Origin of the sequence: Stenotrophomonas sp. Marseille-Q5258 (genome assembly GCF_946900935.1) — a bacterium.
In the GTDB taxonomy this organism is placed as follows: Bacteria; Pseudomonadota; Gammaproteobacteria; order Xanthomonadales; family Xanthomonadaceae; genus Stenotrophomonas; species Stenotrophomonas nematodicola.
In genome coordinates, this window is record NZ_CAMPPN010000010.1 from 55,807 (window position 1) to 110,875 (window position 55,069).

The window sequence follows — 55,069 nt, forward strand, 5'->3', positions numbered from 1 at the left end:
GATGACGGCCGCCGGTTTCGACGTGAAGCCGGGCGTGCATCCGATCAGCCCGGTGATGCTGTACGACGCGCCGCTCGCGCAGAAATTCGCCGAGCGCCTGCTCGAGGAAGGCATCTACGCGATCGGGTTCTTCTTCCCGGTCGTGCCCAAGGGCCAGGCGCGCATCCGCACCCAGATCAGCGCCGCACATACGCGTGCGCACCTGGATCGCGCGATCGACGCTTTCACCCGCATCGGTGTCGAGCTGGGCGTCATCAAGGGGTGATCAGCGCCTGCCGTAGCGCGGGCATTGCCCCGCGCTACGGCATTGGCCCGCCCTTGCCCGGTCGCGCACAGGGCGTCATTTCTTTTTCTTCTTGTCCTTCGCCGTTTCCTTGCTGGCCACCACCACCGCAGCGGCGCGATCCTGCGCGTTGCCCTTGGCCACGCGGATACCGTTGGCCTTCATCCAGGCATCGAACTCGTCGGCGCTCATGCGCCTGTCGCCGTCACTCATCAGGAAACGGTAACTGCCCCGGCCGTCCAGCTCCGGCGTGTGGATCTCCACGATCGGTTCGCTCGTCGGTGGCGGCGCCTTGGCCATCTGCTTATGGCCGCCGCAGGCGCCCAGCAGCGCGACGGGTACCAGCAGGCAGCCGCCGCGCAGGAGGAAACGGTGGAAAGAGTTGACGTGCATGGTCTTGCTCCCGGTGATGATCGGAATGTCCCTTCGAAGGCCATCCATTGCCCGGGTCGACTGGCCTGCCACATGCCGGCAGGCCGCGAGGTCACGGTGAGGCCACAGCGCCCTTGGCCGCGGCATACAGCAGGTCCAGATCGTGTTGGCTGAGTTCGCGCCAGGCGCCCTTGCCCAGCTCACCCATCGGCAGCTGTCCGATGGCCACGCGCACCAGCCGCAGCACATTGATGTCGACGGCGGCCAGCAGGCGGCGGATGTGGCGGTTGCGCCCCTCCTCCAGCACCACTTCCAGCCAGGCGGTTTTCTCGCCGCTGCGCAGCAGGTCGACACGCCGCGCGCACAGGCGCTCGCCGTCATCCTCGACGCCGGCGCACAGCGCCTGCAACTGTGCGGCATCGGGGATCGTGTCGATCTGCACGTGATAGGTCTTGTCCGGCCCGGTCGTCGGGTCGGTGAGCCGGGCGGCCCACTGCGGATCGTTGCTGAACAGCAGCAGCCCTTCGCTGGCCTTGTCCAGGCGCCCCACCGGCGCGATCCACGGCAGGCCCGCACCGTCGAAGCAGCGGTAGACCGTGTCGCGGCCCTGCTCGTCCTGTGCGGTCGTGACCAGCCCGCGCGGTTTGTTGAGCATCAGATGGATGCGCCGCGGCGCATCCAGCGCGCGTCCATCCACGCGCACCTGGTGGTGCCCATCGATGATCGGGTACTCGGGGTTGTTGATGACCCGCCCGTCCACCGTGACCCGTCCGTCGGCAATCCAGCGCGCCGCTTCGGTGCGCGAGCACAGGCCCGCCTTGGACAGCACCCGGGCCAGGCCGTGCCGCACGGCCCCGGCACTGCCCGGAGAGGGGGACTTCTGCGGGGACGCACGCCGCTCGGGGCGGCGTGGTCGGGGCGCGGACGCGGCGGGGGGCCGGCGTGTGGTCATGAGCTCCGCGCGCGGCGGCTTACTTCTTCTCGCCCGGCTTGGTGTCAGCCGGTGCTTCCGCGGCGGCCGGGACGGCAGCCGGCGCCGGACGCGCCTTGACCACGCGCACACCGCGCGCCTTCATCCAGGCGTCGAATTCTTCGGCGGTCATGCGCTTGCCGTTCTGGCTCATGTCAAAGCGCCACGGCGTGTTGTCGAACTCGGTCTGCGGCTTGTAGGCCGCCGGATCGTTCGGCTTGATCGCCGGTGCACCCGGCATCGCCTTGGCGATGTTCTGGCAGCCATCAATGCGCAGGCGCTGCAGCACGCGGTCCAGCGACTGGTGCTGGTCGAAATTGGAGGTCAGCACACCAGCCGGCATGCCGAGCTGCACGTTGCGGATGTACAGCTCCTCGGCCACGGGCGCGATCGCGGTGGCCGGCAGCGGCAGCGGCGAAGCGCTGGTGTTCGCCGAACAATCCACGGCTGCGTGGGCGGCGGGAACCAGGGCCAGGCCAAGCACGGTGGCCAGTGCGATACGCAGCATGGGATGCATCCAGGAAAGGGGTCGACGCGCCGAGTTTAACAGCGCCACAACGGCTTTCAAGATCCCACATTCAATGAATACGGCAACTTGTTGGATTTAAAGCAAAGATCCAATGCGGCGTGCGTCGGCGTGCTCGGTAGCTGCCGCCGCCGAACCGAAGGCGCATGGCAATGACAGTGGTCCGGCGCTTGGCGTTTGGGCGCAAAAAAAAGGGCCCGGCAATGCCGGGCCCTCTTCTGAGGCTGTACAACCAGACAGATCAGTTCTGGACGTTCAGCTCGGTACGACGGTTCTTTGCACGGCCTTCCGGGTTGTCCGAACCGTCCGGGTTGGTGTTCGGAGCAATCGGACGGCTCTCGCCGTAGCCGATCGGACCCACCAGACGCGAAGCGGACACGCCGTTCTTGGTCAGGTAGTCGTACACGGTGGTGGCGCGACGCTCGGACAGCTTCTGGTTGTAAGCGTCGGTGCCCTTCGAGTCGGTGTGGCCGGCCACTTCAACGCGCAGATCCGGGTAACGCTTCAGGATCTCGGTGGCTTCGCTCAGGATCGCCACGGCGTCCGGACGCAGGGTCGACTTGTCGAAGTCGAAGTTGACGCCCTTCAGGTCGATGGAGACCGGCACCGGGCAGCCGTCCGGACCGATGGTCTGGCCAGGCTGGGAGTTCGGGCACTTGTCGTCGCAGTTGTTGACGCCGTCACCGTCGTCATCCAGGTCGGCGCAGCTCGGGGCAACCGGAGCCGGAGCAACCACAGCCGCGGTCGGGGCCGGGCCCAGCGGGATCACGACGCCGACCGAAGCCAGCACGTCGCCGAACCAGTCTTCCGTCGGAGCAGCGATGCTCTGGTCGTCGAAGTCAGCGCGGTAGGCCACTTCGGCACGGACAGCAACGCGCTTTTCGAAGGTGGTCTGCAGACCCACGCCGACCTTGGCGGCGAAGTTGCCGTCCTTGCGCTCACGCGGACCGTTGTTGTCCAGCGCCGGGTACTCTTCTTCCGACTTCTGGTAGCCCAGACCCATCAGCAGGTACGGGTTCCAGCCACGGCCTTCGGAGATGAAGTGGCGACGCAGGTCGATCGAGGCGCCGTACTGGCTCCAGTTCAGATCCTGGTTGGCGTCGAAGTTCGGGTTCTGGTAGTTCAGTTCACCGTCCAGCGACCAGTTGGGGCTGATGAACTTACCGAGGCCCAGGGTCACGAACGGAGCGTCGTTGGTCAGACGGTCGTTATCCTGGAAGTTGAAGCCGGCCGAACCGGTCAGGTACCAGCGGTCGTCAAAATCCTGCGCCGATGCAGCCTGGGCGAAAGCCAGACCGCCCAGCAGCGCGGCAGTGAGGATCTTCTTGTTCATTGAGTACAGCTCCTATTTCGGGGGTATGAAACCGGTAGAGGCATGGGCCAGCACTACTGCGTCGTTTTCAGACTGCCGATTCAGCACGCCACCGCCGCGAACATTATGCTCAGGAGGGTGAAGGTGATGTTAACAGTCCCGTAACATGTGAAGAGAACGGCCAGGCCCCTACCCGGCCCGGCGGGTGGCACCGTATACAGGTTGATGAAATTGCGCAAGCGCCTTTGATGACAAGGGTTTCCCGGGATTCATCCCGCTATGGGTGCCAACCGGGAGTATTTCGCCCCTGCGCGATGCCCGCATTGATTCAGCGCAGAAACAGCAATGTCAGCAACCGTATGATGGCGTCAACACCCCGATATCGGAGCTGTCATGAAAGCCGTGGGACTGACCCGCTACCTGCCCGTCGATGACCCCGAGGCCCTGCAGGATCTGCAGCTTTTCGAGCCGGGCCCGCCGCAGGGACGCGACCTGCTGGTGCGGGTGCAGGCGATCTCGGTCAACCCGGTAGACACCAAACTGCGGGCCCCGCGCGAGGGCCGGGAAGAGTCGCCCCGCATCCTCGGTTTCGACGCCGCCGGCGTGGTGGACGCGGTCGGGCCGGAAGTGACTGCTTTCATGCCGGGCGATACGGTTTATTACGCCGGCGACGTCACCCGACCGGGCTGCAACGCCCAATGGCAGTGGGTGGATGAGCGTCTGGTCGGACGCCAGCCCACCACGCTGGACGCCGCGGATGCCGCTGCGTTGCCTCTCACCGCGCTCACCGCCTGGGAACTGCTGTTCGAGCGCATGCCCCTGCGCTTCGATGACCGCCATCATGCCGGGCAGCATCTGCTGGTCATCGGCGGCGCCGGTGGCGTCGGCTCGATCGCGATCCAGCTGGCCCGGCATGCGGGCTTCACGGTGATCGCCACCGCCTCCCGCGACGCGACGCGCGCGTGGTGCACGCAGATGGGCGCCGACCATGTGATCGACCATCGCCAGCCGCTGCTGCCACAGCTTCAGGCGCTGGGCATCGACCAGGTCGAGGTCGTGCTGAATCTGGCCGATACCGATCACTACTGGGACGCGATCGGCGACCTGCTGGCACCGCAGGGGCATGTCGGGCTGATCGTGGAGCCGCGCGGCGCGCTGCGCATCGGCGATCCATACAAGGCCAAGTGCATCGGCATCCACTGGGAATTCATGTTCGCGCGGGCGCGTTTCCGCACCCACGACATGATCGAACAGCATCGCATTCTCAACCGCGTGGCCAGCCTGGTGGACGCCGGCGAACTGCGCAGCACCGCGCACACGCTGCTGGGCCCGATCAATGCGGCAAACCTGCGCGAGGCGCACCGTCGCCTCGAAGCCGGGGAGGTGATCGGCAAGCTGGTGCTGTCAGGCTGGGACTGACCCGCCAACGCGCCGCTGTGGGCGCGGATTGGTATGCATCTGTATCTGTCGGCGCGTCCCGGCCGGCCCTACATTCAAGGGCCTTTCCGGTGAACGCGCCATGCCCACGTCCCTCCCCCTCCGCCTGGCCCAGCTGCTGCTGGGTCTGTTCCTGTATGGCATCGGCGCGGCGGTGATGATCCGTGCCGCCATTGGCGTCGCCCCGTGGGATGTGCTGTCGCAGGGCATCGCGCTGCAGACCCCGCTGTCGTTCGGGGTGGCGACCAATGTGATCGGCGCACTGGTCCTGCTGCTGTGGTGGCCGATCCGGCAGAAGCCGGGGCTGGGCACGGTACTGAACGTGATGTTGATCGGCCCCAGCGCGCAGTTCGGGCTGTGGCTGCTGCCGGAGGTGCACGGCCTGGCATGGCAGGTGCCGATGTTCGTGCTGGGCCTGCTGCTGGTGGCGGTGGCGACCGGGTTGTACATCGGCGCCCGCTTCGGCCCGGGCCCGCGCGATGGCCTGATGACCGGCCTGCACGCGCGGACCGGCTGGCCGATCTGGATCGTGCGCAGCCTGATCGAAGGCACGGTGCTGGTGATCGGCTGGCAGCTCGGTGGCGACGTCGGCGTGGGCACCCTCGCCTTCGCCCTGCTGATCGGCCCCCTGTGCGGCGTGACTCTGCCCTTCTTCGGCATCCACAGGCCCACTCCGGCAGCCGCCGCCCGGTAGTGCCGGCCGCCGGCCGGCGCCCCGTCCGGCTGGCGCCAGCGGCGGGCATCACCCGCCTCAACGGCCGCCCGCCACCAGACGCCCCTTGCCGTTGGGGCCATTTCGCGGCACGCTTCATGCTTCCGTACGCAAGCGTATCGACATGTCGCCAGCCGCCGAATCCACCGCCTATCCCCACCTGTTCACCCCGCTGGACCTGGGCTTCACCCAGCTCCGCAACCGCGTGCTGATGGGGTCCATGCACACCGGCCTGGAAGACCGGGCCCGCGACTTCCCCCGGCTGGCGGCGTATTTCGCCGAGCGTGCGGCCGGCGGCGTCGGCCTGATCGTCACCGGTGGCTTTGCCCCGAACGTGGTGGGCTGGCTCAAGCCGTTCGGCGGCAAACTGTCCTGGCCGTGGGAGGTGCGTCCGCATCGCCAGGTCACCCGTGCGGTGCACGACAACGGCGGCCGGATCTGCCTGCAGTTGCTGCACGCGGGCCGCTATGCCTACCACCCCCTGTCGGTGGCACCGTCCCGGCTGAAAGCACCGATCAATCCGTTCACCCCGCGCGCGCTGTCGGCACGCGGTGTGGATCGCCACATCGCCGATTACGCGCGCAGCGCGCGGCTGGCCCGCGAGGCCGGCTATGACGGCGTGGAAGTGATGGGGTCGGAAGGCTATCTGATCAACGAATTCATCGCCCCGCGCACCAACCAGCGCACCGACCGCTGGGGCGGCGACGCCGCGCAGCGCATGCGCTTCGCGGTGGAGATCGTGCGCCGCATCCGCGAGGCGTGCGGGCCGGATTTCATCATCATCTACCGGCTGTCACTGGTGGACCTGGTGGACAACGGCAGCAACTGGGAAGAGATCGTGCAGCAGGCGCAGGCGATCGAAGCCGCCGGTGCGACCCTGATCAATTCGGGCATCGGCTGGCACGAGGCGCGCATTCCCACTATCGCCACCTCGGTGCCGCGTGGCGCCTTCGCCGGGGTCACCGCCAAGCTCAAGCCGCACGTGCGCGTGCCACTGATCGCCACCAACCGGATCAACATGCCGGATGTGGCCGAGCGCATCCTGGCCGGCGGCGGGGCCGATATGGTCTCTCTGGCGCGCCCGCTGCTGGCCGATCCGGCGTGGGCCAACAAGGCACGCAGCGGCCGCCCGGAGTCGATCAATACCTGCATCGCGTGCAACCAGGCCTGCCTGGATCACGTGTTCGAGAACAAGACCGCCAGTTGCCTGGTCAATCCGCGGGCGGTGCATGAAACCGAGCTGGTCTACCGCCCGGTCGCCACCGCGCGGCGCGTGGCCGTGGTCGGCGCCGGGCCGGCCGGCCTGGCATGCGCGACCGTGGCCGCCGAACGCGGGCACCGGGTGACGCTGTTTGACGCCAACAGCGAGATCGGCGGCCAGTTCAACGTCGCCAAGCGCATCCCCGGCAAGGAGGAGTTCCACGAAACCCTGCGCTACTTCGGGCACAGGCTGGCCGAGACCGGCGTGGAGCTGAAGCTGGGCACCGTGGCCGATGTCGCCACGCTGGCCGGCTTCGATGCGGTGGTGGTCGCCACCGGCATCACCCCGCGCCAGGTCGATTTCCCCGGCGCCGACCATCCCAAGGTGGTCAGCTATCTGGACGTGCTGCTCGGCCGGGTGGTCGTGGGGCCGCAGGCGGCGATCATCGGTGCCGGCGGTATCGGCTTCGATGTCGGCGAATTCCTGGTGCACGAGGGTCCGTCGCCGGCGCTGGATACGGCGCGCTGGATGGCCGAATGGGGCGTGGACCCGAGTTTCGAGACGCGCGGCGCGCTGACGCGACCGGCCCCGGAAGCGCCGGCCCGCAAGGTCTGGCTGCTGCAGCGCAGCCCCGGCAGACCGGGTGCCCGCCTGGGCAAGACCACCGGCTGGATCCACCGCGCCACGCTCAAGGCCAAGGGCGTGACCCTGCTCGGCGGCGTGGAATACCTGGGCGTGGACGACGCCGGCCTGCGTGTCCGCGTGGGCGACCAGGAACAGACCCTGCCGGTCGACCACGTGGTGATCTGCGCGGGGCAGGAACCGCGGCGCGATCTGCACGCCGCACTGGTGGCGGCGGGTGTGCAGGCCCACCTGATCGGCGGTGCCGACGTGGCCGCCGAACTGGATGCCAAGCGCGCGATCCGCCAGGGCAGCGAGCTGGCGGCGGCGCTGTAAAACGGGTTGCCGGCGCGCGGCCGGCACTCCCTGAATGGGCGAATTCGGCCGCCCTCCGAACCTGAATGTCAAGTCTTCAGGTTCAGGATGCATTGGGAAATGGCCCCCTATCGTGCGCCAACTTTCCCGCTCACCACCCAGTTCGAGTGAGCGCGCGGACCCGTCATCCTGATCGGGTCCGCCACCGGGCGGCCCCGATGGCCGCCTCCCCATGACGCCAAGTCGTACCCCACGCCCCGTCCGAATGATCGGATGGACAGCCAGGTGCGGCCCATACGGAGCAAGGAGATTTATGAAACTGGCCTGGATTCTCTGGCTGTCGCAGTTGTTGCCGCAGCCGGCCGCCGATTCGTTGTGCCTGAGCACGACCGTCTACCTCGAAGCGCGTGACCAGACCCTGCGCGGCCAGCAAGCCGTCGCGGAAGTGGCCCTGCGCCGCCTGGACAGCGGCCTGTGGGGCGACTCGATGTGCCAGGTGGTCACCGCCCGCAAGCAGTTTGCCCCGACCATCGTGGCCCCCGGTACGCAGCTCGGCAACGCCGACGCGTGGCAGGAAGCGATGACCGTGGCCTTCGACGCCGAGCGCAACTGGGCGCTGCCGGTGGGCGAGCGCAAGGAGATCGTGCCCGGCGCGAGCCACTTCGCCGCCTTGGCCATCGCCAATCCGAGCTGGCGCAATGCCTACCAGGTGGCCACCATCGGCGACCACACGTTCTATCGCGTGCAGAAACTCAAGCCGCGCACGTCGTAACGATCTGTTACAGCCATACCGTTGAGGATGCGTGGCCCGCTCTGGAATAGTGAGCGGCTCACCCATCACCATCCGCAACGGAGTTCCCATGAAGCTGTACAGCAAGCCCGGTGCCTGCTCCACTGCCGACCACATTGCCCTGCAGTGGACCGGCCAGCCGTATGACGTGGAACTGCTGACCAAGGAAACCCTGAAGGCGCCTGCGTTCCTGGCCATCAATCCGGCCGGCTCGGTACCGGCGGTGGTCGACGGCGATTTCGTACTGACCCAGAACGCCGCGATCATGGGGTACATCGCCGATACCCATCCCCAGGCGGGTCTGGCCGGCGACGGCAGCGCCCGGCAGCGTGCCGAAGCCACCCGCTGGCTGTCCTTCGTCAATTCGGACCTGCACCCGGCGTTTTCGCCGCTGTTCGGGCCGGGCAACTACATCGGCGACGAAAGCCAGTACGACGCCATCCGCGCCGCCGCGCACAAGCGCCTGCGCGGCCTGTTCGAACGCGCCAACACGCAGCTGGAAGGCCGCCAATGGCTGGCCGGGTTCCGCAGCTTCGCCGATCCGTATTTCTACATCACGCTGCGCTGGGCGGCCGGCGCCAAGGTCGACCTGACCGGCCTGGACAACATCGCCGCGTTCAAGCAGCGCATGGATGCCGACCCAGGCGTGCAGGCCGCGCTGAAGGCTGAAGGCCTGCTCTGAGCGGGACGACGAACGATCAACGAAGAGCCCGGCCATGCCGGGCTCTTTCGTTATCGTCGCCACGCACCGCTCAGCCGATCTCGCGTACGACGTTGTCCTGCGCGTCGCGCAGCGCGGTGGGCACTACCTCCACCACCAGACCGGTACCGGGCAACGGGTAGCGACCGCGCTGGGCACGCACATCGCGCAGCAGCGCGTCCAGGCTTGCCGGCGTCAACGTGCACGTCATCCCGCCCTCGCCACGGCGCAACGCATCGCGTTCACCGGGCTGGAAGGTCCACTCGCGATCGCCGCCGATCACGGTCAGCGGGTGGCCGTAACGCAGGCGCAGCGGCAGCAGGTCCAGCAGGCTTGGCACCTGGCCGGCACCGAGCACCAGCACCGTGCTGTCATCCTCCTCACGCCACGCCAGGGTTTCCACGAACAGCAGCGCGGTGCTGGAGCCGTCGCGGGCGCTGCCCGCCTCCACCTGCCGGGCCAGGTCCGCATCGTCAAGCAGTGAGGGGCGATGCAGGTCGGTGATCCACAACGGCATGCGCGGCGCCAGCGCATGCAGCACGCCATCGGTGGACCAGCGCTTGATTGCCGCCATCTCCGCATCGCTCACGCCGATCACCTGCAGGAAGACCAGGCGACCGTTGGCGGTGTCGCGCGCCGGCAGCTGCGGGTCGGGCAGGAACGCCACATGACGCAGGCAGGTGTCGGTGTCCAACGCGATTGGCCCGTTGGCATCCATGTGATGCCCGGCTTCGAACACGTTGCCGGTGGCGAACACGTAGCGGGCGAGATTCTGCAGCAGGTTCATCGGCCACGTGGGCGGACTGGCGGCATCGTCGTCCACCGCCAGGCGGAAGGTCAGCTCGAAGCCGTAGCCGCTGTCGACCGCGTCGTCGCTCTGCTTGTCGTACAGCTCGGAGAAGCCGTAGGTGACGTAATGCCAGTGCGGGCGCGGGACGTCGGCCCGGTACACGCTGATGCCGTCCAGCGGATCATTGCCGCCCAGCGTGTAGGGCAGCGCCGTGCCGTAGTGCGTCGGCTCCTGGCCGGGATACAGCGCGGCCAAGGCCGCGTTGATGGCATCCCAGCCCGGGGTGCCGTCATCGTCCTTCGTGGGGTCCATCGCGTGGCTCCTGCATGTGTAGCCTGGCAAGGTAACGCCGGTGCGCGGCGACCACCACCCTTGCGCTGCGCCACGCGTCAGCCCGGAACCGCGGCCACCGTGTCCTCCAGCGGTGGCGTTGGTGCGTCAGGTACATCGAGCAGCGCGTGGGTATCGCTCAGCCAGCGATTGGCCAGCGCCGGGCTCCTGGCCTTGGCGACGGCAGCGGCCATGTCCGGCCACAGTTTTTCCAGCGCGCCGGCATCGGTGCAACGCTCGATCTTGAGCTGCATGAAATACCCCTTGAGCCCGAGGTGCCTGCGTACCGATTCGCTCATCCAGTCGTACAGGCGCTTGTACAGGTCCGGGTCCTTCTCACGGCCGGCGGTGAGCGTGCGCGCGGCGGGCGGTGCCACCACACCGCCGACGATCTCGATCAGTCCCATCCGGGCAAGCTGCGCCAGCGCGTCGTCGGGCGCGCGCAGGCCCGGCAGTACCGCGGTCAACGCATCGTCATCGCGCTGACCATCGACCATCAACAGAATGGACCGCAATGACGGCGGCAGACGCCGCGCGCGGTCCTCGATTTCCTGACGGCCCGCGGCCGTCTTGGCATGGATGTACGCCATGTGGTGCTTCCCCCTGTCACCTGCTGCATTGCCACGCGCGGCCGCCAGCCGTTGGCCGGTGCACGTGCGCCCCCTTGCGACCGTTCCAGGCGATTGCCCACGCCGACGTCCCCGCGCGCGCCGTGTCCCCAGCGCGCGACGCCAGGCGCCGGGGGCCTGCAGCGGTCACGCCCGGAGCTTACCTGAGGCTGGCCGCCCCCGATAATGCGGTGCAGCAACGGGCGGGTCAGGCGTCCGCGCGGAACTACGGATACCTGCGGGTGGCGCGGCCCCCCCATTCCGGGGCCGCGCAGGCGCGCCTGCACCCTGCCACGCGGACGGTGCGGGTCAGCGCCCCAGCGCGCGCCGGATCTCGTCCAGCGCACCCGGGTCGTCCAGGGTGGACAGGTCCCCCGGATCACGCTCCTCCGCCAACGCCTGCAGCGAGCGGCGCAGCAGCTTGCCCGAGCGTGTCTTCGGCAGCGCGTTGACGATGTGGACGTGCGCCGGTCGTGCCACCGCCCCCAGCGACTGGGTCACACGCTGCATCATCTCCGCGATCACCGCCGCCGGCTCGGTGGTGGCCTGCTTGAGGGTAACGAACACCAGCGGCACCTGGCCCTTGAGTTCGTCCTTGACGCCGATCACGGCCGCTTCGGCGACCAGCGGATGGCCGGCGATGCACTCTTCGATTTCGCGCGTGCCCAGGCGGTGCCCGGCCACGTTGATCACATCGTCGGTGCGGCCCAGGATGAAGGTGTAGCCGTCCTCGTCGCGGATCGCCCAGTCCAGCGAGCTGTACAGCAGCTCCTTGAAGTGGCTGAAGTAGCTCTGCAGGAAGCGGTCGTCGTCCTTCCACACCGTGGTCATGCAGCCCGGCGGCAGCGGCGGGGTCATCACCAGCACGCCCTTCTGCCCGGCCGGCACTTCCTCGCCGGTGGTCTCGTCGATCACCTTCATCCGATAGCCCAGGTTGGGGAACCCCGGCGAACCGAAACGCACCGGCTTCATGTCCACGCCGGGCAGCAGCGTCAGCGCCGGCCAGCCGGTTTCGGTCTGCCAGTAGTTGTCGATGATCGGCTTGCCGAGCGCGTCGTTGATCCAGTGCGCGGTGGGCTCGTCCAGCGGCTCGCCGGCCAGGAACACGTACTGCAGGGCGGACAGATCGTGGCGGCGGATGAAGTCCACGTCATGCTTTTTCAGCACGCGGATCGCGGTAGGCGAGGAGAACAGCGTGCGCACGCCGTACTGTTCGCACAACGCCCACCAGATGCCCGGATCGGGGTGGGTCGGCAGCCCTTCATAGAGCAGCGAGGTGCAGCCGCCGATCAGCGGTCCATAGACATTGTAGGAATGCCCCACCGCCCAACCGACATCGGAGGTGGAGAACATCACCTGCCCGGGCCGGCAGTCGAACACCGTTTCCATCGACTGCGCCATCGCCACGGCGTAGCCGCCCACATCACGCTGCACGCCCTTGGGCTTGCCGGTGGTGCCGGAGGTGTACAGCAGATAGCTCGGTTCGCTCGATTCCAGCCACACCACCGGCACGTCCTGGTCGCCGACCTCGGCGCGCAGGGTGGCGTAATCGACGTCGCGGCCCGGCACCTTCGGCTCGGCCGGGTCCAGCCCGCGCGAGACGATCAGCACGTGCGGCGGCGGCGACTGCGCTTCGGCGCAGGCGGCATCGACCATCGCCTTGTACGGAATCACTTTGCCACCGCGCTTGCCGGCATCGGCGGCGATCAGCAGCTTGGGTTCGGCATCGTCGATGCGCAGCGCCAGGTTGTGCGCGGCGAAGCCGCCGAACACCACCGAGTGGATCGCACCGATGCGCGCGCAGGCCAGCATCGCGAACACGGCTTCGGCCATGTTCGGCATGTAGATCACCACGCGATCACCACGCTGCACATCCAGTCGCTGCAGCACCGCCGCGAAGGCATTCACTTCGCGGTACAGCTCGCGGTAGGTGATCTCGCGGGTGACGTCGGTTTCGGTCGAGACGGTCACCAGCGCCAGCTGGTCCGGCCGCTCGACCAGATGGCGGTCCACCGCGTTGTAGCAGAGGTTGGTTTCACCGCCCACGAACCAGCGCCGGAACGGCGGGTTGCTGTAGTCCAGGATCCGCTCCGGCGCTTTATGCCAGTAGATGCGCTGCGCCTCCTCGGCCCAGAACGCCTCGGGTTCTTCGATGGAACGTCGGTACATCGCTTCGTAACGCATGACAGCCCTCCCAGACAAAGCCATGAATCGAGCATAGTCCGATGCCGGCTGCCGAGCCGTTCTACCTTGGTCGTAAGGCGCCCGGGCGTGCGCTGCCTGGAACAGACGCGGCCGCCGGCGGGTCGAGTTGCCGCGGCGGGGCCCTCGAGGCTTGCGATGACGTGGACCGAAGAGCCTCCGCCAAGCGTCGAAGAGCAAAAAAAACGCCGGGCAAGCCCGGCGTTTTTCACATGCAGTCGCAGCGCGCGATCAACCCAGCAGGTGGGCGACGCCGGCGCGCTCTTCTTCCAGTTCGGCCAGGGTCTTGTCGATGTACTTCTGGCTGAAGTCGTCAACCGGCAGATCCTTGACCAGGGTGTACTCACCATTCTCGGTGGTCACCGCGAAGCCGAAGATCACGCCTTCCGGGATGCCGTAGGAGCCGTCGGACGGCACGCCCATCGTCACCCACTTGCCGTTGCTGCCCAGCACCCAGTCGCGCACGTGGTCGATGGCGGCATTGGCGGCCGAGGCAGCCGAGGACGAACCACGGGCTTCGATGATCGCCGCGCCGCGCTTGCCCACGGTCGGGATGAAGGTGCCGGCATTCCATTCCTGGTCGTTGATCGCATCGGCGACGGAGGCACCATCGGCGGTGGCGAAACGGTAGTCCGGGTACATGGTCGGGCTGTGGTTGCCCCACACGACCAGCTTCTCGATGCCACCGACCGACTTGCCCAGCTTGGACGACAGCTGGCTCAGGGCACGGTTGTGGTCCAGGCGCAGCATGGCGGTGAAGTTGCGCGGATTCAGGTCCGGCGCCGACTTCATGGCGATGTAGGCGTTGGTGTTGGCCGGATTGCCGACCACCAGCACCTTCACGTTGCGGCTGGCGACCTTGTTCAGCGCCGCGCCCTGCGCGGTGAAGATCTTGGCGTTTTCCAGCAGCAGGTCCTTGCGCTCCATGCCCGGGCCGCGCGGACGCGCGCCGACCAGCAGGGCGATGTCGGCATCCTTGAAGGCCACTTCGGCGTCATCGGTACCCACCATGCCGGCCAGCAGCGGGAAGGCGCAGTCTTCCAGTTCCATCATCACGCCGCGCAGCGCGGCCTGGGCCTTGTCGACCGGCAGCTCGAGCAGCTGCAGGATGACCGGCTGGTCCTTGCCCAGCATTTCGCCGGAAGCGATGCGGAACAGCAGGGCGTAGCCGATCTGGCCGGCGGCGCCGGTCACGGCAACACGAACAGGTGCTTTCATGGGGATTTCCTCTGCTAAAAAGCTGTGTGGGAGTGGCCACCGGGCGGGGAAAACCTGGCGGGGCGGCCGGAAACGCGAAACGGCCTCCCGTTACAGGAGGCCGTTGGAGGGGATCAGGCGGAGAGGATCTTGTTCCACTCGGCCACCTGGTCGGCCTGGGCGGCCAGCACGGCGTCGGTGTCGCCTTCCAGGGTGATCGAATGGATCACGTCGCCCTGCTTGACCGAATCGACGATGGCCTGGCCTTCCAGCACCTGGCCGAACACGGTGTGCTTGCCGTCCAGCCAGTCGGTCTTGATGTGGGTGATGAAGAACTGGCTGCCGTTGGTGTTCGGGCCGGCGTTGGCCATCGACAGCGAGCCGATCTGGTGCTTCACGCCGTTCTTTTCGTCCTCGAACTTGTAGCCCGGGCCGCCGGTGCCACGCCCCTGCGGGCAGCCACCCTGGATCATGAAGTCGGGGATCACGCGATGGAAGATCAGGCCGTCATAGAAGCCCTTCTTGACCAGGTTCACGAAGTTGGCGACGGTCTTGGGTGCCTTGTCGGCGAACAGCTCGACCTTGATCGGGCCCTGGGTGGTGTCGAAAGTGGCGATGAGGGACATGCAAATCCTTGGGGTACGGGGGTTTGTCGTTAGCTGCATAGGATACACCCGTGATTATCCGCCGGCCCGCCCGACAATGGTCGTCATGCCGGCCGCCCCCCCACCCCGGTGTCCATGCCGTGTTCAGCCTGGGGACCGGCCAGCGGCCGGCGCTACCTGAATGCCCGTCCGGCAAGGGATGCGAGGCACTTTTCGCGATTGGTCATGTTGGCCGTATAATGTTGGACTTCTTTTTCCAAATCCGGCGCCGACTGGCCCCCTTTCGCATGTCTATCGAAAATCTTCGCAACATCGCCATCGTCGCCCACGTCGACCACGGTAAGACCACCCTCGTCGACCAGCTGCTCAAGCAGTCCGGCACCCTCTCCGAGCGCACCGTGCTCGCAGAGCGCGTGATGGACAGCAATGACCAGGAAAAGGAACGCGGCATCACCATCCTGGCCAAGAACACGGCCATCACCTGGGAAGACAAGAAGACCGGCATCAAGAACCGGATCAACATCGTCGACACCCCGGGACACGCCGACTTCGGCGGCGAAGTGGAGCGCGTGCTGTCGATGGTCGACACCGTGCTGATCCTGGTCGACGCGATGGACGGCCCGATGCCGCAGACCCGCTTCGTCACCCAGAAGGCGTTCGCGATGGGCTTCAAGCCGATCGTGGTGGTCAACAAGGTCGACCGCCCCGGCTCGCGTCCGGATTGGGTGATCGACCAGGTGTTCGACCTGTTCGACAAGCTCGGCGCCACCAATGAACAGCTCGACTTCCCGATCGTCTACGCCTCGGCCCTGAACGGCTATGCCGGCCTGGAAGACAGCGTGCGCGATGGCGACATGACCCCGCTGTACGAAGCGATCATGCAGCACGCGCCGAAGCCGGAAGTGGACCCGGAAGGTCCGTTCCAGATGCGCATCAGCCAGCTGGACTACAACAACTTCGTGGGCGTGATCGGCATCGGCCGCATCCAGCGCGGCACCCTGAAGAAGAACATGCAGGTCGCGGTGATCGACCGTGAAGGCAAGAAGCGCAACGGCAAGGTCGCGCAGGTACTGGGCTTCCTGGGCCTGGAGCGCATCGAGCAGGACAGCGCCGAAGCCGGCGACATCGTCGCCATCTCGGGCATTCCGGAGCTGACCATCTCCGACACCCTGTGCCACCCGGAAACCCCGGAAGCCCTGCCGGCGCTGACCGTCGACGAACCCACCATCTCGATGACCTTCCAGGTCAACAACTCGCCGTTCGCGGGCAACAAGGATCTGTCCGGCGGCAAGTTCCTGACCAGCCGCCAGATCAAGGACCGCCTGGACCGCGAACAGGTCCACAACGTGGCCCTGAAGGTTGAACAGCTGGAAGACGCCGACAAGTTCCTGGTCTCCGGCCGTGGCGAACTGCACCTGTCGGTGCTGATCGAAAACATGCGTCGTGAAGGCTACGAACTGGCCGTCTCGCGTCCGGAAGTGATCATCAAGCAGATCGATGGCCAGGCTATGGAGCCGATCGAACAGCTCGTGGTGGACGTTGAAGAAGTGCACCAGGGCGGCGTGATGGAAAAGCTGGGTACCCGCAAGGGCCAGCTCAAGAACATGGAGCCGGACGGCAAGGGCCGTGTGCGCCTGGAATACATGATCCCGGCCCGTGGCCTGATCGGTTTCCAGAACGAGTTCAAGACCCTGACCCAGGGCTCGGGCCTGCTGTTCCACGTGTTCGATCATTACGGCCCGAAGGAACAGGGCGCCATCGCCAAGCGCCAGAACGGCGTGATGATCGCCAATGCGCCGGGCGCCACCCCCGCTTACTCGCTGGGGCCGCTGCAGGAGCGCGGCAAGCTGTTCGCCGCTGAAGGCGACAACGTGTACGAAGGCCAGCTGATCGGTATCCACTCCAAGGACAACGACCTGACCGTCAATGCGATCAAGACCAAGCCGCTGACCAACATGCGCGCTTCGGGCAAGGACGATGCGATCCAGCTGACCCCGGCAATCAAGTACTCGCTGGAGCAGGCCCTGGACTTCATCGAGGACGACGAGCTGGTCGAGATCACCCCGAAGGAGATCCGCCTGCGCAAGAAGTTCCTGACCGAAAGCGACCGCAAGAAGGCCTCGCGCGGCGGTTGATCGGACCCTGTCGTGACCGACACGCCCTATAACCCGGATCCGCACAGGCATCCGGGTCTCCATGTGATCGCCTTGCTGGAAGCCAGCAAGGCGGCACTGGCGCTGCTGGCGGCCACCGGACTGGAGATTCTCGGTCCGCAGCCGCTTCGCGATGCGGTCAATGCCCTGATCCGGCGTTTCAGTCTGGACCCGGATCACGGCACCCTGCCCTCGCTGCTCAACATGATCAGCCCCGATGCCGTCCACCTCGCCGCCGCGGCGATGGTCGCCTACGGTGTGCTGCACCTTTTCGAGGCCTGGGGTCTCTGGCGTGCCAAAGCCTGGGCATCCTGGCTGGGCTGCGTCACCGCCGGCATCTACCTGCCGTTCGATGTCTACGCCATCATCCGCCACCCTGGCTGGGCCTCGTGGTCGGTGCTGGTGATCAATCTGATCGTGGTCGGTGTGCTCGCCCGCGATATCCGCAAGCGGCATGGCGGCCCCCCGGCACAGGCCTGAGTTGCCAAGCGGTACGGCCGCTGGTTAGCCTGTCGGCCGGTTTCCGGGACGCACCGATGCGCCTGTCGCTGACACCCCTGCTGATCGTCTGCACCCTGATGGGGTGCACGCCCGCGCCCCTGCCGGCGCACGCACGCGATGCCGCCACGCCCTCCGCCCCCGCGGCCCCCTTCCCGTACGCCGAAACCGGCATCGCCGACCTGCAGTCACGCATGGCCGCCGGCGAACTGGACAGCGTCACCCTGACCCGCGCGTACCTGGAACGCATCGCCCGCCTGGATCGCGCCGGCCCACGCCTGCGCGCGGTGATCGAACTCAACCCTGATGCGCTCAAGGACGCCACCCAGCTGGACGCCGAACGGCGTGCCGGTCAGCTGCGCGGCCCCCTGCACGGCATTCCGGTCCTGCTCAAGGACAACATCGGTGCCACCCCGATGAGCACCACCGCCGGCTCGCTCGCCCTGGAGGGGTTCCGCCCCGACGATGCGTTCCTGGTGGGGCGCCTGCGCGGTGCCGGCGCCCTGATCCTGGGCAAGACCAACCTCAGCGAGTGGGCCAACTTCCGCTCCACCCGGTCCATTTCCGGCTGGAGCGCACGTGGCGGACAGACCCGCAACCCCTATCGCCTCAGCCACAACCCCTGCGGCTCCAGCAGCGGCAGCGCGGTCGCTGTGGCCGCCAACCTCGCCTCGGCCGCGGTCGGCACCGAAACCGACGGCAGCATCGTCTGCCCCGCCGCCATCAACGGCGTCGTCGGCCTGAAGCCGACCGTGGGCCTGGTCAGCCGCGAAGGCATCATCCCGATCTCCTTCAGCCAGGACACCGCCGGCCCGATGACCCGCAGCGTGGCCGACGCCGCCGCGCTGCTCACCGCAATGGCCGGGCGCGACGATGCCGATCCGGCGACCGCGACCATGCCCGGCCGCGCGGTGTACGACTACACCTCGCGACTGAATCCGGACGGCCTGCGTGGCGCACGCATCGGCGTGCTGTACACCGGGCTGGAAAAGCGCCCCGGCATCGGCCCGGCGCTGGACCACGCCATTGCGATCCTGCGCGAGGCCGGCGCGGTCGTTGTGCCGGCCAGCCTGCCCACGCAGGGCCAGTGGCAGGACGCGGAACGGACGGTGCTGCTGCACGAGTTCAAGGCCGGCCTGCAGCGCTACTTCACCACCTACAAGGCACCGGTGCGCAGCCTCGACGAGGTCATTGCCTGGAACCGCGAGCACGCCGGCAGGGAAATGAGCCTGTTCGGCCAAGAAATCATGGAACTGGCCAACACCACCGACGGCCTGGGGACGCCCGAGTACATCCGCGCCCGCAGCGACGCACGCCGCCTGGCCGGTCCGGAGGGGATCGATGCCGCGCTGCACGCGCAGCAGCTCGATGCCCTGATCGCCCCCACCACCGGTGTGGCCTGGCCGATCCGCGATGGCCACGGCGACGATTTTCCGGGCGAGAGCTACAGTGCCGCGGCCGTGGCCGGCTACCCGAGCCTGACCGTGCCGATGGCGCATGTCGACGGCCTGCCGCTGGGGCTGCTGTTCATGGGCACAGCGTGGAGCGAGCCGCGCCTGATCGAACTGGGCTATGCCTACGAGCAGCGCACCCGGGCACGCCGTCCGCCGCGCTTCAAGACCGACACGCTGCTGCCGCATACGGCACCCCCCTGAGGTACTGCGCGCGCCGCCTGGCGCAGCGCAGGCCGGCTGGCCGCTCCTGTATGCCTGGGCTACCGGGATGGCGCGCATCCATACGCCAGCCGGCCGGCGGCTGGCTCTACGGGCCGTCTTCGGCGCCGGGCGAGCGCACGCCGTCCAGCGGCTGCGCGTCTGGCCGCTGCGGCGGATCGGGCTGCCGGAGCAGCTCGGCGCGGGTGCGAGGCAACGCCTGTGGGTGCTCGCGGGCAATGAAGTCCAGCATCCGTTCACGCACCAGGCAGCGCAGGTCGAACGCATCGCCGGAGTTGCGCGCACTGACCAGCAGACGCACCTGCACGGTGTGCTCCGACGTCTCGGTGACCTGGGTGACGCACACCCGCCCATCCCAGAGCGGCTCGGCATGGCAGATCCGTTCCAGCTCGGCGCGGATCGCGTTGATCGGCGCCCGATAGTCCAGCCACAGGAAAGCCGTCCCCAGCAGGTCCGCGCTGCGCCGGGTCCAGTTCTGGAACGGGTGCTCGATGAACCACGTCAGCGGCACCACCATGCGCCGCTCATCCCAGATCCGGACCACCACGTAGCTGCTGCCGATCTCCTCGACCCGGCCCCATTCGCCCTCCACGATCACCACGTCGTCCAGGCGGATCGGCTGGGTCAAGGCGATCTGCAGCCCGGCGATCAGATTGCCGAATACCGGCTTGGCGGCGATACCGGCGACCAGCCCGATGATGCCCGCCGAGGCCAGCAGCGCCGTGCCGATCTGGCGCACCATCGGGAAGGTCAACAGGATCAGCGATACCCCGACCAGGATGATCGCCCCCATCAGCACACGGCTGAGCACGCGGGTCTGGGTCTGGATGCGGCGGGCCTCCAGATTGTCCGCCACTTCCATCGGGTGGTCGCGCAGGATGGCCTGCTCGCCGGCCGCGACCGCCCGCACCAGGCACCAGATCACGCAGGCGGTCAGCCCGATGTGCAGCAGCCGCAGCGACTGATCGAGCCAGCGCCCCTGCAGCGGCGTGGCTTCCAGCGCAGGAATCAGCAGCAGCAGGGGCAAGGCGAACGCCAGCGGGCGACTGAACACCCGCGCGATCCGCGCGCGCCGCCGCTCGCTGCCTTTCAGGCGACGCGTCAGCGCCATCAGCAACCACCAGCCGACCACTCCGACTGCCAGCGCGATCGCCACCGGCCATAGATACGCCGCTGCCACCTGCCAATCCACTGTCACCGCACGCTCCCGTGATCCCGTCTGGACGACCACAGAATGCCGGTGCGGCGATGACCGCGATGTCGCCCGGATGTCAGCCGGGCGTGGACGCCGCCGTCAGGCGACGTGGTGCTCCTGCTTGCGCACGATCGCCATCGCAATTTCCAGCGACTGCTCGTAGTTCAACCGCGGGTCCACCGAAGAGCGGTAGGCACGCTCCAGGTCACGCTCGGTCAGCTCCCGCGCGCCGCCTGTGCATTCGGTCACGTCCTCACCGGTCAGCTCCAGATGCACGCCGCCCAGACGCGTGCCGGCGGCAGCGTGCAGGTCGAACGACATCTCCACCTCGCTGCGCACATTGTCGAAGCGACGCGTCTTGAAGCCATTGCTGGTGCTTTCGGTATTGCCATGCATCGCATCGCACACCCACAGCACGCGCCGGCCGTCGCGCTTGACCGCCTGCAGCAGCGGCGGCAGCTTCTCGGCGATCTGCGCCGCCCCCATGCGATGGATGAAGCTCAGGCGCCCCGGTTCGTCGTGTGGGTTGAGCACGTCGATCAGACGCAGCAGCTGATCCGGCTGCACCGACGGCCCCACCTTGATCGCGATCGGGTTGCGCACACCACGCAGGTACTCCACGTGCGCCCCGTCCAGCGCGGCCGTACGCATGCCGATCCACGGATAGTGCGTGCTCAGGTTCAACCAGCCCTGCTGGCGCGGCACCTGGCGGGTCAGCGCCTGCTCGTAGGGCAGCAGCAGCGCCTCGTGCGAGGTGTAGAAATCGATCCGGTTGAGGTTGTGCACCTGCGACCCGGCCAGTGTCTCCATGAAGCGCACCGCATCGCCGATCGACGCCACCATCTTCTGGTAGTCACCGGCCAGCGGCGAATGCCGGACCCACTCCAGGTTCCAGTATTCGGGGTGGTGCAGGTCGGCGAAGCCACCGTCGATCAGCGCCCGCACGAAGTTCATGGTCATCGCCGAGTGCGCATGCGCCTGCAGCATCCGCCGCGGGTCCGGCAGCCGCGCCGCCTCAGTGAACTCCGGCGCATTGATCACATCGCCGCGGTAGCTGGGCAATGTGACCCCATCGCGCGTTTCGGTATCGGCCGAGCGCGGCTTGGCGTACTGCCCGGCAAAGCGCCCCACCCGCGTCACCGGCTTGCGCAGCCCATGCACCAGCACCAGGCTCATCTGCAGCAGCACCTTGAGCCGGTTGGAAATGGTGGTGGACTCGCAGTCGCTGAAGTTCTCGGCACAGTCGCCGCCCTGCAGCAGGAAGCGCTTGCCCTCCTGGGCCTCGGCGAGCTGCTGCTTCAGCGCCAGGATTTCCCACGACGTGACCAATGGTGGCAGGCGCTTGAGCTCATGCAACGCCGCATCCAGCGCCACCGGATCGGGATAGGTCGGCATCTGCAGGGCCGGCCTGCCGCGCCAGCTCTCCGGCGACCAGTCGGTCGGCAGCATGGCGGGGGCAGTGGCGGGGTCGGCAGCATTCATCGGTATATCCAGTGGGGGGTAGAGCAATCAGGGGAATCAGCTACGTCGCGCGGGGCGACGGAATGAGGCGAACAACGCCCAGGCAGCGAGCAGCACGAACCACACCAGGCTCCACATCGGCATGGTCAGCCCCAGGAACTGCCAATCGATATTGCCGCAGTCACCGGTACCGGTCAGCACGGTGCGGAACACTTCCAGCGGTCCCATCGTCTCGCTGAGAAAGGCCAGCGGCGGGCCGCAGCTCGACCCCATGTCCTTGGGCAGCAGCTGCACATAGACATGGCGCCCGGCAATGCCGATTCCCACCGCAGCGGCAATGAAGGCCAGGACGCCGTACGTCGCGCGCCCCGCGCGCTCACGCGGGCCATGCAACGCCCCGATCAGGAACAGCAGACCCAGCGCGGCAAACGCCAGCCGCTGGAAGATGCACAGCGGGCACGGCTCAAGGCCGATCTTGAGCTGCAGGAAGATCGCGTAGGCGAGCAGGCCAACGCAGACCAGGAAGCCCAGCAGGAACTGGGCACGGTAACTCCAACGCAGTGGATTCATTGCCAACACTCGTGAACGTCCAGACGCCAAGATTAACAGGCCCTCACGCCCCTCTGCCGCCGACCATCGGCCCAGCCGACCAGACAGCGTGTTCCGGATGGAAGCCAGACGCCAACCACCACGCGTCGCCGCAGGTCAGCGCCCCGGGACGCCAGACGCCCAACGGGGGAGGTTGCTTCCGTCTTCAGCACCCGAAAACGGAAAAACCCGGCACGAGGCCGGGTTCTTCACCGAATAACGGGTGTTGCGCGTCGATTACTCTTCGACGGCTTCAGCCACGGCCGGACGGTCCACCAGTTCCACGTAGGCCATCGGCGCGTTGTCGCCAGCGCGGAAGCCGCACTTCAGCAGACGCAGATAGCCACCCGGACGGGTCGCGTAGCGCGGGCCCAGGATGGTGAACAGGTTGCCGACGGCTTCCTGGTCGCGCAGACGGGCGAAGGCCAGACGGCGGTTGGCGACGGAGTCGACCTTGGCCAGGGTGATCAGCGGCTCGGCGACGCGGCGCAGTTCCTTGGCCTTCGGCAGGGTGGTCTTGATCAACTCGTGCTTGAACAGCGACGCGGCCATGTTCTTGAACATTGCTTCGCGATGGGCGCTGGTACGGTTGAACTTGCGACCGGATTTCATATGACGCATGACGGTGATTCCTGAAGTGAATGTTGGATCGGTTGGGTTTCGCTGTCGCCTTCCCGGCGTTGCTGCTTGGACTGCGGATGGTCCGGTGCCGGCCCTCCTGGCCGACCGTCACCGCAGGCTATGGGCCTGTCGATGCGAGGTGTTGCGGGTGAAGCCCCCGCACCCGAAGGTGCGGGGTCAAGCATCTTGCGTAGCGCTGGATCAGCCGAGCATGCCGTGCTGGGCGACACCGGCCGGCGGCCAGTTCTCCAGCTTCATGCCGAGCGAAAGACCGCGCTGTGCGAGGACTTCCTTGATCTCGGTCAGCGACTTCTTGCCGAGGTTCGGGGTCTTGAGCAGTTCCACTTCGGTCTTCTGGATCAGATCGCCGATGTAGTAAATGCTCTCTGCCTTCAGGCAGTTGGCCGAACGCACGGTCAGTTCCAGGTCGTCGATCGGGCGCAGCAGCACCGGATCCACGCCGTTGTTGGCCGGCTTGGCCGCACCGCGGTCGCGGTGGGTGAAGTCACCGAACACCGACAGCTGATCGCTGAGGATGTCGGCGGCGGTGCGCACGGCTTCCTCGGCATCGATCGTGCCGTTGGTTTCGATATCCAGGACCAGCTTGTCCAGGTCGGTACGCTGTTCGACGCGGGCCGCTTCCACCGAATAGGCGACGCGACGGACCGGCGAGAACGAGGCGTCCAGGACCAGACGACCGATGGCACGGGTTTCTTCGTCCGGACGACGACGCGCGGCCGCCGGCTGGTAGCCGAAGCCACGCTCGATCTTCAGACGCATATTGATTGCCGTGTCCTTGGTCAGGTGGCAAATGATATGGTCGTTGTTGAGGATCTCGACGTTGTGGTCGACCTTGATATCGGCAGCGGTCACAACACCCGGACCCTGCTTGGACAGCGACAGCGTGGCGCTGTCACCGGTATGCATACGGATGGCCACGTCCTTCAGGTTGAGCAGGACTTCCAGCACGTCCTCCTGCAAGCCTTCGAGCGTGGTGTACTCGTGCAGCACGCCGTCGATCTCGACTTCCGTGATGGCGAAGCCCGGGATGGACGACAGCAGCACGCGACGCAGGGCATTGCCCAGCGTATGCCCGTAACCACGCTCCAAGGGCTCGATAACGACCTTGGCGCGGGTGTCGGTAAGGCGTTCGATCTGCGGACCGCGAGGACGCAGAACCTGGTTGGCGGTAACCGTCATGTTGCGGGTTCTCCTAGTGAATCCCCGGCCGTCGCCGGGGATTCTCCAATGTGAATTACTTCGAATACAACTCGACGATCAGCGCTTCGTTGATATCCGCAGGCAGGTCCGCACGATCCGGCACAGCCTTGAAGATGCCGGCGAACTTGCCGGAATCCACTTCAACCCACGACGGACGCAGGTCGTGCTGGGCGGCAACGGTCAGGGCTTCCTGAACGCGCAGCTGCTTGGCAGCCTTCTCGGACAGAGCGACGGCGTCGCCAGCCTTGACCTGGTACGAAGCCAGGTTGACCGACTTGCCGTTCACGGTGACGCCGCGGTGCGAAACCAGCTGACGCGCAGCCGGACGGGTCACAGCGAAGCCCATGCGATAGACGACGTTGTCCAGGCGGGTTTCCAACAGCTGCAGCAGGTTCTCGCCGGTGTTGCCCTTCTTGGTCGAGGCCTTCTTGTAGTAGTTGCGGAACTGACGCTCCAGCAGGCCGTAGATACGCTTGACCTTCTGCTTTTCACGCAGCTGGGTGGCGTAGTCGGACAGCTTGCCCTTGCGGGCGGTCGCGCCGTGCTGGCCGGGCTTCTGCTCCAGCTTGCACTTGGAGTCCAGCGCACGCGCCGGGCTCTTGAGGGAAAGGTCGGCGCCTTCGCGGCGGGCGAGCTTACAGGTAGGACCGATATAACGAGCCATTTCTTATCGCTCCTTTAGACGCGACGCTTCTTCGGCGGACGGCACCCGTTGTGCGGGATAGGCGTCACGTCGATGATGTTGGTGATCTTGTAGCCCACGTTGTTCAGCGAGCGCACGGCCGACTCACGACCCGGACCCGGGCCCTTGATGCGGACTTCCAGGGACTTGACGCCGTAGTCGAGCGCGGCACGGCCGGCCTTCTCGGCAGCCACCTGGGCAGCGAACGGGGTGGACTTGCGCGAACCGCGGAAGCCAGCGCCACCGGAGGTCGCCCACGACAGAGCGTTGCCCTGACGGTCGGTGATGGTCACGATGGTGTTGTTGAAAGAAGCGTGGACGTGGGCAACGCCGTCAGTGACGACGCGCTTGATCTTCTTCTTGGTCTTAGCGACGGGCTTAGCCATTTCTTAGGTCCCTTACTTCCTGATCGCCTTGCGCGGGCCCTTGCGGGTGCGGGCGTTGGTACGGGTGCGCTGGCCACGCAGCGGCAGGCCGCGACGGTGACGCAGACCGCGGTAGCAGCCCAGATCCATCAGGCGCTTGATCGCGATACCGATTTCACGGCGCAGATCGCCTTCCACGATGTACTTGGCCACTTCCGAGCGCAGACGCTCGATTTCCGGCTCCGACAGATCGCGGATCTTGGTGGTCGAGGTCACGCCTGCGGCGTCGCAGACCTTCTTCGAACGGGTACGGCCGATGCCGTAAATGCTTTGCAACCCGACCCAGACGTGCTTCTGGGCTGGCAGGTTGACGCCTGCAATACGCGCCATGACGCGGTTCTCCAGCTGAGTGATGGCCGACAGCGCACCACGGGCGCGCCAATCCGGCAGGATGGATCAAAAAAGTGAACTAGCGATTCTATCAAGGTCTCGGTTTACTTGGAAGCCCGTGAAACCACGAAGGTTTCATGAACCCGGCATGGGGAGTGTGCCCATGCTCCGGCGCCGGATGTCGTTGACTGCAGAGGTTGCCCTCGCCGCCGCCCGCGCTACTCCCGCGCGGGACCACCACATCTCACCCCCACCCGAGACCGCTGCGGGGGCCGCCCTTCGATTTGGAAGGCCAGGTCCGGGAACCGGAGGGCCTTCGCAACAAGAAGACAAGTGTAACAGGTGAATCAGCCGCGGGCAAAACCGCCGCGATTGCCGCCCTTCAGGTTGGCCTTCTTCAACAGGCTCTCATACTGGTGCGACATCAGGTGCGCCTGGATCTGGGCAATGAAGTCCATCACCACCACCACCACGATCAGCAGCGAGGTACCACCGAAGTAGAACGACGCGCCGAGCTGGGTCCGCATGATTTCCGGCAGCAGACACACGATCACCAGGTACAGCGAGCCGGCGGCGGTCAGGCGGGTCAGCACGCCGTCGATGTAATCGGCGGTGGCCTTGCCCGGGCGGATGCCCGGAATCAGTGCGCCGGACTTCTTCAGGTTGTCGGCGGTTTCCTGCGAGTTGAACACCAGCGCGGTATAGAAGAACGCGAAACCGGTGATCAGCGCGGCGAAGACGATCATGTGCAGCGGCTCGCCCGGCCCAAGGGCGCTGGCAACCTTCTGCAGCCACGTGGCCGAACTGGCCTGGCCGGACCACATTGCCAGGGTCGTCGGGAACGCCAGGATGCTGGAGGCGAAGATGGCCGGAATCACGCCCGCCATGTTCAGCTTCAGCGGCAGGAACGAGGTCTGGTTCATGTACGCGTTGCGGCCGCCCTGACGACGTGCATAGTTCACCGTGATGCGGCGCTGGCCGCGTTCGACGAACACCACGAAGTAGGTGAAGGCCAACACCACCAGCACGATCAGCAGCAGGGCGATGAAGCTCATGTTGCCCTCGCGGTAGGCTTCCAGGGTGTGGATGACCGCGCCAGGCAGGCCGGCGACGATGCCGGCGAAGATGATCAGCGACACACCATTGCCGATGCCACGCTCGGTGACCTGCTCACCGACCCACATCAGGAAGATGGTGCCGGCGGTCAGCGCGACCACGGCCGTGAGCACAAAGCCCATGCCAGGCGCGTAGACCACGGGCGCACCGCTCGGGGACAGCTGGTCCTGCAGCGCCAGCGCGATGCTGCCGCCCTGCACCACCGCCAGGAACACGGCGCCGATGCGGGAATACTGGGTGATCTTGCGACGGCCCGATTCGCCTTCCTTCTGCATCGCCTTCAATGCCGGGAAGATATGGACCGCCAGCTGCATCACGATCGATGCCGAAATGTACGGCATGACGTTCAGCGCGAAAATGCTGAAACGGTGCAGGGCGCCGCCCGAGAACATGTTGAACATGTCCACGATGCCGCCGCCCTGCGCCTGCATGAGCGCAAGCATGGCATCGGGATTGACGCCCGGCACCGGCACATAACAGCCGATGCGATAGACAGCCAAAGCCCCGAGGACGAACAGCAGACGCTGGCGAAGTTCCGTGAACTTGCCGAGCCCGCCGCCGAGGTTACCAATGCCAGCTTGCGCCATGTCTTACTCCTGTACGCTGCCGCCGGCAGCTTCGATCGCGGCCTTGGCACCGGCCGTTGCTGCGATGCCCTTCAGGGTGAAGGCCTTGGTCAGGCCGCCCTTCATGACGATCTTGGCCTTCTTGGCCGTGCTCGGGACCAGCTTCGCAGCGCGCAGCGCGGCGAAATCGACCTCACCGGCCTCCAGCTTGTCCAGGTGGTACGACAGGACTTCAGCAGTGTCCTTGGCGATCTTGGAACGGAAACCGACCTTCGGCAGACGACGCTGCATGGGGGTCTGGCCGCCTTCGAAGCCTGCCTTGATCTTGCCGCCACCCTTGCGGGCGAACGAACCCTTGTGGCCGCGGCCACAGGTCTTGCCCAGGCCCGAGCCGATACCACGGCCCACGCGGGTGCGCTCTTTGCGCGCGCCCGGCGCCGGGCTCAGTTCATTGAGATGCATGGTCATTGGATTATTCCTCAACCTGGACGAGGTACTGAACCTTGTTGATCAGGCCGCGAACCTGCGGGCTGTCCTTCAGTTCACGCACATCATTGAGCTTGTTCAGGCCCAGCGCACGCACCGACAGGCGGTGACGCGACTGGGTGCCACGCAGGCCACGCACCAGGCGGACCTTCACGGTCTTGGCGGTTTCATTAGCCATGATTGAGATCCTCCACCTTCTTGCCGCGCTTGGCCGCAATGCGGACCGGCGACTGCATGTCGGTCAGGCCCTTCAGCGTGGCGCGAACCAGGTTGATCGGGTTACGCGAACCGACCGCCTTGGCCAGCACGTTCTTCACGCCAACGGCTTCCAGCACAGCGCGCATGGCGCCGCCGGCGATGACACCGGTACCTTCCGACGCCGGCATCATGAACACGCGGGCTGCGCCGTGGCCGGCCTTCACCGGGTGCCACAGGGTGCCGTTGTTCAGATCGACGGTGGCCAGGTTCTTGCGGGCCTGCTCCATCGACTTCTGGATCGCGACCGGCACTTCGCGCGCCTTGCCGTAACCGAAACCGACCTTGCCTTCGCCATCACCAACCACGGTCAGTGCGGTGAAGGTGAACTGGCGACCGCCCTTGACGGTCTTGCTGACGCGGTTGACCGCGACCAGCTTCTCGATCATGCCGTCGTCGACTTTCTCTTCGCGGTTGCGATCGCGATCGCGACCCCGCGGCTGACGTTCTTCTGCCATGTTGATTCCTTGATTGATTGAGTATGTACGGCTCGGGGCCGCTTATAGCTGTGAGATGAAGCGGTGGATCGAGCGCCCCTGCATAAGAAGGACGTCGCCCGGCGCAACCCGCGCCGGCAGGCAGGCGGAAGCGGGGACATGCCCCGCTTCCTTATCCCTTAGAACTGCAGGCCGCCTTCGCGGGCTGCATCGGCCAGCGCCTTGATGCGGCCGTGGTAGCGGTAGCCCGAGCGGTCGAAAGCGACCTTCTCGATGCCCGCAGCCTTGGCGCGCTCGGCGACCAGCTTGCCAACCTTGGCGGCGGCGTCGCTGTTCTTGCCGTTCTTCAGACCTTCCTTGACGTCGGCCTGGGTGGTGTTGGCAGCTGCCAGCACCTTGGAGCCGTCGGCGGTGAAGACCTGGGCGTACAGGTGCTGACCGGTGCGCAGCACCGACAGACGCGGCACGCCGAGTTCGCGGATGTGTGCACGGGTCGACTTGGCACGACGCAGGCGAGCGATGTTCTTGTTCATTATCTTTTTCCTTGAAAGCTGAGGACCTGAATCAGGCCTTCTTGGCTTCCTTACGAATGATGACTTCGCCGGCGTACTTCACACCCTTGCCCTTGTAGGGCTCCGGCGGACGGTAACCACGGATCTTGGCGGCAACTTCGCCCACCTGCTGCTTGTCCGTGCCCTGGACCACGATTTCGGTCTGGGTCGGAGTCGACAGGGTGATGCCTTCCGGCGCCACGAACACCACCGGGTGCGAGAAACCGAGCGACAGGTTCAGGTCCTTGCCCTGCATGGCGGCACGGTAACCGACGCCGACCAGCTCGAGCTTGCGCTCGAAGCCTTCGGTGACGCCGTGGACCATGTTGGCCAGGATCGCGCGCACGGTGCCGGTGAGGGCAGTCAGCGACGGATCGTTGGCGGCCAGGTTGGCAACGCCGTTTTCAACGGTGATTTCGACGCCAGCGACCTTCGGCAGCGACAGGGTGCCCTTCGGGCCCTTCACACTGACGGATTCCGGCTGGATGTTCAGTTCAACGCCCTTGGGCAGGTTGACCGGCTTCTTGGCTACGCGGGACATAGTAGTTTCCTTCTCGCCTTAGGCCACGAAGCACAGGACTTCGCCGCCGACGCCCAGCTGGCGCGCCTGCGCATCAGTCATGATGCCCTTGGAGGTGGAGATGATGGAGATGCCCAGGCCATTGAGGACCTTCGGCAGCTCGGACTTGCCGCGGTACTGACGCAGACCCGAACGCGAGAAGCGCTTCAGGGTCTCGATGACCGGCTTGCCTTCGAAATACTTCAGGACGATTTCAAGCTCGGCCTTGTTGTTCTCGGTCTTGGTCACGCGCAGGTCGGTGATGTAGCCTTCGGCCTTCAACACTTCTGCGATTGCAACCTTGATCTTGGAGGACGGTGCCTTCACCGTCTGCTTGCCAACCGCGGCCGCATTCTTGATGCGTACCAGCAGGTCGGCGATGGGATCAGTCATGCTCATAGTCGATACCTTTGAGTGCACCGATATCCGCTTTCGCGAAAATCTTGCTGTGTTCCTGGGAGGGGCCAGTACCCTTCACATAGTGACCGGCGGACCGGCGGCCCGCCCTACCCTCGCCCCTGTGAAAAGGCAAGACGCGGGAGTATACGGCAAAAAGAGCCCGACTTGCGCCGGACTCTTCAATTGGGGACAAACCTGAATGAACCGGTTGGTCCCCCTGCTCCGCACCCTGGGGATGCGAAGCAGGTTCCGGGACGAATCCCTTACCAGCTGGCCTTGCGCAGGCCCGGCACGTCACCACGCATGGTGGCTTCACGCAGCTTGTTGCGGCCGAGGCCGAACTTGCTGTAAACGCCACGCGGGCGGCCGGACAGTTCGCAGCGGTTGCGGTGGCGGCTCGGCGACGAATCGCGCGGCAGCTTCTGCAACTTGACCACGGCGTCAGCCTTTTCGTCGTACGAAGCGGTCGGGCTGGAGATGATCTTCTTCAGCTCTTCACGCTTACCGGCGTACTTGGCGGCCAGCTTGGCACGCTTCAGATCGCGGTTGACCATGGAGGTCTTTGCCATTTCGGATTCCTCGACGTATCAGTTACGGAACGGGAACTTGAACGCTGCGAGCAGCGCCTTCGCTTCCGCGTCGGTCTTGGCGGTGGTGGTGATGGCGATATCCATGCCGCGGATCGCGTCGACAGCGTCGAAGTCGATTTCCGGGAAGATGATCTGTTCCTTCACACCCATGTTGAAGTTGCCACGACCGTCGAAGGAACGACCCGAGACACCGCGGAAGTCGCGCACGCGCGGCAGCGAGATGTTGATCAGGCGGTCCAGGAACTCATACATCTTTTCACGACGCAGCGTGGTCTTGCAGCCGATCGGCCAACCATCGCGGATCTTGAACGAAGCCACCGAGACGCGGGACTTGGTCACGACCGGCTTCTGGCCGGAGACCTTGGCCATGTCGGCGACGGCGTTTTCCAGGATCTTCTTGTTCGTGGCTGCTTCGCCGACACCCATGTTCAGGGTGACCTTGACCAGCTTCGGAACCTGCATCGGATTGGTGTAGCCGAACTGCTTCATCAGCGCCGGCACCACTTCTTCCTTGTAGAACTTTTCGAGACGGGTATTCATCAGCGCATCCTCAGGCGTCGAGCGCCTCACCGCTGGAGCGGAACACACGCAGTTTGCGTCCATCCTCCAGCACCTTGAAACCAACGCGTTCGCCCTTGCCCGAAGCCGGGTTGAGCACGTTCACGTTGGAGATATGGATCGACGCTTCACGCTCGACCACGCCGCCGGCAACGCCTGCCTGCGGATTCGGCTTGGTGTGGCGCTTGACGATGTTCACGTTGGCGACGATCACACGATCGCCGTCGACGCGGACGACTTCGCCCTGCTTGCCCTTGTCCTTGCCGGTGTTGACGACGACCTGGTCGCCCTTCTTGATACGGTTAGCCATGATTATCTCCTGTCGCTCACAGCACTTCGGGAGCGAGCGAGACGATCTTCATGAACTTCTCGGAACGAAGTTCACGCGTCACCGGTCCGAAGATGCGGGTGCCGATCGGCTCTTGCTTGTTGTTGAGCAGGACCGCGGCGTTGGCGTCAAAACGGATCAGCGAACCGTCGGCGCGACGCACACCCTTGCGGGTACGCACCACGACGGCGTCGAACACTTCACCCTTCTTGACCTTGCCGCGCGGGATCGCATCCTTCACGGTGACCTTGATGATGTCACCGATGTGGGCGTAGCGACGCTTGGAGCCGCCCAGCACCTTGATGCACATCACTTCCTTGGCACCGGAATTGTCCGCGACCTCGAGGTAGCTCTGCATCTGGATCATGATTCAGATCTCCTTATTCAGCCGCACGCGTGATGACTTCCACCACGCGCCAGTTCTTGGTCTTGGACATCGGAGCAATCTCGGTCACGCGGACGACATCGCCTTCGTTGCAGGCATTGTCGGCGTCGTGGGCGTGCAGCTTGGTCGAACGCTTGATGTACTTGCCGTACAGGGCGTGCTTGACCAGGCGTTCCACCAACACGGTGACCGTCTTGTCCATCTTGTTGCTGACGACACGGCCTTCGACCGTGCGCAGCGTCTTGTTTTCAGTATTGTCGCTCATCGCGGCCATCCTTACTTGGTGCTGCCGAGCAGGGTCTTGACGCGAGCAATCTCGCGGCGGACCCGGCGGGTTTCGTGAGTCTTCGGCAGCTGGCCGGTAACCTGCTGCATACGGAGCGAGAACTGCTCCTTACGCAGGTCGGTCAGGTGGGCCTTCAGATCGTCAGCCGACTTTTCGCGAAGTTGTTTGATATCCATTACATCACCGTCCGGGTCACGAAGGTGGTGGTCACGGAGAGCTTGGCAGCTGCCAGGCGGAACGCCTCGCGAGCCACGCTTTCATCCACACCTTCAATTTCATAGATCATGCGGCCGGGCTGGATCTGGGCGACCCAGTACTCCACGTTGCCCTTACCAGAACCCATTCGGACTTCGATGGGCTTCTTGGTGATCGGCTTGTCGGGGAACACTCGGATCCACATCTTGCCGCCGCGCTTGACGTAGCGGCTGATCGAACGGCGAGCCGCTTCGATCTGACGCGCGGTCAGCTGACCATGAGCGGTTGCCTTCAGGCCGTACTCGCCGAAGCTGACAGCGTTGGCGCTCCAGCTCAGGCCATCGTTACGGCCCTTGTGTACCTTGCGGTACTTGGTTCGCTTGGGTTGCAACATTGTCGTTACCTCGCTTCACGGGCCGGGCGCTGACGGTCACCACGGTCGCCGCGATCGTTACGATCGTTGCGCGGGGAGTCGTCCTGCTTTTCCTGGCCAACCTGGGAGAAATCGAAAACCTCGCCCTTGTAGATCCAGACCTTGATGCCGATGATGCCGTAGGTCGTCTTGGCTTCAGCGAAGCCATAGTCGATGTCGGCACGCAGCGTGTGCAGCGGCACGCGGCCTTCGCGGTACCACTCCGAACGGGCGATTTCAGCACCGTTGAGGCGGCCACCGACGTTGACCTTGATGCCCAGGGCACCCAGACGCATCGCGTTGCCGACCGAGCGCTTCATTGCACGGCGGAACATGATGCGACGCTCCAGCTGCTGCGCGATCGACTCGGCAACCAGCTGCGCGTCCAGCTCGGGCTTGCGCACTTCGGTGACGTTGATGTGCGCCGGGACGCCCATCATTTCGCTCACTTCCTTGCGCAGCTTCTCGATGTCCTCACCGCGCTTGCCGATCACCACGCCCGGACGGGCGGTGTGAATCGTCACGCGAGCGGTCTTGGCCGGACGCTCGATCAGGATCTTGCTGATGCCGGCCTGCGCGAGCTTCTTGCGCAGCATGTCCCGCACCTTCAGGTCGGCCGCCAGGTAACCAGCGAACTCGGCCTTGTTGGCGTACCACTTGGAGTTCCAGTCCTTGGAAATGCCGAGGCGGATACCAATCGGATGAACTTTATGACCCATGGTGTTTTCCTTTCCGCTTACTTGCCGGCGCCCACAACCACAGTGATGTGGCTGGTGCGCTTGAGGATGCGGGTGCCGCGGCCTTTCGCCCGCGCCATGAAACGCTTCAGGGTCGGACCTTCATCTACCATGATGGTCTGAACCTTCAGCTCGTCGACGTCGGCGCCCTGGTTGTTCTCGGCATTGGCAATAGCCGACTCCACCACCTTCTTGATCAGGTGGGCAGCCTTCTTGTCCGAGAACTTCAGCAGGTTGACCGCACGCTCGGCCGGCAGGCCGCGCACCTGGTCAGCGACCAGACGGGCTTTCTGCGCAGAGATGCGCGCGGAGCGCAGGATTGCTTTCGCTTCCATTGTCATCTCTCCTTACTTGCCCGACTTCTTGTCACCACCGTGACCCTTGAAGGTCCGGGTGATGGCAAATTCGCCGAGCTTGTGGCCGACCATGTTCTCGTTGACGAGCACCGGAACGTGGTTCTTACCGTTATGAACGGCGATGGTGATGCCTACCATTTCCGGCAGGATCATCGAACGGCGCGACCAGGTCTTGATCGGCTTCTTGCTACCCGCAGCGGCCTCCACCTTCTTGACGAGGTGGTGATCGACGAACGGGCCCTTCTTGAGTGAACGTGCCATGGTCGATTAGCCCCTACGATCGCGGACGATGAATTGCTGGGTGCGCTTGTTATGGCGCGTCTTGTAGCCCTTGGTCGGGACACCCCACGGGGTGACCGGATGCGGGTTACCCTGGCCGGCCTTCGCCTCACCACCGCCGTGCGGATGGTCAACCGGGTTCATGGCAGCACCACGAACGGTCGGGCGGACACCGCGCCAGCGCTTGGCGCCAGCCTTGCCCAGCTTTTCCAGGTTGTGCTCGTCGTTACCGACTTCACCGATGGTGGCGCGGCACTCGACCGGCACCTTGCGCATTTCACCCGAGCGCAGGCGCAGGGTGGCGTAGATGCCTTCACGAGCGACGAGCTGCACGGCGGCGCCGGCGGCACGCGCGATCTGGGCACCCTTGCCCGGCTTCAGTTCGATGCCGTGGACAGTGGTACCGACCGGGATGTTGCGCAGCGGCAGGGTGTTGCCGGTCTTGATCGGCGCATCCGAGCCCGCGATCACCTGGTCACCGGCCTTCAGGCCCTTCGGTGCGATGATGTAGCGACGCTCGCCGTCGACGTAGCACAGCAGGGCGATGTGGGCGGTGCGGTTCGGATCGTATTCGATGCGTTCCACGCGCGCCGGAATGCCTTCCTTGTTGCGCTTGAAGTCGATGACGCGGTAGTGCTGCTTGTGGCCACCACCAACGTGACGGGTGGTGATACGGCCGTGGTGGTTACGACCACCCGACTTGCTCTGCGGCTCCAGCAACGCTGCGTGCGGTGCGCCCTTGTGCAGATCGGGCGTAACCACGCGCACGGCCGAACGACGGCCGGGGGAAGTGGGCTTGAATTTCATCAATGGCATGGGATGTACCTCAGGCCTTGGCCGTTACATCGATGGACTGGCCATCGGCGAGACGCACGTATGCCTTGCGCCAATCGCCGCGGCGGCCGTTGCGGTTACGGAAGGACTTGTTCTTGCCCTTCACGTTCAGCACGTTGACCGACTCGACCTTGACATCGAACAGCTGCTCAACCGCGGCCTTTACATCGGCCTTGGTCGCTTCGTTCGACACTTCAAAGACATACTGGTTGGAATGTTCCTGCAGGCGCGCGGTCTTTTCGGAGACTCGCGGAGCGCGAAGAACGCTGAAGATTTTCTCGTTGGCGTTCATGCCAGCCACTCCTCGACCTTCTTGACCGCGTCAGCGGTGATGACGACCGTGTCGGCACCCACCAGCGACACCGGGTCCAGACCCTGGACGTCACGCACTTCCACGTAGGGAATGTTGCGTGCCGACAGGTACAGGTGCTCGGAAGCCTCTTCGGTGACGATCAGCGGACGCTTGCCCACTTCCAGGCCGGCCAGCTTGGCGATCAACGACTTGGTGTTGGTCGCTTCGACATCGAAGGACTCCACGATCGTCAGACGGCCCTGGCGGTTCAGCTCGGACAGGATCGCGCACATGGCTGCACGGTACTGCTTACGGTTGACCTTCTGCTCGAAGCTGCGCGGCTTGGCCGCGAAGGTGACACCGCCGCCGACGAAGATCGGAGCCGTCAGTGCGCCATGACGCGCGCCGCCGCCCTTCTGCTTCTTCGACTTCTTGGTGGTACCAGCCACTTCAGAGCGAGTCTTCTGTGCCTTGGTGCCGGCGCGACCGGCGTTGCGGTAAGCAACGACGACCTGGTGAACCAGATCTTCGCTGAAATCGCGACCGAACACGGCATCGGAGACCGAGACCTTGTTGTTGCTACCCGTGATAACGAGTTCCATCGTCATCTCTCCTTATGCCTTGCTAGCCGGACGAACGATCACGTCACCACCCGCTGCGCCCGGAACGGCACCACGGATCGCGATCAGACCACGTTCGACATCGACCTTCACCACTTCCAGGTTCTGGGTGCTCTGCTGCACCGAACCCATGTGGCCGGACATCTTCTTGCCCGGGAAAACGCGACCCGGGGTCTGGCGCTGGCCCAAGGAACCCGGCGCGCGATGCGACAGCGAGTTACCGTGGGTTGCATCGCCCATACGGAAGTTGTAGCGCTTGATGGTGCCCTGGAAGCCCTTACCCTTGGTGACACCCTGGACGTCGACCTTCTGGCCAACTTCAAAGATGTCCGCCTTGACTTCGCCACCAACGGCGAATTCGCCGAGCTGGGCGTCTTCAACGCGGAATTCCCACAGGCCACGACCGGCTTCGACCTTCGCCTTGGCGAAGTGACCGGCTTCCGGCTTGTTGACCAGGGCAGCGCGACGCGCGCCGACGGTCACCTGCACGGCGCTGTAGCCGTCGGATTCGACGGTCTTGATCTGCGCGATGCGGTTCGGGGTAGCTTCAATCAGGGTCACCGGGATGGCCTGGCCATCTTCGGTGAACACGCGGCTCATGCCAGCCTTGCGGCCCACGAAGCCCAACGAATATTTCTTCGTCATGGTCGTAGTCCTCAGGTCAGCTTGATCTGAACGTCGACGCCGGCAGCCAGTTCGAGCTTCATCAGCGCGTCCACGGTCTTGTCGTTGGGGTCGACGATATCGAGCACGCGCTTGTGCGTGCGGGTCTCGTACTGGTCACGCGCGTCCTTGTCGACGTGCGGGGAGACGAGGATGGTGTAGCGCTCGATCTTGGTCGGCAGCGGGATCGGGCCACGCACTTGCGCGCCGGTCCGCTTTGCCGTTTCTACGATCTCGCTGGCCGAACGGTCGATCAGACGATGATCGAACGCCTTCAGCCGAATTCGGATCTTTTGGTCCGCCATGACGGTGGGTTCCTTCGTTAAAAGAGCGACGGACAAGGCCTCTGGGTTGCCTTGTCCCATGAATATCCTGAATGCGGACGCCGCACAGTCCTGCGCGGCGCCAAGATCTTTCCATAGACCTCAAAAATCGAGGCAGACCGGTCTCCCGATCTGCCCAGACAAAAAGTATAGCGCGCATACAAAGCGCCCGTCAACAGGAGACCTATTGACAAAGCCTGAATGGCGCGACCCTTCCTGGTCTGGGGAACACGAGGTGCGTCCTGCGCCTCTTTTCCCGTTGTTGAACGCCCCGATGCCCTACCCAGGCAACATCGGGGCGCCGATTCTAGCAGATTACTCGATGATCTTGGAGACCACGCCGGCGCCGACGGTGCGGCCGCCTTCGCGGATCGCGAAGCGCAGACCGTCGTCCATTGCGACCGGGTTGATCAGGGTGACGACCATCTTGATGTTGTCGCCCGGCATGACCATTTCCACGCCTTCCGGCAGCTCGACCGCACCGGTGATGTCGGTGGTACGGAAGTAGAACTGCGGACGGTAGCCCTTGAAGAACGGGGTGTGGCGGCCGCCTTCGTCCTTGGACAGGACGTAGACTTCGGCGTCGAACTTGGTGTGCGGCTTGATCGAACCCGGCTTGGCCAGGACCTGGCCACGCTCGACGTCGTCACGCTTGGTGCCGCGCAGCAGCAGACCGGCGTTGTCGCCTGCCTGACCCTGGTCGAGCAGCTTGCGGAACATTTCCACGCCGGTGACGGTGGTCTTCTGGACCGGACGGATACCGACGATTTCGATTTCTTCGCCGACCTTGATCACGCCGCGCTCGATACGACCGGTCACCACGGTGCCGCGGCCCGAGATCGAGAACACGTCTTCCACCGGCATCAGGAACGGCTTGTCGATGTCGCGTTCCGGGGTCGGAATCCAGCTGTCGAGCGCCTCGACCAGCTTGATCACGGCCGGCACGCCGATGTCGCTCTGGTCGCCTTCCAGCGCCAGACGGGCCGAACCGGCGATGATCGGGGTGTCGTCGCCCGGGAAGTCGTACTTGCTCAGCAGCTCGCGGACTTCCATTTCGACCAGTTCCAGCAGCTCGGCGTCGTCCACCATGTCGGCCTTGTTCAGGAACACGACGATGTACGGCACGCCGACCTGACGCGACAGCAGGATGTGCTCGCGGGTCTGCGGCATCGGGCCGTCAGCGGCCGAGCACACCAGGATCGCGCCGTCCATCTGGGCAGCACCGGTGATCATGTTCTTGACGTAGTCGGCGTGGCCCGGGCAATCCACGTGGGCGTAATGACGCTCGGTGGATTCATATTCGACGTGCGCGGTCGAGATCGTGATGCCACGTGCCTTTTCTTCCGGCGCGGCGTCGATCGCGGAGTAATCCTTGAACTCGCCACCGAAGCGCTCGGCGCCGATCTTGGTCAGTGCGGCGGTCAGCGTGGTCTTGCCGTGATCGACGTGACCGATGGTGCCGACGTTGACGTGCGGCTTGGTGCGCTCGAACTTACCCTTTGCCATTGTTGTATACCTTGGATATCAGAAAAGAGGGAGGTAAAGACCTGAGCTTACGCTCAGGCCTTCTTGACCACGGCTTCGGCGATGTTGTTCGGCGCCGGCTCGTAGTGGTCGAATTCCATCGTGAACGTCGCACGACCCTGGGTCTGCGAACGCAGCGAGGTGGCATAACCGAACATTTCACCCAGCGGGATCATCGCGTTGATGATGCTGGCCGAACCGTCACCGGTGGTGCTGGAACCCTGCAGAACGCCACGACGACGGCTCACGTCGCCCATCACGTCACCCTGGTAATCCTCCGGGGTCACGATCTCGACCTTCATGATCGGCTCCAGCAGAACCGGCTTGGCCTTCGCGAAGCCCTGCTTGAAGGCCATCGAGGACGCCAGCTTGAACGCCATTTCCGAGGAGTCGACGTCGTGGTACGAGCCGAACACCAGCTTGACCTTGACGTCAACGACCGGGAAGCCAGCCAGCGGACCGCTGGTGATGGTTTCGCGCAGGCCCTTTTCGATCGACGGAATGAATTCCTTCGGAATCACGCCACCGGTGATGTCGTTGATGAACAGGAAATCGTCCTTGATCATCGGAGCGATCTTCGGATCGGCGCGGTCTTCAGCGGTGATCGGCGACAGCTCGATCACGACGTGACCGTACTGACCCTTACCACCGGACTGCTTGGCGTGCTTGTAATCCGACTTGACGTCCGCGGCCTGGATGGTTTCGCGGTACGCAACCTGCGGCTTGCCGACGTTGGCTTCGACGTTGAACTCGCGCTTCATGCGGTCAACGATGATGTCCAGGTGCAGCTCGCCCATGCCCGAGATGATGGTCTGACCGGATTCTTCGTCGGTCTTGACGCGGAACGACGGATCTTCCTGCGCCAGACGGCCCAAGGCCAGACCCATCTTTTCCTGGTCGGACTTGGTCTTCGGTTCGACGGCCATCGAGATCACCGGCTCCGGGAACACCATGCGCTCCAGGATGATCGGGTGATCCAGCGAGCACAGGGTGTCGCCCGTGGTGGTGTCCTTCAGACCCACGGCAGCGGCGATGTCACCGGCCAGCACTTCCTTGATTTCTTCGCGATCGTTGGAGTGCATCTGCAGGATGCGGCCGATGCGCTCCTTCTTGCCCTTGACCGAGTTCATCACCTGGTCGCCGGCGTTCAGCGTGCCCGAGTAGACACGGAAGAAGGTCAGCGCGCCCACGAACGGGTCGGTGATGATCTTGAAGGCCAGCGACGAGAAGGGAGCCTTGTCGTCGGACTTGCGGCTCATCTCGATGGTTTCGTCGTCGACGTCGGTACCGGTCACGTCCGGCACGTCGATCGGCGACGGCAGCAGCTGCACCACGCCGTCCAGCATGGCCTGCACGCCCTTGTTCTTGAACGCCGAGCCGCAGTACATCGGCACGATGTCGGTGGCCAGGGTGCGCGCGCGCAGCGCCGAGATGATTTCAGCCTCGGTCAGCTCTTCGCCGCCCAGGTACTTTTCCATCAGCTCTTCGTTGGCTTCGGCAGCCGCTTCGATCATGTAGGTACGGGCTTCTTCAGCCTCTTCCTTCATGTCGGCCGGGATGTCCAGGTATTCGAACTTCATGCCCTGCGAGGCTTCATCCCAATGGATGGCCTTCATCTTGAGCAGGTCGACCACGCCCTTGAAGCCTTCTTCAGCGCCGATCGGCAGCTGCATCGGCACGGCGACGGCACCCAGTTTGGCCTTCAGCTGGCCAACGACCTTGGTGAAGTTGGCACCGGTGCGGTCCATCTTGTTGACGAACGCGATGCGCGGCACCTTGTAGCGGTTGGCCTGGCGCCACACGGTTTCCGACTGCGGCTGCACGCCACCGACGGCGCACAGCACGAACACCGCACCGTCGAGCACGCGCAGCGAGCGCTCCACTTCGATGGTGAAGTCAACGTGTCCGGGGGTATCGATGATGTTGAAGCGGTGCTCCGGCAGGGACTTGTCCATGCCCTTCCAGAACGCGGTGGTGGCAGCGGACTGGATCGTGATGCCACGCTCCTGCTCCTGCTCCATCCAGTCCATGGTGGCAGCGCCGTCATGCACTTCACCGATCTTGTGGCTCTTGCCGGTGTAGAACAGGATGCGCTCGGACGTGGTGGTCTTGCCGGCATCGATGTGGGCCATGATGCCGAAGTTACGGTAACGCTCGATGGGAGTGGTGCGGGCCACGGGAGCCTCTCAATTTCTTGGAATTCGGATGGCCGAACGCCGCCTTTCGGCGGCCTTCGGATTGGCGCAGCCCTTCTGGGGCCGCGAGGCAGCACCTCAATGGTGCTGCCGTGCCTGTTTTACAAGGCCGTCAAACTCACCAGCGGTAGTGGGCGAAGGCCTTGTTGGCTTCGGCCATGCGGTGGGTTTCTTCGCGCTTCTTGATGGCGCCACCACGATTTTCCGAGGCGTCCAGCAGTTCGGCAGCCAGCTTCTTCGGCATGGTGTTTTCACCACGCTTGCGAGCGGAGTCGATCAGCCAACGCATGGCCAGCGCCATCTTGCGCGACGAACGCACTTCGACCGGCACCTGGTAGGTCGCACCGCCGACGCGGCGGGACTTGACTTCGACCGACGGAGCCACGTTGTCCAGAGCCTTCTGCACCAGCTCGACGGAGTTCGGGTTCTTCTCACCGATCACGTCCATGGCGCCATAGACGATCTTTTCAGCGACGGACTTCTTGCCGCTCAGCATCACCATGTTGATGAAGCGCGCGATGGTTTCACTTCCGTGCTTGGGATCCGGCAGGACGGAGCGCTGCGGCGTATTACCTTTACGAGACATGTGTACTTTCCCTTAGCTCTTCGGACGCTTGGCGCCGTACTTGGAACGGCCCTGACGACGCTTGGCAACGCCGGAGGCGTCCAGCGAGCCACGCACGGTGTGGTAACGCACACCCGGCAGATCCTTGACGCGACCGCCGCGGATGAGGACCACGGAGTGCTCCTGCAGGTTGTGGCCTTCGCCACCGATGTAGCTGATGACCTCTTCCTGGTTGGTCAGGCGGACCTTGGCAACCTTGCGGAGCGCCGAGTTCGGCTTCTTCGGGGTGGTGGTGTACACGCGCGTGCAGACGCCACGGCGCTGGGGGCACTTATCAAGTGCCGGCGAGGCACTCTTGTAAGTGGTGGCCTGCCGCGGCTTGCGGACAAGCTGATTGATCGTCGCCATCAGTATGTTCTTCTGAGAGAGGCCAAGGGAAAAACTGGCCATGAATGCGGAAATGTGCGAGCAGGCCAAGGAATCTGGCCTGCTGAGACAGACGATTGTAGCAACCTGGCGAAAACGCGGTCAACCGCGCACACGCCAAGCCAGCCCTGATCCTGGGCCGTTACAGGGGAGCCTTCTCCTTGCCCCCCGTTCAGGTTGTCAACCGACCCATGCGTGGGCCGGCCGGCATCCTACCCTATCGGTGGCGCGGACGCCACCGGCAGGAAGGTCAGGGAACCACCGGGGTGGTGCCCTGCCCCTTCGAATGTTGTCGGACCCACGGTCCGCCGCGACGCGAAGGTGGTCCGACCCGGGGGCCGGACCGGGTTTCTCATTCCTCGCCCACCACCGGGTCGGCGTCGCTCGAATCGACCACGGCGACCGGTGCGGCGTCGGCCAGGACCGGAGTGCCGGCCAGGGTCTGCAGCTCCGAGTCGGTCAGGCCGGAGGCACCGCGACGACGCTGGGAGTGGTACGCCAGACCGGTACCCGCCGGGATCAGGCGGCCGACGATGACGTTCTCCTTCAGGCCGCGCAGGTTGTCCGAGGTGCCGCGGACGGCAGCTTCGGTCAGCACGCGGGTGGTTTCCTGGAACGACGCGGCCGAGATGAACGACTCGGTCGCCAGCGAGGCCTTGGTGATGCCCAGCAGCACCGGGTCGAAACGGGCCGGCAGTTCGTTGCGGACGGCCAGACGTGCATTTTCCTCGATGACGCGCTGGCGCTCGGCCTGCTCGCCATTCAGGAACTTGCTGCTGCCCTGGTCGGTGATTTCGACCTTGCGCAGCATCTGACGGGTGATCACTTCAATGTGCTTGTCGTTGATCTTCACGCCCTGCAGGCGGTACACGTCCTGGATTTCCTTGACCAGGTAGGCGGCCAGCGGCTCGACGCCCAGCAGACGCAGGATGTCCTGCGGGCTCGGTTCGCCGTCCACGATGGTTTCGCCCTTGGTCACGTGCTCGCCTTCGAACACGATGACCTGACGGTACTTCGGAATCAGTTCTTCGTGCTCCGAACCATCGGTGTCCTTGATGATCAGGCGCTGCTTGCCCTTGGTGTCCTTGCCGAAGCTGATGATGCCCGAACGCTCGGCCAGGATCGCCGGATCCTTCGGCTTGCGCGCTTCGAACAGATCGGCCACGCGCGGCAGACCACCGGTGATGTCGCGGGTCTTGGACGCTTCCTGCGGGATCTTGGCGACCACGTCGCCCACGCCGACGGCAGCGCCGTCCTGCAGGTTGACGATGGAGCGCGGCGGCAACAGGTACTGGGCCGGCAGATCGGTGTTCGGGATGGTCAGGTCATTGCCCTTGGCATCCACGATACGCACGATCGGACGCAGGTCCTTGGCCTGCGAACCGCGACGCTTCGGGTCGGTGATTTCACGCGAGGCCAGGCCGGTCAGTTCGTCGGTCTTCTCGATGACGGTGACGCCGTCGATGAAGTCGATGAAGCGGATGAAGCCGGCCACTTCGGACACGATCGGGTGGTTATGCGGATCCCAGTTGGCCACGGTCTGGCCAGCCTTCACTGCATCACCGTCCTTGGACGCGATCATCGAGCCGTAGGGCAGCTTGTAACGCTCGCGCTCACGGCCGTGCGCATCCAGCACCGAGATTTCGCCCGAACGCGACACCGCCACCAGCGAGCCATTGGCATGCTCGACGGACTTCAGGTTGTTGAACTTCACCGAACCGGTGGTCTTCACGGTGATGTTGTCCACCGCAGCCGCACGCGATGCCGCACCACCGATGTGGAACGTACGCATGGTGAGCTGGGTACCCGGCTCACCGATCGACTGTGCGGCGATGACGCCCACCGCTTCACCGATGTTGACGATGTGGCCACGGGCCAGATCGCGGCCGTAGCAGCGGCCGCAGACACCGAACGCCGAGGCGCACGAAATCGTCGAGCGCACCTTGATGCTCTGCACGCCGGCGTCTTCCAGCTTGGCCACCCACTGTTCGTCCAGCAGGGTGTTGCGGGTCACGATCGGATCTTCATCGTTGCCCGGCAGGAACACGTCCTCGGCCACGACGCGACCCAGCACGCGCTCCTTCAACGGCTCCACGACGTCGCCGCCTTCCACGATCGGGGTCATGGTCAGGCCTTCGGTGGTACCGCAATCCACCTCGGTGATGACCACGTCCTGCGCGACGTCGACCAGACGACGGGTCAGGTAACCCGAGTTCGCCGTCTTCAGCGCGGTATCGGCCAGACCCTTACGGGCACCGTGGGTGGAGTTGAAGTACTCCTGCACGTTCAGGCCTTCACGGAAGTTCGCCTTGATGGGCGTTTCGATGATCGAGCCATCCGGACGGGCCATCAGGCCACGCATACCGGCCAGCTGACGGATCTGCGCCTGCGAACCACGGGCACCGGAGTCGGCCATGATGTACAGCGAGTTCATCGACTTCTGGTCGATGGTCTCGCCCTTGGCGTTGACCACCTTCTCGGTACCGATGGTGTCCATCATCGCCTTGGCGATGCGTTCGTTGGTGCGCGACCAGATGTCGACCACCTTGTTGTAGCGCTCGCCGGCGGTGACCAGGCCCGACTGGTACTGCTCCTGGATTTCCAGCACTTCAGCCTCGGCCTCGGTGAGGATGCCGCGCTTTTCGTCCGGGATCAGCATGTCGTCGATGCCGATCGACACGCCGGCGCGGGTTGCGTAGGCGAAGCCGGTGTACATCAGCTTGTCGGCGAACACGACCGTGTCCTTCAAGCCCAGCTGACGGTAGCTGGAGTTGATCAGGCGGCTGATGTTCTTCTTGGTCAGCTCGACGTTGGCCAGGGCGAACGGCAGGCCTTCCGGCAGGATTTCGGCCAGCAGGGCACGACCGATCGTGGTGTCCACGATCGAGGTCTTGTTCTGCTTGTCGCCGTTCTCGTCGGTCACCACCTCGGTGATGCGGACCTTCACCTTGGCGTGCAGTTCCACCACGCGGTTGTCATAGGCGCGCTTGACTTCGGCGATGTTGGCGAAGGCCATGCCCTCGCCCTTCTTGTTTTCCAGGGCGCGGGTCATGTAGTACAGACCCAGCACCACGTCCTGCGACGGCACGATGATCGGCTCGCCGTTGGCCGGCGACAGGATGTTGTTGGTCGACATCATCAGCGCACGCGCTTCCAGCTGGGCTTCCAGCGAGAGCGGCACGTGGACGGCCATCTGGTCACCGTCGAAGTCGGCGTTGAACGCGGTGCAGACCAGCGGGTGCAGCTGGATGGCCTTGCCCTCGATCAGCACCGGCTCGAACGCCTGGATGCCCAGACGGTGCAGGGTCGGCGCACGGTTCAGCATCACCGGGTGCTCGCGGATGACCTCTTCCAGGATGTCCCAGACTTCGGCTTCTTCGCGCTCGACCAGCTTCTTGGCGGCCTTGATGGTGGTGGCCAGGCCACGACGCTGCAGCTTGGCGAACACGAACGGCTTGAACAGTTCCAGCGCCATCTTCTTCGGCAGGCCGCACTGGTGCAGGCGCAGGTACGGACCGACCACGATGACCGAACGGCCCGAGTAGTCCACGCGCTTGCCCAGCAGGTTCTGACGGAAGCGACCCTGCTTGCCCTTGATCATGTCGGCCAGCGACTTCAGCGGACGCTTGTTGGTGCCGGTGATGGCACGGCCACGACGGCCGTTGTCCAGCAGCGCATCGACCGATTCCTGCAGCATGCGCTTTTCATTGCGCACGATGATGTCCGGCGCGTTCAGCTCGAGCAGGCGGCGCAGGCGGTTGTTGCGGTTGATGACGCGGCGGTACAGGTCGTTCAGGTCGGAGGTCGCGAAGCGACCGCCGTCCAGCGGCACCAGCGGACGCAGGTCCGGCGGCAGCACCGGCAGCACGGTCATGACCATCCACTCGGGGCGGTTGCCCGACTCGAGGAAGGCCTCGACCAGCTTGATGCGCTTGGTCAGTCGCTTCAGCTTGGTTTCCGAACCGGTGCTGGCGATTTCTTCGCGCAGGCGGGTCATTTCCGACTGCAGGTCGATGGTGCGCAGCAGCTCGTACACGGCCTCGGCGCCCATTGCGGCGTCGAAGTCGTCACCGTGCTCCTGGCGTGCCTGCAGGTACTGCTCTTCGGTCAGCAGCTGGCGACGCTCCAGGGCGGTCAGGCCCGGCTCGGTCACCACATAGGCTTCGAAGTACAGCACGCGCTCGATGTCACGCAGGGTCATGTCCAGCATCAGGCCGATGCGCGACGGCAGCGACTTGAGGAACCAGATGTGCGCGACCGGGGACGCCAGGTCGATGTGGCCCATGCGCTCGCGGCGCACCTTGGCCAGGGTGACTTCGGTGCCGCACTTTTCGCAGACCACGCCGCGGTGCTTCATGCGCTTGTACTTGCCGCACAGGCACTCGTAGTCCTTGACCGGCCCGAAGATGGCGGCGCAGAACAGGCCGTCACGCTCCGGCTTGAAGGTACGGTAGTTGATGGTTTCCGGCTTCTTCACTTCGCCGAAGGACCACGAACGGATCAGATCCGGCGAGGCCAGCGCGATCTTGATCGCGTCGAAGTCCAGCGTCTGGCGCTGCTGGTTGAAGAGGTTCAGCAAGTCTTTCATGGTGTTTCTCCGAAAGGAGGAAATCTCGTGTCGATGGGGCTGTCAGGTCACATCCGGCGGCGCGGCTGCCGGGGCAGCCGCGCCTGCACGATCAGTTGCCGTCCAGTTCCATGTTGATGGCCAGCGAGCGGATTTCCTTCACGAGCACGTTGAAGGATTCCGGCATGCCCGCGACCATCTCGTGCTCACCGTCGACGATGTTCTTGTACATCTGGTTACGACCCTGCACGTCATCGGACTTCACCGTCAGCATTTCCTGCAGGGTGTAGGCCGCGCCGTAGGCTTCCAGCGCCCAGACTTCCATTTCACCGAAGCGCTGGCCGCCGAACTGCGCCTTGCCGCCCAGCGGCTGCTGGGTAACGAGCGAGTACGGGCCGGTCGAACGGGCGTGCATCTTGTCGTCGACCAGGTGGTTCAGCTTCAGGTAGTGCATGTAGCCGACGGTGGTGTGGCGATCGAACGCTTCACCGGTGCGGCCGTCATACAGCTGGGTCTGGCCGCTCAGCGGCAGGTCGGCGAGTTCGAGCATGCGCTTGATCTCGGCCTCGGTCGCACCGTCGAACACCGGGGTGGCCATCGGCACGCCATCGGTCAGGTTGTTGGCCAGACGCAGCAGTTCCTCATCGCTGAACTGCGACAGGTCCACGTGGTTGGCCACCTGGGTCTTGTCGTGGTTGTAGATGTCGTCCAGGAAGCTGCGCAGCTGGGTGATCGCGGCCTGCGCCTCGAGCATGCCCTGGATCTTGCGGCCCAGGCCCTTGGCGGCCCAGCCCAGATGCACTTCCAGGATCTGCCCGATGTTCATACGGGACGGCACGCCCAGCGGGTTCAGCACGATGTCCACGGTTTCGCCCGAAGCCATGTACGGCATGTCTTCGACCGGCACCACGTTGGAGACCACACCCTTGTTGCCGTGGCGGCCTGCCATCTTGTCGCCCGGCTGGATGCGGCGCTTCACGGCCAGGAACACCTTGACCATCTTCAGCACGCCCGGAGCCAGGTCGTCGCCCGCGGTGATCTTGCCGCGCTTGTCGGCGAAGCGACGCTCGAACTCCTTCTCGTGCGCCTGGATCTGCTTCTGCGCGCGCTCGATGGCTTCGGAGGCGTCCTCGTCCTTCATGCGCAGCGCGAACCAGTCAGCCTTCTTCAGGCCGTCCAGGTAGGCGTCGGTGACGCTGTCGCCCTTCTTCAGGCCGGCGCCGCCGTTGACCACCTTACCCACGATCTGCGAACGCAGACGGGCGTAGATGGCGCCTTCCAGGATGCGGAACTGGTCGTCGAAGTCCTTCTTGACGCGCTTGATCTCGTTTTCCTCGATCTGGCGCGCACGCTTGTCCTTCTCGATGCCGTCGCGGGTGAAGACCTGCACGTCGATGACGGTGCCGTCCATGCCCGGCGGCACGCGCAGCGAGCTGTCCTTAACGTCGGAGGCCTTCTCGCCGAAGATCGCGCGCAGCAGCTTCTCTTCCGGGGTCAGCTGGCTTTCGCCCTTCGGCGTGACCTTGCCGACCATGATGTCGCCGGCGCGGACTTCCGCACCGATGTACACCACGCCCGACTCGTCGAGGCGGTTCAGCGCCTGCTCGGAGACGTTCGGGATGTCGGCGGAGATTTCCTCCGGCCCCAGCTTGGTGTCACGCGCAACGCAGGTCAGCTCTTCGATGTGGATCGTGGTGTAACGATCCTCTTCCACCACGCGCTCGGAGAGCAGGATGGAGTCTTCGAAGTTGTAGCCGTTCCACGGCATGAACGCGATCAGCATGTTCTGGCCCAGGGCCAGTTCGCCGATGTCGGTGGACGGACCGTCGGCCAGCACGTCGCCGCGCGCCACCACGTTGCCCACTTCGACCAGCGGACGCTGGTTGATGCAGGTGTTCTGGTTGGAGCGGGTGTACTTGATCAGGTTGTAGATGTCCACGCCGGCGTCGGTCGCGTCGGTGATCTCCGACTCGTTGACCTTGACCACGATGCGGCCGGCGTCGATCTGCACGATCTCGCCGCCACGACGGGCGTTCACGGTCACACCCGAGTCGCGGGCCACGGCGCGTTCGATACCGGTACCCACCAGCGGCTTCTGCGCACGCAGGGTCGGCACGGCCTGGCGCTGCATGTTGGCGCCCATCAGTGCACGGTTGGCGTCATCGTGCTCCAGGAACGGAACCAGCGCGGCAGCGATCGACACGGTCTGCATCGGCGAGACGTCCATGAAGTGGACTTCCGCCGGCGGCTTCAGCAGCGACTCACCCTGGTAACGGCACGGCACGAACTGCTCGGTGAGCATGCTCTTGGCGTCGGTCAGGGCGTTGGCCTGCGCGATGACGTATTCGTTCTCTTCGATCGCCGACAGGAACTCGATCTCGTCGGAGACCTTGCCGTCGGACACCTTGCGGTACGGGGTCTCGAGGAAGCCGTACTGGTTGGTGCGGGCGTACACGGCCAGCGAGTTGATCAGGCCGATGTTCGGGCCTTCCGGGGTTTCGATGGTGCAGACGCGGCCGTAATGGGTCGGGTGCACGTCGCGCACTTCGAAGCCGGCGCGTTCGCGGGTCAGACCGCCCGGGCCCAGTGCGGACACGCGGCGCTTGTGCGTCACTTCCGACAGCGGGTTGTTCTGATCCATGAACTGGGACAGCTGCGAGGAGCCGAAGAACTCCTTGATGGCAGCGGCGACCGGCTTGGCGTTGATCAGCTCCTGCGGGGTCAGGCCTTCGGACTCGGCCATCGACAGGCGCTCCTTGACCGCGCGCTCGACGCGGACCAGGCCCACGCGGAACACGTTCTCGGCCATTTCGCCGACCGAACGGACGCGACGGTTGCCCAGGTGATCGATGTCATCGACCACGCCACGACCGTTGCGGATCTCGGTCAGCACCTTGATCACGTCCAGGATGTCGGAGCTCTCGCCATGCTCGGCGACCAGGCGCTTGGACTCTTCGTCGTTGCGCTCGCCAAAATACTTGCGGTCGTACAGCACGGCTTCGCCGGTGACTTCCTTGCGGCCGACACGACGGTTGAACTTCATGCGGCCGACCGTGGACAGGTCGTAGCGCTCGAAGGTGAAGAACAGGTTGTGGAACAGGTTCTGCGCGGCGTCCTTGGTCGGCGGCTCGCCCGGACGCATCATGCGGTAGATTTCGACCAGGGCTTCCAGCTGGGTCTTGGTCGGATCGATGCGCAGGGTGTTGGACAGGTACGGACCACGATCAAGATCGTTCACCCACAGGGTGCCCACGGCATCCACGCCGGCCTTGCGGAAGGCCTGCAGCTGCTCGTCGGTGATTTCGTCGTTGGCCTGGGCCAGCAGCTCTCCGGTGTTGGCGTCGACCACGTCGTGCGACAGGATGCGGCCGACGATGTAGTCGTCCGGCACGGCCAGGGCGGCAATGCCCGAGGCTTCCAGCTGCTTGACGTGACGCGCGGTGATGCGCTTGCCGGCTTCCACGATGACCTTGTCGCCATCGGCCAGGTCGAAGTTCAGGGTCTCGCCGCGCAGGCGCTCGGAGACCAGTTCGAGCTGCACGCCTTCATCGGGGTTGATGTGGAACGTGTTGATCTCGAAGAACTCGGCCAGCATTTCTTCGTTGCTGTAGCCCAGCGCACGCAGCAGGATCGACACCGGCAGCTTGCGGCGACGGTCGATACGGGTGAACAGCGCGTCCTTCGGGTCGAACTCGAAGTCCAGCCAGGAGCCGCGGTAGGGAATGATGCGGGCGCTGTACAGCAGCTTGCCCGAGCTGTGGGTCTTGCCACGGTCGTGGTCGAAGAACACGCCCGGCGAGCGGTGCAGCTGCGACACGATGACGCGCTCGGTACCGTTGACGATGAAGGTGCCGTTCTCGGTCATCAGCGGGATCTCGCCGAGATAGACCTCCTGCTCCTTCACGTACTTGATGGCCTTGGTGGACGACTCACGGTCGTAGATCACCAGGCGCACGGTCACGCGCAGCGGCGCGCCGTAGCTCATGCCACGCTGGCGGCACTCGCGCTCGTCGAACACGGGATCGCCGAGCTTGTAGCCGACGTACTCCAGGGCAGCGTTGCCGCTGTAGCTGGAAATCGGGAACACCGACTTCAGGGCCGCGTGCAGACCGTGGTCCGTGCGCTTGGCCGGATCGACGTTTTCCTGCAGGAATTCACGGTAGGAATCCACCTGGATGGCGAGCAGGAACGGCACTTCGAGGATCGAGCGCTGCTTGCCGAAATCCTTGCGGATACGCTTCTTTTCGGTGAACGAATAAGACGTCATGAGGTATCACCTTGGCTGTGCGGATCGTGCGTCCACGACCCGAAGGGAAACTGAAATTGTCAGTTGGAAGTCGCTGGTATTGCCGGCACCAGCACGCCTTCTCCCGCTACTTCCAACTGCCAACTCGTCTGCATCCACTACCCTGCCCGCGCGCCGGGGCGCTGCTGTGGCGGGGCATGACCGCAGCCCGTGTTGGGCTAGTTACATCAGGTACTGCATGAAACGACCAAAGGCCGGGGGCTTACGCCCCCAGCCTTGGCTGCATCGCCGTGATTCGATGGCGAGGCAAGGAAGTGCTTACTTGACTTCGACAGTCGCGCCAGCAGCTTCCAGGTCCTTCTTGAACTTGGCAGCGTCGTCCTTCGAAGCGCCTTCCTTGATCATGCCGCCGGCTTCAGCCAGGTCCTTCGCTTCCTTCAGGCCCAGGCCGGTGATGGCGCGGACAGCCTTGATGACTTCGACCTTCTTGTCGCCGGCCGACTTCAGGATGACGTCGAACTCGGTCTGCTCTTCGACGGCAGCAGCCGGGCCAGCGGCAGCAGCCACGGCGACCGGAGCAGCGGCGGAGACGCCGAACTTCTCTTCGATGGCCTTGACCAGCTCCATCACTTCCATCAGGGACTTCTCGGCGATGGCGTCGACGATCTGTTCGTTGGTAAGGGACATTTTGATTACCTTTGGATAATTTTCTGGGTTGAGGTTCCGTTCGGAACCACGGAAACGTCGACTCAGGCGGTCTCGGCGACCGGTTCAGCAGCGTCAGCGGTTTCACCGCCATTCTGCTTGTCACCGATGGCCTTGATGGCGCGGGCGAACATCGTGACCGGCTCGGTCAGGACGCGGGCCAGCATGGCCAGGGCCTGATCGCGGGTCGGCAGCGATGCCAGCACGTCAACGTGGCTGGCCGGGAACACTTCACCACCAATCGAAACGACCTTGGCCTTGAGCTTGTCGTTGGTCTTGGCAGCTTCCTTGATCAGGCGACCGGCAGCGCCGGGCTCCTCGAGCGAGAACGCATACAGCAGCGGACCAACCAGCTTGTCCTGTGCGACTGCGAACTCGGTGCCTTCAACGGCACGCGAAGCCAGGGTGTTCTTGACAACTTTCAAGAAAACGCCGGTTTCGCGAGCCTGCTTGCGCATCGCGGTCATCTGGGCGACCGTGGTGCCAGCGTATTCGGCTGCGATCAAGGAGTGGGCCTTGGCGGCGACGTCTGCCAGCTCGGCGACTACTTCTTGCTTCTGGGACAGATTGAGAGCCATTGCACTCCTCCAATTGAACTCCGCTTACGGCTCCTGCCGTGTGCGGTCCTGGGCGGCATCCGTCCTGGACACCGGGAACATCGGGACGATGTTCCAAGGGTGGGCCGTTCTAGACCTGGATGGCCAACCTGGGAGAACCCAGACGTGCGTAAACCAGAAAAACTCCAGAAGGGCACCATCTACGCAGGGTGATTCCCGGGGGAATCGATTAAGCGATCGGTACTGCGCCGGCGGCGACTCCCTGCCAATGCGAGCATCCGTGCCCGTCGCCGGTGTGCAACGACCGCGCCTGCGGTCTTTGACGGCTATCGTCGCGGGCATGCCCGCTCGGATTGCCTTCAAATGTCACGGGTACGCGACCGGAGCCGCGTACCCGCTTGAAACGATTACTTCAGGGTCAGCGACGACTGGTCGACGGTGACGCCCGGGCCCATCGTCGAGCTGACCGAAACCTTCTGCAGGTAGGTGCCCTTCGAGGTAGCCGGCTTGGCCTTGATCAGGTCCATCAGCAGCGCCTGCAGGTTCGACTTCAGCGCGTCTTCGGCGAAGTCGGCCTTGCCGATGGTGCAGTGGATGATGCCGGCCTTGTCGGTGCGGTAACGCACCTGACCCGACTTGGCATTCTTGACGGCTTCGCCCGGGTTGGCCGAGACGGTGCCGACCTTCGGGTTCGGCATCAGGCCGCGCGGGCCGAGCACGGTGCCCAGCTTACCCACGACGCGCATGGCGTCCGGGGTCGCGATCACGACGTCGTAGTTCAGATCGCCGGCCTGCATCTTCTCGGCCAGGTCGTCCATGCCGACGGCTTCCGCGCCAGCGGCCAGGGCTTCGTCAGCCTTGGCACCGGCCGGGGCGAAGACGGCAACGCGCACGCTCTTGCCGGTACCGGCCGGCAGCACGGTGGAACCGCGCACCTGCTGGTCGGACTTCTTGGCGTCCACGCCCAGGCGCACGGCAACGTCGAAGGACTCGACGAACTTGGCCTTGGTAGCGGTCTTCAGGATCTTGATCGCGTCCTCGAAGGCATATGCCTTGCCCGGGACGACGGCGGCCTTGATGGCCTTCTCACGCTTGGTCTGTGCCATCTTCTTAACCCTCCACCACGAGGCCCATGGAACGGGCAGAACCGGCAATCGTGCGCACCGCGGCGTCCAGGTCGGCGGCCGTCAGGTCGGCTTCCTTGGTCTTGGCGATTTCTTCCAGCTGCTTACGGGTCACCTTGCCCACCTTGTCGGTGTTCGGGCGCTTGGAGCCCGAGGAGATGCCAGCAGCCTTCTTGAGCAGCACGGCAGCCGGGGTGCTCTTGGTGATGAAGGTGAAGGTACGGTCCGAGTAGGCCGTGATGATCACCGGGACCGGCAGACCCGGCTCCAGCTTCTGCGTGGCAGCATTGAAGGCCTTGCAGAATTCCATGATGTTCAGGCCGCGCTGACCCAGCGCAGGACCGACCGGCGGCGAGGGGTTGGCCTGACCGGCCTTCACCTGCAGCTTGATATAACCGACAACTTTCTTTGCCATGTGAGTACTCTCCGGGTGCTAGCGCCTTGCGACAACAGGCTCCCCATCGGACCGGGAATCACGCGTCCCGGCATCGCGTTTTGAAAATTCACGCAGAAGGCCACCTCGCGGCGGCCCTTGCTTTTGCCAGCTTCCTGGCAGGAAGCCGCGCACTATATCAGGTTTTTGGAGTGGTGCGTGAATGCGGCCGGGCAGCGCTCGGCGCGACTGTCGCGGGATCCACGGATCCCGCCAGTCAACTCGTGGGTCAGACGGCCTTTTCGACCTGGCCGAACTCGAGTTCGACCGGGGTGGCACGCCCGAAGATCAGCACCGAGACGCGCAGACGGCTCTTCTCGTAGTTGACCTCTTCGACAACGCCATTGAAGTCGTTGAACGGACCTTCGGTGACGCGGACCATCTGGCCCGGCTCGAACAGCACCTTCGGACGGGGCTTTTCCACACCTTCCTGAACACGATCCAGGATGGCGGCAGCCTCTTCGTCACGGATCGGCAGCGGGCGATCGGCGGTGCCGCCGATGAAACCCATCACCTTGGAGGTGTCTTTCACCAGGTGCCAGCTTTCGTTGTCGATGCGCGGGATACCGTTTTCTTCGTGGGTCTCGATCTGGACCAGCACGTAGCCCGGGAAGAACTTGCGCTCGGAACGACGCTTCTGGCCGGAGCGCATTTCAACCACTTCCTCGGTCGGGACCAGGACGTCACCGAAGCGCTCCTGCATCTCGTCACGCACGATGCGATCGCGCAGAGCCTGCGCCACCGACTTTTCGAAGCCCGAATAGGCGTGAACGACGTACCAACGCTTCACTGGTTTCTCCTTATCGACCCAGGAACCACTGGGTCGCTTTCTGAATCAGGAAATCAAATCCGCCCAGGACCAGGCTGAGGATGATCACGACAACGACCACCACCCAGGTCATGCGGATGGCTTCCTGGCGGGTCGGCCAGACCACCTTGCGCAGTTCGAAACGCGATTCGGAAAGGAATTCACGCGTGTCGCGACCCTTGCCGGTCAGCAGGAACACGCCAAGGCCGGCCACCAGGCCAACCACAACGGCCAGACCGCGAAGCGGACCGGCCCATGCACTCTGGGAAGCATGCTCGGGAGCACCGAACCAGAACCAAGCAAAAAGACCCGCAACAACCAGAATGGCTGCAACGGCGTACTTGACGATATCACCCCCACTGGAGGCGTTGTCTTTGGAATGCTCGATCTTGCTGTTCATCCGGCTCTGGCTGCAGTGGCGGCATGGCCGCTGGAAGGGAGAAGTGGCACGCCAGGAGGGACTCGAACCCCCAACCTGCGGTTTTGGAGACCGCTGCTCTGCCAATTGAGCTACTGGCGTACTGAAAAAACTTGCCTTCCCTAAGACAGCGAAGGCGGACCGAGGTTCCCGGCCCGCCATTCGCGAGACCGGCAGCGCTATGCAACCGCCGGTAGTGCAAACTTACTCGATGATCTTGGAGACCACGCCGGCGCCGACGGTGCGGCCGCCTTCGCGGATCGCGAAGCGCAGACCGTCGTCCATTGCGACCGGGTTGATCAGGGTGACGACCATCTTGATGTTGTCGCCCGGCATGACCATTTCCACGCCTTCCGGCAGCTCGACCGCACCGGTGATGTCGGTGGTACGGAAGTAGAACTGCGGACGGTAGCCCTTGAAGAACGGGGTGTGGCGGCCGCCTTCGTCCTTGGACAG

Annotated in this window: 61 protein-coding genes and 1 tRNA gene (2 of these 62 running past the window's edge); 9 read left to right on the forward strand and 53 right to left on the reverse strand. The window is 64.7% G+C overall.

Features of this window, described 5'->3' with window-relative positions:
• Positions 1–265 carry the final stretch of a glycine C-acetyltransferase gene (kbl, locus tag OC534_RS07990; RefSeq protein ID WP_017356798.1) on the forward strand. 947 nt of this gene lie to the left of the window's left edge, so 265 of the gene's 1,212 nt are visible here — the last part of the coding sequence; its start codon lies off the left edge, out of view; it ends in the stop codon at positions 263–265.
• A gap of 75 nt (positions 266–340) precedes the next feature.
• On the opposite strand, the gene OC534_RS07995 is transcribed toward kbl, so the two are convergent.
• The 4 genes from OC534_RS07995 to OC534_RS08010 all read right to left on the reverse strand — a co-directional run bounded on the left by OC534_RS07995 (position 341) and on the right by OC534_RS08010 (position 3,484).
• Positions 341–676 (reverse strand): hypothetical protein, encoded by a 336-nt coding sequence (locus tag OC534_RS07995; RefSeq protein WP_262071651.1) that lies wholly within the window; start codon positions 674–676, stop codon positions 341–343.
• A gap of 91 nt (positions 677–767) precedes the next feature.
• Complete coding sequence (locus OC534_RS08000; RefSeq protein ID WP_262071652.1) at positions 768–1,607, reverse strand: pseudouridine synthase; 840 nt, start codon at positions 1,605–1,607, stop codon at positions 768–770.
• 19 nt (positions 1,608–1,626) lie between these two features.
• Complete coding sequence (locus OC534_RS08005) at positions 1,627–2,133, reverse strand: hypothetical protein (RefSeq protein WP_017356945.1); 507 nt, start codon at positions 2,131–2,133, stop codon at positions 1,627–1,629.
• 259 nt (positions 2,134–2,392) lie between these two features.
• On the reverse strand, positions 2,393–3,484 hold the full coding sequence (locus OC534_RS08010; RefSeq protein ID WP_017356946.1) for an OmpA family protein: 1,092 nt from the start codon (positions 3,482–3,484) through the stop codon (positions 2,393–2,395).
• A 372-nt stretch (positions 3,485–3,856) separates the two neighbouring features.
• Between OC534_RS08010 and OC534_RS08015 the strand changes: the two genes are divergently transcribed.
• The 5 genes from OC534_RS08015 (at position 3,857) to OC534_RS08035 (ending at position 9,221) form a co-directional block, all read left to right on the forward strand.
• Complete coding sequence (locus OC534_RS08015; RefSeq protein WP_262071653.1) at positions 3,857–4,882, forward strand: zinc-binding alcohol dehydrogenase family protein; 1,026 nt, start codon at positions 3,857–3,859, stop codon at positions 4,880–4,882.
• Between the two features lie 100 nt (positions 4,883–4,982).
• Positions 4,983–5,594, forward strand: coding sequence for a membrane protein (locus OC534_RS08020; RefSeq protein ID WP_017356949.1), 612 nt, complete (start codon positions 4,983–4,985; stop codon positions 5,592–5,594).
• 142 nt (positions 5,595–5,736) lie between these two features.
• A complete protein-coding gene (locus tag OC534_RS08025; protein ID WP_017357268.1) occupies positions 5,737–7,770 on the forward strand; it encodes an NADPH-dependent 2,4-dienoyl-CoA reductase in 2,034 nt (677 codons plus the stop codon).
• Positions 7,771–8,062: 292 nt separating this feature from the next.
• Positions 8,063–8,521 carry a cell wall hydrolase gene (locus OC534_RS08030; RefSeq protein WP_017357267.1) on the forward strand — a complete coding sequence of 153 codons (459 nt, stop codon included), beginning with the start codon at positions 8,063–8,065 and terminating at the stop codon, positions 8,519–8,521.
• Positions 8,522–8,609: 88 nt separating this feature from the next.
• Complete coding sequence (locus OC534_RS08035; protein ID WP_017357266.1) at positions 8,610–9,221, forward strand: glutathione S-transferase N-terminal domain-containing protein; 612 nt, start codon at positions 8,610–8,612, stop codon at positions 9,219–9,221.
• Between the two features lie 70 nt (positions 9,222–9,291).
• Here OC534_RS08035 and OC534_RS08040 read toward each other — a convergent pair whose 3' ends face one another.
• From OC534_RS08040 to OC534_RS08060, 5 genes are all read right to left on the reverse strand, one after another.
• A complete protein-coding gene (locus tag OC534_RS08040; RefSeq protein ID WP_136005535.1) occupies positions 9,292–10,341 on the reverse strand; it encodes a suppressor of fused domain protein in 1,050 nt (349 codons plus the stop codon).
• Positions 10,342–10,418: 77 nt separating this feature from the next.
• Positions 10,419–10,949 (reverse strand): hypothetical protein, encoded by a 531-nt coding sequence (locus tag OC534_RS08045; RefSeq protein ID WP_262071654.1) that lies wholly within the window; start codon positions 10,947–10,949, stop codon positions 10,419–10,421.
• 327 nt (positions 10,950–11,276) lie between these two features.
• Positions 11,277–13,151, reverse strand: a complete 1,875-nt coding sequence (gene prpE / locus OC534_RS08050) for a propionate--CoA ligase (protein WP_262071655.1) — start codon at positions 13,149–13,151, stop codon at positions 11,277–11,279.
• 249 nt (positions 13,152–13,400) lie between these two features.
• Positions 13,401–14,387: a malate dehydrogenase gene (locus OC534_RS08055; protein ID WP_017355438.1), complete on the reverse strand. Its 987-nt coding sequence runs from the start codon at positions 14,385–14,387 to the stop codon at positions 13,401–13,403.
• A gap of 113 nt (positions 14,388–14,500) precedes the next feature.
• The gene (locus OC534_RS08060; protein ID WP_017355437.1) at positions 14,501–14,992 is read right to left on the reverse strand and encodes a peptidylprolyl isomerase; all 492 of its coding nucleotides are present in this window, start codon (positions 14,990–14,992) and stop codon (positions 14,501–14,503) included.
• 266 nt (positions 14,993–15,258) lie between these two features.
• Here OC534_RS08060 and typA point away from each other — a divergent pair, with 266 nt between their 5' ends.
• Genes typA through OC534_RS08075 form a run of 3 tightly spaced genes read left to right on the forward strand, consistent with a single transcriptional unit; the run spans position 15,259 to position 19,277 of the window.
• A complete protein-coding gene (typA, locus tag OC534_RS08065) occupies positions 15,259–17,106 on the forward strand; it encodes a translational GTPase TypA (RefSeq protein ID WP_026070669.1) in 1,848 nt (615 codons plus the stop codon).
• 12 nt (positions 17,107–17,118) lie between these two features.
• On the forward strand, positions 17,119–17,604 hold the full coding sequence (locus OC534_RS08070; protein WP_017355435.1) for a DUF2127 domain-containing protein: 486 nt from the start codon (positions 17,119–17,121) through the stop codon (positions 17,602–17,604).
• Positions 17,605–17,660: 56 nt separating this feature from the next.
• A complete protein-coding gene (locus OC534_RS08075) occupies positions 17,661–19,277 on the forward strand; it encodes an amidase (RefSeq protein ID WP_262071656.1) in 1,617 nt (538 codons plus the stop codon).
• Between the two features lie 106 nt (positions 19,278–19,383).
• Here the strand turns inward: OC534_RS08075 and OC534_RS08080 are convergent, their stop codons facing one another.
• From OC534_RS08080 to tuf (OC534_RS08295), 44 genes are all read right to left on the reverse strand, one after another.
• Positions 19,384–20,487, reverse strand: coding sequence for a mechanosensitive ion channel domain-containing protein (locus OC534_RS08080; RefSeq protein WP_136005650.1), 1,104 nt, complete (start codon positions 20,485–20,487; stop codon positions 19,384–19,386).
• 102 nt (positions 20,488–20,589) lie between these two features.
• Positions 20,590–21,972: a 3-deoxy-7-phosphoheptulonate synthase class II gene (locus OC534_RS08085; RefSeq protein ID WP_017355432.1), complete on the reverse strand. Its 1,383-nt coding sequence runs from the start codon at positions 21,970–21,972 to the stop codon at positions 20,590–20,592.
• A 36-nt stretch (positions 21,973–22,008) separates the two neighbouring features.
• Positions 22,009–22,521: a disulfide bond formation protein B gene (locus OC534_RS08090; protein WP_017355431.1), complete on the reverse strand. Its 513-nt coding sequence runs from the start codon at positions 22,519–22,521 to the stop codon at positions 22,009–22,011.
• Positions 22,522–22,776: 255 nt separating this feature from the next.
• Positions 22,777–23,160 carry a 50S ribosomal protein L17 gene (gene rplQ / locus OC534_RS08095; RefSeq protein WP_017355430.1) on the reverse strand — a complete coding sequence of 128 codons (384 nt, stop codon included), beginning with the start codon at positions 23,158–23,160 and terminating at the stop codon, positions 22,777–22,779.
• A gap of 201 nt (positions 23,161–23,361) precedes the next feature.
• Positions 23,362–24,360 (reverse strand): DNA-directed RNA polymerase subunit alpha, encoded by a 999-nt coding sequence (gene rpoA / locus OC534_RS08100; RefSeq protein ID WP_017355429.1) that lies wholly within the window; start codon positions 24,358–24,360, stop codon positions 23,362–23,364.
• 55 nt (positions 24,361–24,415) lie between these two features.
• Complete coding sequence (gene rpsD, locus OC534_RS08105) at positions 24,416–25,045, reverse strand: 30S ribosomal protein S4 (protein ID WP_017355428.1); 630 nt, start codon at positions 25,043–25,045, stop codon at positions 24,416–24,418.
• A 14-nt stretch (positions 25,046–25,059) separates the two neighbouring features.
• Complete coding sequence (gene rpsK / locus OC534_RS08110) at positions 25,060–25,449, reverse strand: 30S ribosomal protein S11 (RefSeq protein ID WP_017355427.1); 390 nt, start codon at positions 25,447–25,449, stop codon at positions 25,060–25,062.
• A gap of 12 nt (positions 25,450–25,461) precedes the next feature.
• Entirely contained in the window at positions 25,462–25,818 is a 357-nt protein-coding gene (rpsM, locus tag OC534_RS08115; RefSeq protein ID WP_017355426.1) for a 30S ribosomal protein S13, read from the reverse strand.
• A 347-nt stretch (positions 25,819–26,165) separates the two neighbouring features.
• Complete coding sequence (secY, locus tag OC534_RS08120; protein ID WP_136005521.1) at positions 26,166–27,521, reverse strand: preprotein translocase subunit SecY; 1,356 nt, start codon at positions 27,519–27,521, stop codon at positions 26,166–26,168.
• 3 nt (positions 27,522–27,524) lie between these two features.
• Positions 27,525–27,968 (reverse strand): 50S ribosomal protein L15, encoded by a 444-nt coding sequence (gene rplO / locus OC534_RS08125; protein ID WP_017355424.1) that lies wholly within the window; start codon positions 27,966–27,968, stop codon positions 27,525–27,527.
• 4 nt (positions 27,969–27,972) lie between these two features.
• Positions 27,973–28,164, reverse strand: coding sequence for a 50S ribosomal protein L30 (rpmD, locus tag OC534_RS08130; RefSeq protein ID WP_017355423.1), 192 nt, complete (start codon positions 28,162–28,164; stop codon positions 27,973–27,975).
• Positions 28,157–28,699 carry a 30S ribosomal protein S5 gene (gene rpsE, locus OC534_RS08135; RefSeq protein WP_017355422.1) on the reverse strand — a complete coding sequence of 181 codons (543 nt, stop codon included), beginning with the start codon at positions 28,697–28,699 and terminating at the stop codon, positions 28,157–28,159. The genes rpmD and rpsE overlap by 8 nt, the downstream gene beginning before the upstream one ends.
• Before the next feature lie 158 nt (positions 28,700–28,857).
• Positions 28,858–29,211 carry a 50S ribosomal protein L18 gene (gene rplR / locus OC534_RS08140; protein ID WP_017355421.1) on the reverse strand — a complete coding sequence of 118 codons (354 nt, stop codon included), beginning with the start codon at positions 29,209–29,211 and terminating at the stop codon, positions 28,858–28,860.
• Between the two features lie 31 nt (positions 29,212–29,242).
• Positions 29,243–29,770: a 50S ribosomal protein L6 gene (gene rplF, locus OC534_RS08145; protein WP_017355420.1), complete on the reverse strand. Its 528-nt coding sequence runs from the start codon at positions 29,768–29,770 to the stop codon at positions 29,243–29,245.
• Between the two features lie 18 nt (positions 29,771–29,788).
• On the reverse strand, positions 29,789–30,187 hold the full coding sequence (gene rpsH, locus OC534_RS08150; protein ID WP_017355419.1) for a 30S ribosomal protein S8: 399 nt from the start codon (positions 30,185–30,187) through the stop codon (positions 29,789–29,791).
• A 263-nt stretch (positions 30,188–30,450) separates the two neighbouring features.
• A complete protein-coding gene (gene rpsN, locus OC534_RS08155) occupies positions 30,451–30,756 on the reverse strand; it encodes a 30S ribosomal protein S14 (protein ID WP_017355418.1) in 306 nt (101 codons plus the stop codon).
• A gap of 18 nt (positions 30,757–30,774) precedes the next feature.
• Entirely contained in the window at positions 30,775–31,317 is a 543-nt protein-coding gene (gene rplE / locus OC534_RS08160; protein WP_017355417.1) for a 50S ribosomal protein L5, read from the reverse strand.
• Positions 31,318–31,327: 10 nt separating this feature from the next.
• Complete coding sequence (gene rplX / locus OC534_RS08165) at positions 31,328–31,645, reverse strand: 50S ribosomal protein L24 (RefSeq protein WP_017355416.1); 318 nt, start codon at positions 31,643–31,645, stop codon at positions 31,328–31,330.
• 16 nt (positions 31,646–31,661) lie between these two features.
• The gene (gene rplN / locus OC534_RS08170; RefSeq protein ID WP_017355415.1) at positions 31,662–32,030 is read right to left on the reverse strand and encodes a 50S ribosomal protein L14; all 369 of its coding nucleotides are present in this window, start codon (positions 32,028–32,030) and stop codon (positions 31,662–31,664) included.
• A gap of 13 nt (positions 32,031–32,043) precedes the next feature.
• On the reverse strand, positions 32,044–32,313 hold the full coding sequence (gene rpsQ, locus OC534_RS08175) for a 30S ribosomal protein S17 (RefSeq protein ID WP_017355414.1): 270 nt from the start codon (positions 32,311–32,313) through the stop codon (positions 32,044–32,046).
• An 11-nt stretch (positions 32,314–32,324) separates the two neighbouring features.
• Entirely contained in the window at positions 32,325–32,510 is a 186-nt protein-coding gene (gene rpmC / locus OC534_RS08180; RefSeq protein WP_017355413.1) for a 50S ribosomal protein L29, read from the reverse strand.
• Positions 32,510–32,923, reverse strand: a complete 414-nt coding sequence (gene rplP, locus OC534_RS08185; RefSeq protein WP_017355412.1) for a 50S ribosomal protein L16 — start codon at positions 32,921–32,923, stop codon at positions 32,510–32,512. The genes rpmC and rplP overlap by 1 nt, the downstream gene beginning before the upstream one ends.
• A 5-nt stretch (positions 32,924–32,928) precedes the next feature.
• A complete protein-coding gene (gene rpsC / locus OC534_RS08190; protein WP_017355411.1) occupies positions 32,929–33,660 on the reverse strand; it encodes a 30S ribosomal protein S3 in 732 nt (243 codons plus the stop codon).
• Positions 33,661–33,677: 17 nt separating this feature from the next.
• Positions 33,678–34,013, reverse strand: coding sequence for a 50S ribosomal protein L22 (gene rplV, locus OC534_RS08195; protein WP_017355410.1), 336 nt, complete (start codon positions 34,011–34,013; stop codon positions 33,678–33,680).
• Between the two features lie 12 nt (positions 34,014–34,025).
• The gene (gene rpsS / locus OC534_RS08200; protein ID WP_017355409.1) at positions 34,026–34,295 is read right to left on the reverse strand and encodes a 30S ribosomal protein S19; all 270 of its coding nucleotides are present in this window, start codon (positions 34,293–34,295) and stop codon (positions 34,026–34,028) included.
• 6 nt (positions 34,296–34,301) lie between these two features.
• Positions 34,302–35,129, reverse strand: coding sequence for a 50S ribosomal protein L2 (rplB, locus tag OC534_RS08205; protein WP_017355408.1), 828 nt, complete (start codon positions 35,127–35,129; stop codon positions 34,302–34,304).
• A gap of 10 nt (positions 35,130–35,139) precedes the next feature.
• The gene (gene rplW, locus OC534_RS08210) at positions 35,140–35,439 is read right to left on the reverse strand and encodes a 50S ribosomal protein L23 (RefSeq protein WP_017355407.1); all 300 of its coding nucleotides are present in this window, start codon (positions 35,437–35,439) and stop codon (positions 35,140–35,142) included.
• Positions 35,436–36,041: a 50S ribosomal protein L4 gene (gene rplD / locus OC534_RS08215; protein ID WP_017355406.1), complete on the reverse strand. Its 606-nt coding sequence runs from the start codon at positions 36,039–36,041 to the stop codon at positions 35,436–35,438. Before rplD ends, rplW begins: the two co-directional genes overlap by 4 nt.
• Before the next feature lie 12 nt (positions 36,042–36,053).
• Positions 36,054–36,704 carry a 50S ribosomal protein L3 gene (gene rplC / locus OC534_RS08220; RefSeq protein WP_017355405.1) on the reverse strand — a complete coding sequence of 217 codons (651 nt, stop codon included), beginning with the start codon at positions 36,702–36,704 and terminating at the stop codon, positions 36,054–36,056.
• An 11-nt stretch (positions 36,705–36,715) separates the two neighbouring features.
• Positions 36,716–37,027, reverse strand: coding sequence for a 30S ribosomal protein S10 (gene rpsJ, locus OC534_RS08225; RefSeq protein WP_010341589.1), 312 nt, complete (start codon positions 37,025–37,027; stop codon positions 36,716–36,718).
• A 333-nt stretch (positions 37,028–37,360) separates the two neighbouring features.
• A complete protein-coding gene (gene tuf, locus OC534_RS08230) occupies positions 37,361–38,551 on the reverse strand; it encodes an elongation factor Tu (protein WP_136005519.1) in 1,191 nt (396 codons plus the stop codon).
• Between the two features lie 53 nt (positions 38,552–38,604).
• Positions 38,605–40,746 (reverse strand): elongation factor G, encoded by a 2,142-nt coding sequence (fusA, locus tag OC534_RS08235; RefSeq protein ID WP_017356010.1) that lies wholly within the window; start codon positions 40,744–40,746, stop codon positions 38,605–38,607.
• Between the two features lie 136 nt (positions 40,747–40,882).
• Entirely contained in the window at positions 40,883–41,350 is a 468-nt protein-coding gene (gene rpsG, locus OC534_RS08240) for a 30S ribosomal protein S7 (protein WP_017356009.1), read from the reverse strand.
• A gap of 12 nt (positions 41,351–41,362) precedes the next feature.
• Complete coding sequence (rpsL, locus tag OC534_RS08245) at positions 41,363–41,737, reverse strand: 30S ribosomal protein S12 (protein WP_017356008.1); 375 nt, start codon at positions 41,735–41,737, stop codon at positions 41,363–41,365.
• A 370-nt stretch (positions 41,738–42,107) separates the two neighbouring features.
• Positions 42,108–46,343, reverse strand: a complete 4,236-nt coding sequence (gene rpoC / locus OC534_RS08250; protein ID WP_017356007.1) for a DNA-directed RNA polymerase subunit beta' — start codon at positions 46,341–46,343, stop codon at positions 42,108–42,110.
• A gap of 91 nt (positions 46,344–46,434) precedes the next feature.
• Positions 46,435–50,589, reverse strand: a complete 4,155-nt coding sequence (gene rpoB / locus OC534_RS08255) for a DNA-directed RNA polymerase subunit beta (protein ID WP_017356006.1) — start codon at positions 50,587–50,589, stop codon at positions 46,435–46,437.
• 297 nt (positions 50,590–50,886) lie between these two features.
• Positions 50,887–51,255 carry a 50S ribosomal protein L7/L12 gene (rplL, locus tag OC534_RS08260; protein ID WP_017356005.1) on the reverse strand — a complete coding sequence of 123 codons (369 nt, stop codon included), beginning with the start codon at positions 51,253–51,255 and terminating at the stop codon, positions 50,887–50,889.
• A 62-nt stretch (positions 51,256–51,317) separates the two neighbouring features.
• A complete protein-coding gene (gene rplJ, locus OC534_RS08265) occupies positions 51,318–51,851 on the reverse strand; it encodes a 50S ribosomal protein L10 (RefSeq protein ID WP_017356004.1) in 534 nt (177 codons plus the stop codon).
• 386 nt (positions 51,852–52,237) lie between these two features.
• Entirely contained in the window at positions 52,238–52,936 is a 699-nt protein-coding gene (gene rplA, locus OC534_RS08270) for a 50S ribosomal protein L1 (protein ID WP_017356003.1), read from the reverse strand.
• A 4-nt stretch (positions 52,937–52,940) separates the two neighbouring features.
• Positions 52,941–53,369, reverse strand: a complete 429-nt coding sequence (rplK, locus tag OC534_RS08275) for a 50S ribosomal protein L11 (RefSeq protein WP_017356002.1) — start codon at positions 53,367–53,369, stop codon at positions 52,941–52,943.
• 247 nt (positions 53,370–53,616) lie between these two features.
• Positions 53,617–54,177: a transcription termination/antitermination protein NusG gene (gene nusG / locus OC534_RS08280; protein WP_017356001.1), complete on the reverse strand. Its 561-nt coding sequence runs from the start codon at positions 54,175–54,177 to the stop codon at positions 53,617–53,619.
• Between the two features lie 10 nt (positions 54,178–54,187).
• Positions 54,188–54,595 (reverse strand): preprotein translocase subunit SecE, encoded by a 408-nt coding sequence (gene secE / locus OC534_RS08285; protein WP_017356000.1) that lies wholly within the window; start codon positions 54,593–54,595, stop codon positions 54,188–54,190.
• A gap of 44 nt (positions 54,596–54,639) precedes the next feature.
• A tRNA-Trp gene (locus tag OC534_RS08290) sits at positions 54,640–54,715 on the reverse strand.
• Positions 54,716–54,817: 102 nt separating this feature from the next.
• Positions 54,818–55,069, reverse strand: the end of a protein-coding gene (gene tuf / locus OC534_RS08295) for an elongation factor Tu (RefSeq protein WP_136005519.1). 939 nt of this gene lie beyond the right edge of the window; 252 of the gene's 1,191 nt are visible here — the last part of the coding sequence; its start codon lies beyond the right edge, outside the window; it ends in the stop codon at positions 54,818–54,820.

Coding starts and splice junctions, on each gene's coding strand:
- rplR (WP_017355421.1), bottom strand. CDS start 29,211: ATGAACAAGAACATCGCTCGCCTGCGTCGTGCCAAGTCGACCCGTGCA.
- OC534_RS07995 (WP_262071651.1), bottom strand. CDS start 676: ATGCACGTCAACTCTTTCCACCGTTTCCTCCTGCGCGGCGGCTGCCTG.
- rpsM (WP_017355426.1), bottom strand. CDS start 25,818: ATGGCGCGTATTGCAGGCGTCAACCTGCCAGCCCAGAAGCACGTCTGG.
- rpoA (WP_017355429.1), bottom strand. CDS start 24,360: ATGACGGTTACCGCCAACCAGGTTCTGCGTCCTCGCGGTCCGCAGATC.
- OC534_RS08060 (WP_017355437.1), bottom strand. CDS start 14,992: ATGTCCCTCATCGCCACTTTCGACACCACCCAGGGCCCGATCAAGGTC.
- rpsJ (WP_010341589.1), bottom strand. CDS start 37,027: ATGGCGGACCAAAAGATCCGAATTCGGCTGAAGGCGTTCGATCATCGT.
- rplP (WP_017355412.1), bottom strand. CDS start 32,923: ATGTTGCAACCCAAGCGAACCAAGTACCGCAAGGTACACAAGGGCCGT.
- rpsL (WP_017356008.1), bottom strand. CDS start 41,737: ATGGCGACGATCAATCAGCTTGTCCGCAAGCCGCGGCAGGCCACCACT.
- rpsE (WP_017355422.1), bottom strand. CDS start 28,699: ATGGCAGAAGAACGTCAGCCGCGGGGTCGCGATCGCGATCGCAACCGC.
- rplD (WP_017355406.1), bottom strand. CDS start 36,041: ATGGAACTCGTTATCACGGGTAGCAACAACAAGGTCTCGGTCTCCGAT.
- rplC (WP_017355405.1), bottom strand. CDS start 36,704: ATGACGAAGAAATATTCGTTGGGCTTCGTGGGCCGCAAGGCTGGCATG.
- rplO (WP_017355424.1), bottom strand. CDS start 27,968: ATGACCATGCATCTCAATGAACTGAGCCCGGCGCCGGGCGCGCGCAAA.
- rpoC (WP_017356007.1), bottom strand. CDS start 46,343: ATGAAAGACTTGCTGAACCTCTTCAACCAGCAGCGCCAGACGCTGGAC.
- typA (WP_026070669.1), top strand. CDS start 15,259: ATGTCTATCGAAAATCTTCGCAACATCGCCATCGTCGCCCACGTCGAC.
- prpE (WP_262071655.1), bottom strand. CDS start 13,151: ATGCGTTACGAAGCGATGTACCGACGTTCCATCGAAGAACCCGAGGCG.
- OC534_RS08045 (WP_262071654.1), bottom strand. CDS start 10,949: ATGGCGTACATCCATGCCAAGACGGCCGCGGGCCGTCAGGAAATCGAG.
- rplK (WP_017356002.1), bottom strand. CDS start 53,369: ATGGCAAAGAAAGTTGTCGGTTATATCAAGCTGCAGGTGAAGGCCGGT.
- rplW (WP_017355407.1), bottom strand. CDS start 35,439: ATGAACGCCAACGAGAAAATCTTCAGCGTTCTTCGCGCTCCGCGAGTC.
- OC534_RS08005 (WP_017356945.1), bottom strand. CDS start 2,133: ATGCTGCGTATCGCACTGGCCACCGTGCTTGGCCTGGCCCTGGTTCCC.
- rpoB (WP_017356006.1), bottom strand. CDS start 50,589: ATGACGTCTTATTCGTTCACCGAAAAGAAGCGTATCCGCAAGGATTTC.
- OC534_RS08040 (WP_136005535.1), bottom strand. CDS start 10,341: ATGGACCCCACGAAGGACGATGACGGCACCCCGGGCTGGGATGCCATC.
- OC534_RS08020 (WP_017356949.1), top strand. CDS start 4,983: ATGCCCACGTCCCTCCCCCTCCGCCTGGCCCAGCTGCTGCTGGGTCTG.
- rpsQ (WP_017355414.1), bottom strand. CDS start 32,313: ATGAGCGACAATACTGAAAACAAGACGCTGCGCACGGTCGAAGGCCGT.
- OC534_RS08000 (WP_262071652.1), bottom strand. CDS start 1,607: ATGACCACACGCCGGCCCCCCGCCGCGTCCGCGCCCCGACCACGCCGC.
- rpsS (WP_017355409.1), bottom strand. CDS start 34,295: ATGGCACGTTCACTCAAGAAGGGCCCGTTCGTCGATCACCACCTCGTC.
- rpmC (WP_017355413.1), bottom strand. CDS start 32,510: ATGGATATCAAACAACTTCGCGAAAAGTCGGCTGACGATCTGAAGGCC.
- rplJ (WP_017356004.1), bottom strand. CDS start 51,851: ATGGCTCTCAATCTGTCCCAGAAGCAAGAAGTAGTCGCCGAGCTGGCA.
- rplV (WP_017355410.1), bottom strand. CDS start 34,013: ATGGAAGCGAAAGCAATCCTGCGCTCCGCGCGCATCTCTGCGCAGAAA.
- rplX (WP_017355416.1), bottom strand. CDS start 31,645: ATGGCTAACCGTATCAAGAAGGGCGACCAGGTCGTCGTCAACACCGGC.
- rplB (WP_017355408.1), bottom strand. CDS start 35,129: ATGCCATTGATGAAATTCAAGCCCACTTCCCCCGGCCGTCGTTCGGCC.
- rpsD (WP_017355428.1), bottom strand. CDS start 25,045: ATGGCTCGTTATATCGGTCCTACCTGTAAGCTCGCCCGCCGCGAAGGC.
- rplQ (WP_017355430.1), bottom strand. CDS start 23,160: ATGCGTCATATGAAATCCGGTCGCAAGTTCAACCGTACCAGCGCCCAT.
- OC534_RS08035 (WP_017357266.1), top strand. CDS start 8,610: ATGAAGCTGTACAGCAAGCCCGGTGCCTGCTCCACTGCCGACCACATT.
- OC534_RS08010 (WP_017356946.1), bottom strand. CDS start 3,484: ATGAACAAGAAGATCCTCACTGCCGCGCTGCTGGGCGGTCTGGCTTTC.
- secE (WP_017356000.1), bottom strand. CDS start 54,595: ATGAACAGCAAGATCGAGCATTCCAAAGACAACGCCTCCAGTGGGGGT.
- tuf (WP_136005519.1), bottom strand. CDS start 38,551: ATGGCAAAGGGTAAGTTCGAGCGCACCAAGCCGCACGTCAACGTCGGC.
- OC534_RS08030 (WP_017357267.1), top strand. CDS start 8,063: ATGAAACTGGCCTGGATTCTCTGGCTGTCGCAGTTGTTGCCGCAGCCG.
- OC534_RS08085 (WP_017355432.1), bottom strand. CDS start 21,972: ATGAATGCTGCCGACCCCGCCACTGCCCCCGCCATGCTGCCGACCGAC.
- rplN (WP_017355415.1), bottom strand. CDS start 32,030: ATGATCCAGATGCAGAGCTACCTCGAGGTCGCGGACAATTCCGGTGCC.
- rpsK (WP_017355427.1), bottom strand. CDS start 25,449: ATGGCTAAGCCCGTCGCTAAGACCAAGAAGAAGATCAAGCGCGTCGTC.
- secY (WP_136005521.1), bottom strand. CDS start 27,521: ATGGCGCAAGCTGGCATTGGTAACCTCGGCGGCGGGCTCGGCAAGTTC.
- OC534_RS08055 (WP_017355438.1), bottom strand. CDS start 14,387: ATGAAAGCACCTGTTCGTGTTGCCGTGACCGGCGCCGCCGGCCAGATC.
- rpmD (WP_017355423.1), bottom strand. CDS start 28,164: ATGGCTAATGAAACCGCCAAGACCGTGAAGGTCCGCCTGGTGCGTGGC.
- OC534_RS08015 (WP_262071653.1), top strand. CDS start 3,857: ATGAAAGCCGTGGGACTGACCCGCTACCTGCCCGTCGATGACCCCGAG.
- rpsN (WP_017355418.1), bottom strand. CDS start 30,756: ATGGCAAAGACCTCCATGGTCAACCGCGATCTGAAGCGTGCCAAGCTG.
- OC534_RS08090 (WP_017355431.1), bottom strand. CDS start 22,521: ATGAATCCACTGCGTTGGAGTTACCGTGCCCAGTTCCTGCTGGGCTTC.
- OC534_RS08025 (WP_017357268.1), top strand. CDS start 5,737: ATGTCGCCAGCCGCCGAATCCACCGCCTATCCCCACCTGTTCACCCCG.
- rplF (WP_017355420.1), bottom strand. CDS start 29,770: ATGTCCCGCGTAGCCAAGAAGCCGGTCAACCTGCCCAAGGGCGTTGAA.
- rpsC (WP_017355411.1), bottom strand. CDS start 33,660: ATGGGTCATAAAGTTCATCCGATTGGTATCCGCCTCGGCATTTCCAAG.
- OC534_RS08075 (WP_262071656.1), top strand. CDS start 17,661: ATGCGCCTGTCGCTGACACCCCTGCTGATCGTCTGCACCCTGATGGGG.
- rpsH (WP_017355419.1), bottom strand. CDS start 30,187: ATGAGCATGACTGATCCCATCGCCGACCTGCTGGTACGCATCAAGAAT.
- rplA (WP_017356003.1), bottom strand. CDS start 52,936: ATGGCACAGACCAAGCGTGAGAAGGCCATCAAGGCCGCCGTCGTCCCG.
- rplL (WP_017356005.1), bottom strand. CDS start 51,255: ATGTCCCTTACCAACGAACAGATCGTCGACGCCATCGCCGAGAAGTCC.
- rplE (WP_017355417.1), bottom strand. CDS start 31,317: ATGAATACCCGTCTCGAAAAGTTCTACAAGGAAGAAGTGGTGCCGGCG.
- rpsG (WP_017356009.1), bottom strand. CDS start 41,350: ATGTCTCGTAAAGGTAATACGCCGCAGCGCTCCGTCCTGCCGGATCCC.